The sequence below is a fragment of the Streptomyces sp. V3I8 genome (assembly GCF_030817535.1).
Lineage (GTDB): Bacteria > Actinomycetota > Actinomycetes > Streptomycetales > Streptomycetaceae > Streptomyces.
In genome coordinates this window covers 4962548-5016880 of the sequence record NZ_JAUSZL010000002.1, presented here as the reverse complement: position 1 = coordinate 5016880, position 54333 = coordinate 4962548, and the positions used below count along the sequence as shown (strand labels likewise).

Genomic DNA, 54333 nt, shown 5'->3' with positions numbered 1-54333 from the left:
GGGACGGCGGCAAAATCAGCAGGTGCTGCCCGCGTCCGCGCCCTTGATGCAGTCGCCGACCTTGTTGGCACCGTCGCTGAGCGCGGCGTTGATGATCGCGGCGACCACGCCGACGATCGCCACGACGACCGCCGAGATGATGACCCACTCCACCGCGGACGCACCGCGGTCGAGCTCGCCGGAGCGGGCGCGCTGCACCCGGCCCTGGAGGAAGGTGATCAGAAAGTCCACCCCCGGGATCCCGGTGCTGTAGTTCCGTCCGTTCATGGTGAGTTGTCCTCTCAAGGCGGTTCAAAGCGGTTCAGGGCAGTACACGGAAGCAGTTGCGGAAGCAGGCGCGGAAGCAGTTGTCGGTTGTCGGGCTCAGACCTGGAACACGCGCATCGCCGCCGGGAAGATCAGGAAGACCAGGAAACCGGCACAGAGCAGCAGCTGCGCCACGAGCATCGACTGCGACTTCTCGCCGGCGCTGCCCTCGATCTCGGCGAGTTCGCGGTGCCGCATCGTCTCCGCGCGGGAGGCGAGCGACTCGCGCACCTTCGCGCCGTCGTCCGCCACGAGCGCGAGCGACGCCGACAGGTCCTTGAGCTCCTCGACCCCGATCTCCTCCCCCAGCGAACCGAGGGCCTGCCACTGGCTGATGCCGGTGATCCGGGCGTCCGCGAGCGCGTTGCGGATGCGCTGCGTGGCCCAGCCGTCGGAGACCTCGGCGGCCGCCATCAGGGCCTCCGGGAGACCACGGCCGCCCGCCAGGCTCATCGACACCAGGTCCAGGTACGCGCCGATCACGCGCCGCAGGTCGCGCCGCTTCTCGGCCGCGTCCCGCCGCACCTCCAGGTCCGGCAGGAAGAAGAAGACGAGCGCGCAGAGCAGCGCCAGCCAGACCGGGATGGCGGGGCTGCGGCCGAAGCCGAGCGTCCACACCACGGCGAACATGAGCGGCCCGAAGAACAGTCCCCCGACGCCCAGCAGCACCTTCGTCGCGAGGAAGTTCTCCCAGCTCCGGTCGAGCACCGACAGGTCCGCCCGCAGCGAGCGCTGTTCCCAGCCCTGCTGCAGGTAGAGCTCGGCGACGCGCTGCCCCACCCGGGCCCGTACGCTGCCGAGCCGCCCGGCGTCGGTGGTGCGGTGCGCGGACTCGTACGCCGCTCCGCGCGCCCGCATCGCGTCGATGCGCGCGACCTGGGCGACCGCGCTGCGCCTGGTCGGCATCAGGGCCCGGACCAGGGCGTAGATGCCGAGGCCCAGCACGGCGCCGACCAGGACGGGCAGGGTCAGGGTCGAGTTCATCGGCGTACCCCCTCCTCCGGCAGTGACTGCGGCTGGGACGGCCCCCGCGGCCGGACGAACTGGACCGACGCCTCGTCCCGCACCAGGAACCGCTCCGGCGTCTCGATGGTCGACAGCTTGCGCAGCCACCAGAAGCCGAGCGCGAACAGCCCGCAGACGCACGCGAGTACGAGCTGTCCGACGGCCGTTCCGTACGGCTCGACGAACTCCCGGTTGAAGATGGACAGGCCCAGCACGAAGGCGATCGACACAGCGACGACGATCTGCACCGAGCGGCGGGTAGAGGCCCGCTGGGCCATCACGCGCTGGCGCATGTCGACCTCCTCGCGCGCCGACTTGGCGAGCGCGCCCAGGACCTGGCGCAGACCCGGGCCGCGCAGGCGCGCGTTGAGGATCAGCGCGGCCACGATGATGTCGGCGGACGCGTCGTCGATCTCGTCGGCGAGCTGCTGCAGGGCGTCGGGCAGCGGCGTACGGGAGCGCAGCCGGTCCACGAGCGCGTCGAGGTGCGGGCGCAGCACCGGGGCCGCGGCGCGGGCGGAGGCGGGGATGGCCTGTTCCAGGCCGACCGCGCCCGCGATGGTGTCGCGCAGCGACTCCGTCCAGGAGGCGAGGGCCTCCACGCGGCGCATGGCGGCCTTCTCCTCGGAGGCGCCGCCGAAGAGCTTGTCCCAGAAGAAGACCAGGACGGCGGTCGCGATGCCGGCCACGGCCCACCGGGTGAGCAGCAGGACGACGATGCCGGCGCCGGCGGCGACGGAGCCGCGCTGCCCCGCGAACCGTACGAGCTCGGAGGCGCGTTCGCTCGCCTTCTGCTTCTCGTGCTCGGGCTTGGCGGGCAGGCCGCGCACCGCGACGGCGAACAGGGCGAGGCCGCCGCCCACCGCGATACCGCACGCGAGCGCGTACAGGACCGTCGTGGAGAACAGCCCGCCCATGGAGCCGAGCGAGTCGAGGGCGGCGAGGGGCACGGTCGGCCGGCCCGTGGCCGGTTCACTGATGTCGCTCATGATCGGTTCACCCCCAGTTCCCGCTGCCGGGCAGGCGGTAGCCGTGCTGGATGAGGTCCTCGAGGCAGGCGAGGGGCGCGTGCGGCACGACCCGGCCGTCCGGCGCCTCGGCGAACACCTCGCTGGACAGGACGCGTCCGTCGACGCCGTTGACCTCGCGGATCGAGGTGACCATGCGCTGGAGCCGGCCGCCCGTCTGGTAGTCGTTGCGCCGCTGGACGAAGACCACGAAGTTCACCGCGCCCGCGACGAGCATCTGGCTGGCCTCGATGGGCAGGCGCTCGGTGGCCTGGAGCGCGTACGTGGAGATGCGGTTGAAGACCTCGCTGGAGCTGTTGGCGTGGATCGTGGAGAGCGAGCCGTCGTTGCCCTGCGACATCGCGTTCAGCATGGTCACGATCTCGTCGCCGAGGACCTCACCGACGATGACGCGCGAGGGGTTCATACGCAGCGACCGGCGGACCAGTTCCGCCATCGAGATGGTGCCCTGGCCCTCGGAGTTGGGCAGCCGCTCCTCGAACGCCACGACGTTCGGGTGCAGGTCGGTGAAGGTGTCGAGGCCCAGCTCCAGGGCGCGCTCGACGGTGATGAGGCGCTCGTGCGGCGGGATCTCGTTGGCGAGGGCGCGCAGCAGCGTCGTCTTGCCGGCGTTGGTGGCGCCCGCGATCATGATGTTCTTGCGGGCCCGGACCGCGCAGGCGAGGAAGTGCCCGATGTCGGGGGTGAGCGTTCCGTTGCCGACGAGGTCGGACATGAAGACCTTGCCCATGCGCGCGCGGCGGATGGACAGCGCGGGGCGGCGCGTCACGTCCATGACGGCGGACAGTCGCGAACCGTCCGGCAGTCGCAGGTCGAGCTGCGGGTTCGCGGAGTCGAAGGGCCGGGAGGACAGGCCCGAGTACGCGCCGAGGATCTGGATCAGCTCGATGAGCTCCTCGTCGGTCTCGGCGACCGGATCGCCCCTGACCTCCTCGCCGTTGGCGTAGCCGACGAAGACCTGGTCGTACCCGTTGATGTCGATGTTCTCGACCTCGGGGTTGTCCAGGAGCGGCTGCAGCCGGCCGACGCCGAAGAGCGCGGCGTGCACGGCGGCCGCGTACTGCTCCTCGGTCTCGGCGTCCAGCGGCGTACGGCCGGAGTTGATCTCCGTGCGGGCGTGGTCCTCCAGGATCTGGGCGATGACGGCGCGCGCGTACTGCCGCTCGTCCTCGTTGGACATCGGCGTGACGCCGGAGACCTGGTCGAGGCGGCGCTGCTCGGCGATCCGGTCACCGGCCTCCTGCCGGAACCGCTTGACCAGCTGGTGGTCGACGGCGGTCATCGGCCGCCCCCCGCTGTCCCGCGCCGGTACGCCGTCTCCGCCGTCCCGCGCCCGTGCGCCGTCCGCGCGGTCATCGGCCGGCTCCGGCGGTGGGCCGGCCGTTGGGGCCGTCGGCCGGGACGGACCAGGCCGCGCCGAACTGCTGGTAGAGGTCCGAGGTCACCTTGCGCGCCGAGCGGATGAGCAGCGACTTGTCGAGCCGCCCGCGCTTGCGGCCGGCCAACTGCTCGGCGCCCGTGGAGTCCTCGGCGATCGTGCCGACGACGCGGGCGCCGGTCTGCGCGGCCACCAGCATGTCGTTGACCTGGTGGACGATCTTCGCGGAGTCGCCCGGGTCGGTGATGAGGAGGACCCCGATGAGGGGGGTGCCGAGCGCGCCCGCGCCGCGCGGTCCGCCGTGCAGCCTGGCGGTGAGCGCGGCGGCCCGGTCGCGTACGCGCGCGATGGCCTCCGGCTCTGTGCGCGAGACGAGCAGGACGAGCGCGGCCTGCGCGAACATCTCCACGGCCGGGGTGTCCCCGCTGATCCGGCCGCAGTCCGCTATGACGTCGGCGGGCGCGTGCTCGGAGTCGGCGAGCTGCGCGAAGGCGCGGCCGAGGGTGGGCCACAGGCCGGCGAGCCCGGCGGCCTGCTCGGCGCTCGCGAGGCCGACGAGCACGTCCAGGCCGCCGCTCAACGGCTGTACGTGGTCCCAGATCTGGTCCGGTACGAGGCCTCGGCGGGCGGTGGCGGCGATGGACAGCATGCCAGTGTTGGGGTTCAGCGGCCCGCCGTGCGCGGCGGCGCTGCGGTACACGAGGTCGCCGCCGGCCGGGTCGGTCTCGGCGAGCAGTACACGGCGCGGCCAGACGGCGGCGAGCGCGACGGCGGTCGTGGTGACGCCGGGGGAGCCTTTGTCCGCGGCGAGGGCGATGAGGGCCATGGTGTGTGTGACTCTCCGCCGCTAGTTGCCGGGGACCTTGACGAGGGCGACCTGGTTCGCCGAGGCGGCGCGGGCCAGCGCGGCGGCGTCGCTCTCGTCGACGGTCACGGTGAAACGCTTGTTGGTGCTGCTGATGGTGCTGTCGCCCTTGGTCGGCGGCACGTTGGTGATGCGGGCCTCCTCGACGATCGGCGCGTCGGCGCTACCCGCGGAGCCGGTCGAACCGGAGCCCGTCTTGTCCGAGTCGGAGCTGGAGCTCGCGGAGCCGGTGTTGCCGACCTGGTAGGCGGCCACGAGGTCGCCGACGGCGAGGTTCTCGGGGTACTGCCCCTCCTTGAGGGAGAGACCGACGACGGCCTTGCCCGCCTCGAGGGTGCTCTTGGGGCCGAACATCTCGCCGATGACGAGGGTGCCCTTGTAGATCGTGGACTTGGCCTTGAGCTTCTTCAGCGTCTCCAGCTGGGTCCACTTGATGTAGTTGATCCCGGCGTCGTCGGCGACCAGGACCGAGGCCACCTTGCCGTCGACGGACTCGCCGGGCTGTATGTCGGCGGTCACCTTGATGACCTCGACACGGTCGCCGGCGCGCAGCACGAGCATGGTCGCCCCGAGCGCACCCAGCAGGATCAGCAGCACGGCGAGTGCGGCCAGCGCCGGTTTGCGCTCGCGAGGCGGGGAGGGAAGGCGCTCACCCGTCGTCGGCTGAACCGGCGCGGAGGAACGGTTGTTGCCCGCCCCCGTACGCTCCTGGATCTTCACGCAACCGCTCCCCGTATCCCCGTACACCCAAGAAGGTTTTCGCCATTCAGGACACTTGACGCACTTCAAACAGTTCGAACACTTCGCCCTCACCGGGCGTACCGTCCGACCTGGTCGGATAACCGGCGAATAGCCATGGCCGGAACGAGTGTCAAGTCATCGCACCGTATCAGCAGCACATAAGCCCCTCAAGGCGCGACCGAGTCCGCGAACCCCACACGCCCCGACGTTGTCCACGCGCAATGCGGGGCGTTCGGTTCCCGGTCGGGGAAGGGGCTGCACAGGGGGGCTGCCGATGTGCGGCAGCGAATCACCGGCCGGTGTCACGCCGCCCGATGGTCACGCTGCGTCCATGATGCCTGCACCGGTCGCTCACGTGAGCCGGGCGGGGGGGGACGGGGCGGAGGCGGGGTGGGGGCGGGGGCGGAGGCGGGGGTGGAGAACTTTCGAGCCGAAAGTGTGACTCCCGGCGGGCCCGGAACCCACGACCGGGCTCCGGCCGGGCGTCGAACGCCGGCCGGAGCCCGGACGGATCAGCGGATCCGCGGATCTGCCGGTCAGCCGATCCGTTGGCCAGCCGATCGTCGGTCAGCCGATCAACGGTCAGCCGATCAACGGATCAGCAGGACTGCCGTACATACGCGCCACTGCCCGGCGCGGTGACGTACACATCCCGCAGGACGATGCTGAGTCGCTTGCCCCACTCGGCGCAGGCGGCGTCGAAGGCCGACTTCTTGTACTCGATGGCGATGACGTTGTCGTTGTAGCCCTTGGTGTAGTCACCGCACTCCTCCCATTCGCCGCACTCTTCCGCGATGGCGAAGTCGAGGCCCGTCTGGGAACGCGCGGTGGACAGCTGGGGCGTGTTCTTCTGCCCGATCGCCAGCCCCTTGCCGTGGGCGTGCGTGGACAGCAGCTTGACGAAGTCCTTGGCGTTCGCCTCGCTGATGAGCGAGGTGCGCGTGAAGGAGTCCAGGTTGTCCGGCTCGATGGCGTTGAAGCCCTTGGCGGCGCAGTCGTCCGTCCAGACATTGATCTTGTTCGCGATCTGCTGGCGCTTGGTCGCGGTGCGTATGTCGAGGAATGCCTCGTCCCAGTCCTCGTCGTAGACGATCGCTCCCTGCGCGTCCCGCAGCAGCAGGTCCCCCCACTCGCTCTCGGCCCCGGTCTGCGCCTGGAAGGCGTTGACGTAGCAGATGTTGTAGAGGCCGGCGACGGGAGAGGCCGTGTGGTCGCGGGAGACCACCTTCACTCCGGAGGCGGGCGCGTAGGGCGCGCCGATCTGGTAGTCGAAGTCGGCGTTGACCGGGGGAGGTGTGACCGTGGCGGCGGTCGCGGTCGTGCCGACCGACATGAAACCGGCCGCGCCGACCATGGCGGTCACGGCGGCCAGCACTCCCCTGCCGACGGCACGGGGACGGGTGCGGTGAGTCGTGCTCATGATGCGAGCTCCTGTGAGCCGTGGACACGTCCCCGCCTCGGATGTGACGTCCTGGCGACTTTGTCCGGACTGATGGCGACTCGCCATTTACCGGATGGGCGTGCCTCTCACACCGGAATATCCAACGGTGCGCTGATCACATTCGAGCGACAAAACCCGCCCGTGTCAACCGACGCAATAGGACAGTGAATCCCCCCTCCCGAATATGGGCACTTTTACTCTTCTTGCTCTTCTGCGTCGGCGTGTGCAGGGACGTTCCCGACAGTCCGATCTGCCCCGTTCGCCCAAGACCTCGACCGGTTTGTTCGACAAAGGGTCCTGCGCCACCGTGTTTTCGCCCCGAGAATTCCCCGCATGTTCGACGAACAACCGGAAACTCCGAATTGCGCAGCTCGCTGGTTTCGCCGGGCCCGTCGTCCCTCGGCCGTTCGTGGGCTCGGCCCTGCCCGCCCCCGACGGCCGCCCGGAGCGGGCGTTCGGGCCGGCGGGCCCGCTGTTCGTGGTGGCGGTGGCGTACGTCCCGGACCGGCTGGTGGGCCGTTCGATGAGCGGAGGCCGGGAGACGGTGCCGATTCCTTCGTACGAGGAGGCGGGGTTGTTGACGACGGAGGTGAAGGCAGCCCTCCCCGTGTCCGTCCCCGCCGAGCCCGCCTCGGTCGCCTCGGTCGCGTCGGTCGCGTCGGTCGCGTCGGCTGCGTCGGCTGCGTCGGTCGCGTCGTACGAGGCCATGGCGGAGGAGAGCGGTTGGCACGGTGAGGCGGGGTGCCTGCTGCTGTTCGTGGCGATCGACTGTGTGGCCTGGTCGTTCTCCGAGGACAACCCTCTCGGCAGCATGGCCGCGCTTTTCGCCGTCCTGTTCGCGATCACGACCTGGCCGGCAGGAGCCCGCAAACACCGTGAGCAGCAGCGCCTGCGCGAAACGGCGGTGGAGTACGCACAGGCCCTGGCCGCGGCCCGGTCGGCGGGCTCGACCGTGCCCGAACTGCCGCCTGCGCTGCGGAGTTTGCTGGAGGAGGTGCGGGCGGGGAGCGGCGGCGGAGCCGAGCACAGCTGAGCCGGGCGGCAGCCGGCCGTCGCCCGGGAACCACGGCTCAGAAGCCCCACGGGTCGGGATGCGGGATACGGGACCGGTCCTCGGACCAGGCGAGCCGGGCCTCCAGATCGTCGCCCAGGAGCCCGCGCAGGCGCTCCACCATCCACCCGTTCCAGTGAACGGCCCCGGGATGTTCGGGCACCCGGAAGGCGGGCAGACCGGTCGGCAGGGCATCGGGGCGGAAGACCGTCGCCTTCATCCTGCCCGTGCCCTTCTTCGGCTTCGACGGCCGGCGCACGTCGACGCAGTCGACCACCTTGTCCACAGCGTAGAGGACGTAGTCCGGGGCGCCCTCCTTCGCGTCCTCCTCGGCAAGGAGGACCGGAAGGTACTTTCCGGCAGCGTGCAGTTCATCGCGCAGCAGATCGGCGATCCGGCGCCCGAACACGGGAGCCCCCGGGTAACCGCAGGGGAACTCCGCCGGCCTCAGTCGCGGGTTCCCGACCCATTCCGCGCGCAGTTCCGCCGGAAGGTCCGCCGGGGACCCTGTACGCAGCCACCGGATCAGCTTCCGGTGCGCGTACTCGTCGAGAGACAGCGTCCGGAACTCTCCGGGGCCCGGCATCAGCCGGTGGACGGAGAGCCGCGAGGTCCGGCTGATCAAGGTCTCCCCCTCACCCGTTCCACATGCCCCACATGCGCCACATGCCCGTTACCAATCAGTGCGCGACGACGGAGTCCTGCCTCGAACCGGCGGGCCGCGAGCGGCCGTGCCTGAGCCGGACGCTCAGAAACCCCACGGGGCAGGGTGCGGAGAGAGCTCCGAATCCTCCGACCACACCAGCCTGGACTCGAGTTGCTCCCCCAGCAGCCCACGGAGACGTTCCACCATCCATCCGTTCCAGCAGACCGCCGTGGGGAACTGCGGAAAACGGAACGCCGCCAGTTCGACGGGCAGCGCGTCCGGCCGGAACACCGACTCCTTGATCCTGCCGAGCTGATCCGGTGACGATGAACGCTGCTCGTCGAAACAGTCGACGACTCGCTCCACGATGTGGAGGAAGTAGTCACCTCCCACGATCCCGCCTCCGTCGATGTCGATCCGCACGAGTCGCCCCGCCGCTGCGAGTTCGTCTCCCAGGGCGTCGACGATGCGGCCGCTGAGGAGTGGGCAACTGGGATCCCCGTTGGGGAATTCACTTCTGGGCCACCGCGGATCGCCTCCCCATTCGGCGTGGAAGTCGGTGGGGGGTTCGCCGACGGAGCCGCCGAGCTGCCAGCGCATGAGTTCCACGGGTGAGTGGTCGAAATGCAGAAGTTGGAACTCCCGCATGCTCGGCAGCAGGCGGTACACGGAGAGAGGGCCTTGTTTCTCTGCAGACGTCATGGTGCCTTCTGTCAGAATGTCAGCCTTGTCCAACGGGCGGTCGGTGCGGGCATGCTGTTCACCATCTGCGAGGGTGACAACTCGTGCGTGACCTGGCGCCCGATCTCCCGCAGTTCCTGGCGAATGGTGTCACCGATCTGCTGGTTGGTGAGCCCTCGGGCCAGACCGGCTCGCTCTGTCGCGGCGAGGTGCTGATTGAGCCGCAGCAGGAACGGGTTGCGGTGGGTGAAGTTGTGGGGTCGTGAGTGATTCAAGGGTATTCCGTTCGCCGCCTCGTCGATGTCGACTCCATAGCGACTCAGAATGGCGCGGCTGTCGGCCGTGCGTCCGATCGCCCGGTTCAACGTGGAGGGGACGATGTGGGCCGCCGCCTGGCCTGCTCCTACCGGACGGCCGTCCGCCAGCAGGTTCCGGCGAAGGACTGCGGCATGGCATATAGCACATACCAGTCCGTCGGCCGATACCCCACCACCACGCAACCCCCGTCACGCCAACCTCATCAAGCACTCGTACGCACAAGTGAAGTTATCGGGTACGGGCGTTCGATGAAAAGGTCACGAGGGAAGCCGGAGGAGACCGAGGGGAAGCTGCGGGGGCGCCGTTTGGCTACGCCGGACGCCGCCGTTCACCCATGGCCCTACTCCGCGAAACGGAACGTCGACGTGATCGCGTCGAAGATGTCGAAGAACGACTCCGCGAGGTCCAGCACCTGGCTGCTCCCGGCGACGAGGGCGACCTTGCCCTCCTGGCCCGGGACGGGGATGAACGTTTGCATGAGCACGGCACGGATGGTGCGATTGAGCGCGTCACCGGGTACGGGGATGTCCTCGATGCCGTACGTCCGCGCGGCCGGCCCGACGTCCGGGATGTCGACCGTGGTCACCTTGCGCCACGCGTCGCCCTCCTTCTTGGCCTCGCGCACGGCGAGCTGGGACGCCATGACCTGCGGATCGGTGGAGAGGGGCTCACCCTCCTTCGTACGCCCGCCGACGAGGGAGACGGTGATCGACCCGGTGATCGGGATGTCGCCGCCGAAGCTCTCGGCCATGCAGCCGCAGTACAGGGCGCCCGACTTCCAGGCGTCGGCCGCGGCCTTCTGCAGGAAGGCGGCGTACGTGTCCCTGTACTTGGCCAGCTCGGGCTGCTGCCGCATCCGCTCGTCGACCATGCGCCGGATCGAGTCCTCCCGCGACTCGGGCCGCACGTCGAACTCCCACCACGACTCCGGCACCTTGATCCGAAAACCACCACGCTCGATGGTGAGCGTTTCCATGTAGCGGGCCATGTCGGCTGTTCTCCCCGGTTCCGGCGGTGACGAAGGGTACGTCGCGAGCTGGCGTGCGCGAACCCAGGAGAGCCTACGCACTCGGTCCGGGCGGTGATCAGCCGCGCGCGTGCGCGGGAGAGTGCCGTGCCGCGGCCGGCGTGATGCCCGACAGGTCGCGGACCGTGACGCTGTTGCGATCCGCGACCGAGCGGCCGAGCGCGTACTGCGGCCACAGGCCCGCCGCCACGCGCCGGCTGCGCTCGCTCCACTCCCGCGCCGGTCCGCTGCTGGTCTTGTAGTAGTTCAGTGCGTAACCGCCGGTGTGGATGCGCAGCAGACAGAAGCCGCCCGGGTACTCCTTCACGGCGCCCACCTCCTGCAACGTGACGTGCCGCGCCTGCGGCAGGACCGTGCGCTTGTTGCGGTGGGTGTGGCCCGCGTGGTGGAGGAAGACGCCGGGTGCGGCGGCGTACGCGGCGAGGATCGCGCGGGCCTGGCGACGGTTCAGGCACTGTCCGCCCGTCACGGGGAACGGCGAGTTGCGTACGGTCAGCGGGTGGTGCCCGAAGACCAGCGTGGGCTGGTCCGCGTGGTCCCGCAACTGAGCCCGGAACCAGGCAATCTGCTCGTCGGACAGGCCGCCCGCGCCGGCGCCGCTCCCCCTCTTCTCGTACGTGTCCAGGCCGAGGACGCGGAGGCCGCCGAGGTCCCGCGCGAAGTACGCCGCCCCGTCTCCCGATCCGCCGCCGCCGTCGCTGGGGAAGGCGTCCAGAAAGCTGTCCCCGCCTGCCCCGGCGACGGCTTGCGCCCGCCGGTCGTGGTTTCCCCGGACCACGAAATAGTCCCGCCCGTGCGTGCCGAACCCGTCCAGCAGCCGTCTGGCCCGGGCCAGGTCACCCGGTGCCCCGCCCGCCGATATGTCCCCGGCCGCCAGCAGGTGCCGGGCCCCGCGCCGGTGCGCCTCCTGCACCAGCGCCTCGCCCATGACCTCCGGGTACGGGGCGAGCCCGAGCCGTTGCGAAATGCCCCGCATCAACGGCACGCCCGTCACCAGCCCGGCGGTGGTCTCGCCGAGATGCAGGTCGTTGCAGAGCGCGACCGAGAGCAGGTGGCGGCCGGGAGGCGGCTGGGGCGTGGTGAAGGAGTACGGGCCGCCGTGGGTGCCGAACCCGTACAGGGAGGTCCCCACAGCGTTGCCCTTCACCAGGTGCAACGGCGTGGGCATGGCCGCCGAACCACGGGAACGGGCCTGGTAGTAGTACGTCTGCCCCGGCTCCAGGTCGGTCAGCTCGACGTAGTGGTGCGCGGTGTTCCGCCCCTCGGACGCGGTCCGGTTCAGCCGGGCGGGGTGGGTGCCGTAGACGACCTCGCCCTCGGTCACCGCGGGGACCATGCGCCCGAACCCGTCGTCGCTGCCCGCCACACCGGTGTGCCAGGTCATGACGGCCCGGTCCTCGGTGAGGGTGACCAGTTCCAGGTTGACGGCGGATATGGCGTCGGGGTCATGGGGGCGGCGCTGGGGGTGGCGCGCCTGCGCCGTTCCGCGACGGGCTGCGTGGTGGAGGGCTCGGAGCAGGGTGGGGGCGAAGGTGGCGGCGGATCGCAGGACGTCGTGCGGGGCGGAGAGGCAGCATGGCATGCCTGTTTTGTGCCCGCGCGCGGTGAACGCGAACGCCCACGAACCTCTACTACTCCTGCTCCTGCTCCTGCTCCTGGCCGTCCTCTGCCGTCTCGGGGTACGCGACGAAGGTGCCCTTGGCGGGGAGGGTAACGACGAGCCCGCGCTCACGGAGCTCGCGGACGGCGCGGCGGGCCGTCAGGTTGGCCACCCCGTAGTCCTCAGCAAGAGCTCGCTCGCCGAGCAGTCGAGCACCGGGCCGCAGGTCACCCTTGGCGATGCGGTCGGCGATGTGGTCCGCCACCTGCATGTACACGTAAGCGATCTTGTTCGGATCGATGGCCGACTGACCTGAGTCCGCTGTCATATCGAACAGCGTACGACTAGTACCCACGGCATCACTCGTTCGATAACGCGATACTGCTATACACCACACGTATGCGAGTTACAGCGTGTTAAAAATTGCAGAGACCCCGGCGACGGAGGCAACCGTCCCGGGGCATGGCCAACGCTTCGAAGGAGCGTCAACGTGCTGGACCTTACCCTCCGCCTTCTCGCCAAGGTGCTGGACGCGTGCACCCCGCGCCCACGCGGTCGCCACCGCCAAGGCGCACTCCCGCCACTCCGCTTCATCCCGGTTCCCCCGCCCCGCTTCAGCGCCATCCGCAGCACCGGCGCGGCGGAATTCCGCCGCCAACGCGAACGCCGCCGAGCCCTCTATCTGGCGACGGTGGGTATCGACATCGGCCCGGACTGCATCCACGGCGTCCCGATGGCCGCCCGATGACGCGCCCGCCCGTACGGATGTGCGCCCGCTGCCACCGCGTGACGAATCGACCGATCCTGGTCCACGAGGTGCACGCGGCGACGGGCCCCGGCTTCAACGTGTACGCGTGCCCGGAGTGCGCCGATCAGTACCCGCCGATGACGGACGTACTGCACCTCACGGAACCCTCCGGCCGTAGCTCGCGCCTCACCTTGCGGGTCTACACGGTCGACGCACGGGGCGCCGTGACGAAGGAGCGGAGCAGGGTCGAAGTCCGGGCCGGCCAGGGAGTCGATCCGTTGCCGCAGACGTCGGCGTATCCACCGTGCGGCTGCCCGCGCTGCCGGGAGCCGGAACACGGCACGGTCCGGTAGAAGCGAAACCCTGGGCTCCGGACGCGCACCCGCGCCGTCCGGAGCCCGGGGCTGTCCGGAACCCGCCCGAGGCCCGTCCTGAACCGCTGTGCACTCTGACACGATCGGGTCACTTGCCCCGTGGACTTGCCCCGGTTCCTCCCTGTCCGACCGGCCGTTGAGGGAAGTTCGCGGTAGCGAAACCGTCCGCCCCACGGATACCGTCGTGGCTCTTGAATGCATCTGAGTCTCACGGGGGTTCACTGTGAAGCGCCGCACTTTGCCCGTTGCTACCGCGCTCGCCGCCACCGCAGCCCTGCTGCTGACGGCATGTGGCGGCGGGGACGACAAGTCCAGCGACAACGACAAGATCGCAGGCGCCGACCAGACCTCGCAGAAGCCGTCGAAGTCGGCGGAACCGGCAGGGGCGGCGAAAGACAAGCCGGACGGCGTGGACGTGTCCCTGCCCAAGGACATGAACCTGGTCTTCGACTGGGACAAGCCGAAAGCGAAGAACGAGGCAGCGGCCATGGACGACGCCGCCAACTACGTCCGTGCGATCTACCACGGCGTCGATAAGGGTACGACCAAGGACGCTGCCGTGACCGCGTACGCCACGGGCGATGGCCTCCACTACGCGGAGACACAGATCAGCGACAGGGTCGACGACGGCTGGACGGCAACTGGCACTCGGCGTCATTACCGGGCCACGACCCATTCCGCCCCGAATGGCAAGTCGGTGGAGATTGCGTTCTGCGTGGACTCCAGCAAGTTCTACGGCAAAGAGGTCAAGACCGGGAAGGTGCGCAAAACCAAGCCCAGTATCGAGGACTTCGACTACTTCAAGATCATTATGGTCAAGTTCCCCACAAGCGACAAGTTGTGGCAGGCCTCCAAGGTGTTCGTCGAGGTGAAGGCGGCGAAGTGCCAGTGAAGGGAGCACGGCACACGCCTCTCAACATCAGCGCGGCTGCCCTGACACTGAGCCTCAGCGCCCTCCTGCTGACGACACCGGCCCACACGGCAGAGCCGAAACCTAGCGACAACGGCGCCGGCAGCAATCAGCAAGGTGGTGGTAGCGACGACACCGGCATCTACGCAGCTGCTCAGGTTCAATACTCCGGTGCGGTCGCCAAGAATGGCGGTATCGGCAACGTCTCGTCCGCCGACGTCAATTGGACACCACCCGCTTGTTGGTACGCCCCCTACCTGGGTGCCAAGGACTTCAAGAAGAAGATGTCGAGCGACATCGAGAAGTGGCAGAACGACCCTGCCATCACAGGAACCGCGGACTCGGCGATCGGCGAGGTACAGCGCCACTACAAGGACGACTACGGCTGGGCGGATACTCCGGGTTACAAGGACTACAACGTCGACAAGGACGGCGAGGGAATGTTCTGGGCCGGTGTCGAAAACCCCAATGAACCTAATTACGCCGCGCGGACCTCATGCTCCGACCTCCCCTTCTGGGTCGAAAACGGCGAGACCCCACCGCCGCAGTACGAGGAAGCCATCACACCGGAGATGCTCGCGGCCTTGGCCTACCAGCACATGGAGTTGCCGGGCACGAAGGTGACACTCGCGCCCCAGGCCATCACCAAGGTGAACCTGCCGACGTGGGCGTGGCTGGACAAGGCCGTGTTCGACGAGGTCCAGGCGACGGCGGCGATCAACGCACCCGGATTCAACATCACAGCCACCACCACCGCGAAGCCCAAGTCCCTGACACTCAGTCCAGGTACGGCGGACGCCACAACGATCCCCGCTGACGGCGGCTGCCCCATCGTGAACGGCAAGATCGGCGAACCGTACGCCAAGGGCAAGGCAAAGCAGACCCCGCCCTGCGGCATCGTCTACCGCCGCTCGTCCGGCGGCGAGACCTTCCCTCTCAAGGCGGCCCTCACCTGGGAGATCAGCTGGACGGGCACGGGCCAGGCCGGAGCGGTCGGTCTGCCCGACGGCACGATCGAGGCCGTCCAGAACATCACGGTCGAGGAGATCCAGTCGGTCAACCGCTGACCCCCTCTCCCCGACCACCCCTCCTGCGAAAGTCCGAACTCCACATGGATGACCATGAGTGACCTGCGTCTCGAGGACACCGTCTTCGAGGATCTGAAGAAGACCTTCTCGACGATCAGCGACCGGATGGACAGCGCACGCCGCACACTCCGCGGTGCCGACGGCTCCGCGGTCGGCGAGAGCGGACTCGTCGAGAACGTGCACGAGTTCGCCGACGAGTGGGGCTTCGGCATCAAGCAGCTCGGCAAGCACACGCAGGGCGCCGTGAAGATGATCAACAAGATCGGTGAGGAGTTCGGCAAGCTCGACCACGATCTCGCCGAGTCCCTCAGGACGAAGAAGAAGGACAAGTAGACGTGGCCGGCAAGCGTCCTGCTTTCCCCCACATCGGCTGGGATCCGACGCCGGGAGACCACGACGACACCCGGGACCTCGCGAAGAAGCTCGGGGGCCTGGCGAGGGATCTGAGCACCACGCTCCGCGAGTTGGAGCGGATCGAGGCCGGCGCTTGGAAGGGCAAAACGGCGGTCGCGTTCACGGAGTACGTCGGCCAGGACGTCACCCCGCTGATCCGCAAGAGCCACGACTCCTTCGACAAGGCCTCGCGCGCGCTGCACCGGTGGGCCGGTGAACTGGAGGACTTCCAGGACGAGGCGAACCGCCTGGAGAAGTCGGCCGGCGAGAAGCTGGAGGCCAGGGAGACGGCCCAGCAGAAAGCTGGCGCGAAGGACAACGGCAAGGGCAGCGAGGAACTCGGCAAGGCGTCGGGCGCGGTCGACGAGATCACGGGCAAGGTCCACGACCTGGAGGACCGCTACAAGCGTGCCGCGGACAGGATCAGCAAGGAGCTCGACAAGGCGGGCGACATAGCCCCGAACGAGCCGGGCTTCTGGGACAAGCTGGGCCAAGGAATCGCGGACAGCTGGGACGCGACAGGCGAGTGGCTCACGGAACACGCCGACCTGATCAAAGCGATCGGTGACGTACTCAGCAACATTTCCGCGCTGATGGGCATGCTGGCCATCGTCACACTTCCGTTCCCGCCCCTCGCTGCCATCTTCGGCACGGCCGCATTGATCGGCAGCGGGCTCGCTCTGGCAGCCCACGGTGTTGCCATGGCGGCTGGCGCGGACGTGAGTTGGATGACCCTCGGCACAGACGCACTGGGGTTGCTGCCCGGCATCGGCACGTTCGGCAAGGGCGTCAAGGTTGCGGGCAAGACCGCCAAGCTGGGCAGGAAAGCGGCTCAGGCCAAGGTGGCGCTTCTCGGAGACGGATTCCAATACACAAGGATTGGCCGCTCACGCGTCCTGATGTCGTTCGGCAAGAGTTCACAAGGTCTCACGGACGGGCTCGGAAAAGCTGGTCTGGTAAAGATCGGCGGCATATCCAAGCACGTGTATGAGGTCTCGCATGCGAGCAGCGGTCTGGCATCACGCATGGGAGGTCTTGTGAGTGCCGGCTACCACGAGGGGCAATGGCTCGGCACCAAGGGCATCAATACGTTGATGAAGGGGAATGTGGATCCGCTGAGCGACTTCGGCAGGGCCCTCGACGGCACCCTGAAGATCGCGCCGAAGGCCGCCACCAATATCAAGGACACGCTGTCCGAGGACTAGTCCGCGAGATCGCATTTCACCTCGCGCGTGCGCAGGGCGGAGCGAACTCCAGACGAGTAGGCTGACGGGTCGCCTCACAGAAAGCGCGCATAGAAATGAACATCTGGCAGCCAGAACCGGGCGAAACGCTTCTTGGCCGCGCTCCTGTCGCGTTCGCGACGGGAGCCGCGCCACGCGTCAGAGGCATGCGCTGGTTCCGTGACACTGACCGCAACGATATTCAGCGCAAGCTGCCCGGCTGGCCCGAAGGCCCTTCCTTCACTCCCCGTTCGACGGGAAGCACGGTGGTCCGAAGATCCGTCAAGGGTGCGGCGACAGCGGCCGGCGTGGCCGTCATGGCCTTTCTGAGCTCCGCGGGCGGCAATGTCAGCACCCCTTCCGACGACTCCGGCTCCGACACTCCGGACGACCCGGCGAACGAGGTCGAGGACTTCCCGGTGATGTGGGCCGCGCCGGACACCCTGGCCCGGTCCCTGCCCTGGCAACTGGATCCCAGCCGCTTCGACCACAAGCACCACCGCACGCACGCGATCGTCACCGATCGCAGGCTGGTTCTGGTCAGCCTGCCCTTCGACAGGAAGAATCTCGAAGCGATCGACGACGAAGTCCTCTGGCAGTGCTCACGCACCGACATCGACATCGTCGAACTCAAGGACTTCAAGGACGGCAACGACTTCACAGTCACCTTCACGGACGGCTCATGGTGCAGGCTGACCTGCGTCTGGCGAAGAGCGCTCACGCGATACTTCATGCAACCGCCCGACCTGCTGCCCCTGGAATCACTCAGCACGAAACAACGCACAACCATCTCAGAATTCATCAGAGAAATCGATGCATCAGATTCCGTTACTCCTATCATTACTCGTAACGCATGCGGCCACTACAACGTGGACATCCTGCCACCGAGTCAGTTCACCTCCTCCTTCGGTTCCTCGGAGGAGAGTCTTGTCATGGACTCCGATGGCATAGAGGTCGATGCTGAGGATTATCACCCCGAAGACCTCTAAAACCCTGCGGCACACGATAATCGGACCGGTCTACAGCTCAATGAACCCCTCTGCCAACCCTACTGCGCCACTTCATTCACCCACTCCGACGACCGAGCCTCCGCCTGTCTGGTTCCTGGTCCCGGAGGGGTTCTTCGCACTTCCCCTCGCCCTCGAGCCCGAGGAACGCGCGGAGCGCGCACGGTCCTTCGTCCGTGAGCTCTATTCTCGTGGGGACGAAAGGGTATGGGATCCCGCCACTCCCTACTTCGCGGCGATGGCGGAACTCATGGGGAACACCGGTCTCTCCTACGCCGCGCTGGGCCTGTTCTCCACGTCTGAGGAAGAACAGACCTCGTCGGGGACGGGCGAGATAGCCAGGCATGACTTGTCAGTCGGTGCAGCCCAATGCGCCTTCACTCTGGCTGCCATTCCCACAGATCAAGCAGACACCGATACAGACGTCGCCACGCAGGGAATCCTCGCGACCCTGTCCAAGGACCCGTACAACGAGGTCGAATGGCTTGACTTGCCATGTGGCCCAGCAGCGTCGTGCACGACTTGGCGCCAATTCACCATCAACAAGGATTTCTCGGCGAGCGGCGATACAACAGATCTCGTCACTGCCCAGATCCAAGTCTATGTTCCCTTTCCAACGGGTGCGTTCACCGCTGTCTTCACGCTCTTCACAGCCTCAGTGGATCATTGGGCCCAGTTCGTCGAACTGATGGGGGCCGTTCTTAAGACGGTTTCCTTCGCCGAGCCCCCTGAAGCCCTTACCGAGACACCTGGGAGATAACAAGATGGCAGGTTCGGCCAAGCCCCGTCGGCGCAAAGCCGCCGCCTCCTCGCTGCAGTACGAGCACCGGCCCGGTCGCCGGACAGCGCGCGAGGACGAGGACTCCGGTACGGGGAACAAATTGTTCGGCTGCCTGGCGTTGCTTGCCATCGCCGTCCTGCTCGCCCTGTTCATCTTCATGAACGAGTACTGGGGCGACGACACCTGGAAGTGGGTGGCCGATGCCTGGCCGGGCGGCGCGTACGGCTTCGCGGTGTTCGCGGGAGCGCTCGTGCCCTGCGTGGTGACGCTCTTCGTGATGACTCTTGCCGGCCTGAGCAAGGAGCGCTGGAAGACGCACAAGGCCCGATCGCTCGGCCGCACGCTGCTGGCCGTCCTCTGCGGAGCAGTCATGCTCCAGCTCGCCTCTCTGATCTTCGTCGCCCAGGACACGGGCAAGTGGGGTCGCGGGGTATCCGTCGCGCCCAGTTGGACCTTCCGTACCCAGCCCTGGCTGTGGGCGGTCGGTCTCGCGGCCACCGTCGCCATGGCTGCGCTGCTGATTGCCGTGGCCGTACTCCGCCAGAGAGGGCGTTCAGAGACCGGACTCACCGGTCCCACCAATTCGGCCGGCCCTGCCAGCTCTGTCAGTTCCGATTGACCCCTTTCGTGGCTGTCTGTATCCGCTCACGGGAAAGTTCGCTGTGGCGAAAACACACCCCCCGCGGCTAGCGTCGGTCGGCATGCAGCAGACCGCGCCGTCCGACCGGAGCGCCGACAGCGAGAACGTCTTCGGCCTCATCACGCCCGAGGATTGGTACCGCATCCCGCTTCAGCCACTGGACCGTCGCGAAGCGTCCGTGAGCGCGCTGGTCAAAAGGCAGTTCGCGGGCGTGGACGATCAGCCGGTGCTTCGCCGACAGGCGGAGGAGCAACTGCTGGGCGCGGCCGGGGCGGGCGTCGAGCAGGGCGGCGTGGTGCTCTACCTGTCGTTCCTGGAAGCGGCGGGGATCCCTCTCTCCGCGTCCCTGCTGATCTCCAGGCTCTCTCAGCGGTTCGACAGCCTTGGCGTGGTCTCGGCGCTGTCCGGCAAGGGCGAGACCTCCCGCGTACGACTGCCGACCACCGGACCGGCGGTCCGTCGGCGGCGTACGGAACGCAGCCGGGAAACGCGGCGGCTCGGCAGCGAGTTCGAGGACACCGTCGTGGAGTACTTCGTCCCCGTACCGGATCGGGACGAGGTCCTCATGCTGACGTTCAGCACTCCGCTGGAGCCGATCGCGGATGCGATGACGGAGCTCTTCGACGCGGTCGCCGGTACTCTGCGCTGGCAGAAAAAGACTCAGGAACCACGGGGGCAACAAGGATGAGCGAGCGGCTCAGAGTCTCCACCGACGACCTGCACACGGCGGGCGTGGGACTGCGGACGGTGGCCACGGAGTTCGAAGGGCTCGACAAGCTTCTGGACTCCTACGACCGGCGGACGGTCGGCCACAAGCTGCTGCAGGAACGGCTGCAGGAGTTCTCCGACGGCTGGAACGACAACCGCGAGAAGATGATCGAGGAGATCAAAGGCCTGGGCGAGGTGGCCAAGACGGCGGGCGAGGCGTACACCGAGATCGACGAACAGCTCTACAAGGCCTTGGTCGGCAAGGACAAGACCGGTGGGGGCAAGAAGTGACGCGTCCCGCCGACCACCGCTGGGAGGTGCTGGGCGAGAGCGCGGATCCGGTGCCCGGCGACGTGGACGACCTCAAGGCGCTCGCCAGACGCTTCACCGCCACGGCGAAGACCATCTCGGACGCCGCTGCCGCGCTGCGCCGACTCGGTGACCAGAAGAGCTGGGACTCCAAAGCCGGCCGCGAGTTCGCCGAGAAGGCCGACGACACCGCGAAGACCGTGAGCAAGGCGCACAACCGCTACGAAGAGGCGGGCATCGCGCTGAAGGAGTACCACACCGAACTCCAGGAGATCCAGGAGGAGGCGGACCGGCTCCTCGGGCAGGCCGAGACGAAGAGCGGTGACCTGACGACCGCCAGGTCGAAGGCCGACAGCCCGCCCGAAGACACCGACGAGACCGGGCAGAAGAAGCTCGACGGCGCGGTGACGGGCCTGCAGGGCGAACTGGATGACCTGCGCGGCAAACTCGTACCGCTCAAGACGCGGCACGACACAGCCGGCAACGCCGCCGCCAAGCGGATCCACCTGATCACCGAGAGCGACGACCTCAACGACTCCTGGCTGGACGAGCTGCGCGACACCCTGAAGATCGTCGCGGACATCGCGGGAGCCGTCGCGGCGGTCTGCGGGCTGGTGGCACTCCTGGTCGGCTGGATCCCCGTCATCGGACAGGCGATCGCCGGTGTCCTCGGCACCATCGCACTGATCGCGACCGCCGTCTCGCTCGTCTGCCATCTGCTCCTCGCCATCAACGGCGACGGGTCGTGGGGCGATGTCGCCATGGACGTACTGGGCCTCGCGACCTTCGGTATCGGCCGGGTCTTCTCCGCCGGTGCCAAGCTCGCCGCGACGGCCGGCCGCAGTCGTGTGTGGACGGCGGCGGCCCAGTACGTACGCGGGTGGAACCCCGGTCTCAACGCGGCGGCGCGGCGCGCGCTGGTCGTCGAGATGGTCGGTGCGCGCGCCGGAGCGACCGCGACGGCCGCCGCGCCCAACGTGAGCCTGGGAGCCGCTTTCAGGGGCCTGGGCGCCTCCTTCGCCGACGACCTCGGCACGATCCGGGGCAACTGGCGGGACCTGCTCAAGGTCGGCGACAACGTCTCCGCCGTCCGTGACGCCTGGCGCGCGGGTGGTGCGCGCGGCCTCGCCAGCATGTACGTGGGTCCCGGCATGGTCGACGAGCTCGCCCGGATCAAGAACATCGACCCGTCGGACCTGAACATCATCGGTACGCCGGACGCCTTCAAGCAGGCCCTGCAGTACAACTCGTGGGCGCTCGGGGCGACCGGTACGGGGGCTGGCTCGGACACCAAGAGCTTCGTCGGGCTCTTCGGGGGCGACGACATCGACGTGACCGGACCCGATGCCTCACTGGCGGGGAGGTAGCCGCCGATGCCCACGGCAGACGCGTCCGCGTCCACGGCGGCAGCCGACTGGCACCAGTGCCGTGTCACGCTGCCCGCTCCGCACAACTGGCTCGTGCTCGACCTCACCGCTCCGCGGCCCGAGGAATGGGCCCGCTCGGCGGCCGACAAGCACTTCACGGCGGGCGTACCCGACGAGTGGCGGACGGCGTTCGCGGCGGACGTGCTCTGGTATCACGATGTCGCCGCCCGGCAGAAGGCTCTGTGCGCCGCGCTCCTCACACCGCAGGACGGTGGCGTGGCCGCGTTCTACTGCGTACGCGAGCTGGCGGGCATCCCACCGGAGTCGCTGCGGCTGGACATACTGCGCGCGGCGGCCGAAAGCGCCGAGGGTCCGTTCTTCCGGCCTCCGGAGATCAGTGAGGTCGAGCTGCCGCTGGGGGCCGCGCTGCGGATGCACCGGCTGGAGCCCACGGATCCCGATACCGGCGACGGTTCCGTACTGGAGGGTGTGGCCCACTACGTCCTGCCGCGGGCCCGTCCCACCGCGCTGGAGTGCCGCCTGCTCTGGAGGGCTCCGGGACTCGGCGAGGAACTGGGTCGGATGGCGGACGAGTTGGCGGACTCAGTCCGGCTTGTCTGAACTGTCGTCCCGGCCGCGCGCCTGGCCACGCACCGGACCGTGCTCAGCTCCACGGGAGGAACCCAGCAGTTCCTGTACGCCTCTCAGCCCGAACCGCTCCCATGGCACGAGCGCCAGCGGCATCCAGCTGAAGCCGACGACGAAGACGCTCACCAGGGTGGTCGCTCCTTCGGGGAGGAACCGGCCGAGCTGTGCCGCGACCACGGAGACGAGCAGCAGGTAGACACCGACGACGAGGACGCCAAGGACCTTGAGCAGGGCCTCTCCGGGTCCGGTCCTGGGCTTGTCCTCAGTGCCCCGGACGGCGGAGAACAGAATGAGCGGTACCAGAAGGCCCGCCAAGCCGCCCGCGCCGATGCCCCCGACGACCAGCGCGTTGCGTCCGTCGTCCGGCACCGCCGACGACAGGAACGAATCGTCCGTCATCTGGACGGCCAGGGCGACGCCCGCGTAGGCACCGAGCGTCATGGCGGCCAGGACGAGCAGCAGGCCGACGCCGAAGACGACGTTCCCCACGACCGAGCGCCCAGAACCCTGGGCCCGGGGCTTCCCGGCCTCTGATCCAACAGACATGGGCTCTCCCATTCCTCGCGGGGTCCGGACGAGGATAGCGGGTGGGGTCGGCAGGAAGACTTCCGGCCGCCGCCCCTGTCATCTGCCCGGCCGGGGTCACATGATCCAGCGCAGTGATTCCGCGATCGAGGTGCACAGTCGGTGCATCGGCCCTCGCATACCGGTCAGAGGCACGGCGAAAGCGAGCACCAGGTACCCGACCGCTCCCGGCATGTGGACGTACAGGTCCAGGGTGGCGGGCGTCAGGATCCGTACCGCCCCGCCGCTCGGGAGTTCGACAACCGACACTTCGGAAGCACGCCCGCGGTCGCGTTCCTCCGCTTCGAACACCGGCAGGAGGTCCCGGGGCGTCAGGGATCCGGGCCGTGGGACCAACGACACGATGAGCGAGGCGGGCATGATGCTGCCGTCGGACAGCTCCGGCCGCAGGAAGAACTCCAGCGCACCGCCCGCGACGCCGGCCTCGGCGGTGTTGCGCAGAGTGGCCCACGCCTCCTGCTGTGCCTCCGCCGGTACATTCCGGCCTTCCGCCTGGAAGTCCACGAAGGTCTTCAGCTGCCCGCGCCACCGGTCCTGGGTGAGGTCGATCCGGAACCAGTCACGCGGAACCAGCAACCGGTAGTCCTTGGGCGGCGCCGACGCGGCCGGTGCGCCGCTCATCCCGGCATCACGAGCGGCTTGCCCGCATCGTCGAACAGCCGGACACTCTTCACCACTCCGGCGAACATGGCGGAGAACACCTCCCATCCCTCAGCAGTTGGCGATCCCATCTCCAGGACCACACAGGTCCCGTTGACCAGCGGTATCTGTACCTGGATGAAGGACGTCAGGACATTCTCGTCGGCGCCGGACGCCGTCAGGCTTCCGTCCAGGCTGCCCTTCCTCGTCCCGATACAGGAAACAGCGGGTCCGCAGGGCAGTTCGATCTCGCTGACCTGTCCGAGCCCGAGGTGTCGCATCGACGAGCCCAGGAACCTGACGGGCCTCGCTCCCGCGCGCTGGTCGAGGTCCACCATGCTGATGCTGACCGTGGCCGTGCAGCGCGTGCCGTCCACCTCGGTCATGCAAAGGCCGGCGTACTGAACTCCCGCTTCCACGAACGAGTCGTAGTGGGCGGCAACCATGACCGCCCACTGCAGCTGGACCTCGAAATCGGCCTCCGGGAGCGCCTTTCGGGCCAGCTCGACGAGTTGTTCCGCGGTCTCGTCCAGATCCTCCGCGTCCATCGGGATCTCGAAGAACCCCTCCGGCATGATCCAACGGACATCGATGCCCTCCGTTCCGGCTGCTTCCCGGAGGTCCTCATCAGCTGCTGTCGTGATCATGCCCGGCCTTCGCCCTCAGGTTCATCTGCTTCTTCGGTTTCTTGGGCTTCTTCGGTTTCTTCTGTTTCTTCGGCTTCGGGGTGGAAACCAGCCGCGAAAGGATACGGACCGTAGTACGGGTAGTGGGCGGGGACCGCGGCACCACCCCTGCGGGCCGTATGCGCCACCTCCCGGTACTTCCGGGCGCGTGCGCGGAGGTTCTGGCGCACGGGGTCTCTCCAGTGCGCCACCGCCGTGCGGATGTAGAGCGCCAGGAGCGACAGGACGACCGCCCCCGCGACGACGAGGTAGACCATCTGCGCCCTGCCGGACTCCCAGTACTGAGCGGCCCCGCCCCAGTACACCGCCGCGCCGAAGCCGATGACTGCGAGCGGAACGCCGGTCCTGAAGCCCGCTGCGAACATCGCTTCCTCATCAGCATGACGCAACCTGAGCATCCGCAGTACGGCCCTGTCGTCCAGGAAGTCGAAGCGGAGTTCCGTGCTCGCCGACTGCGCCATCGCTCTGGCTTCAGGAACCGTGGCGATCACCTCGGCGGGCACGAGCCGGGCTCGGTCACCACCCCGGCGGCCGATGAACTCCCGCTCGCCGAGCTCCGTCGCGTCATTCATGAGCACCACCCCTCTCCTGCGTCATCGCGCCGGGTCGTCACACTTCGCCTACGCGGCCAGGGCGGCGTGGAACGGCTGGGGCGAGGGACCGGGTGACGGGCTGGGCGTCGGAGCGGGCACAGGCATCGGCGCGGAGGGTTCCTGGTAACCCGTCCTCCCGCCGTTCTCCTGACGGAACATCCGGTTGAGGGCGCTCGCGAGTCCCACCCCCTTGATGGCCGCCGTGATCTGCTTGCCCCCCAGGGGGACGAACTGCTCAGGGAGGTTCGGGAGCTTGAGTCTCTTGCCGAGCGCGAGGCCCGCGCCCAGCGTCTTGTTGGTGAGTCCCACGCTGAGACCGTTGAGAAAGTTGTGCCCGATCCCGTCGACCGCGGCGAGACCGTTGAACGAGCTGAAGGTGCCGAGTTTCCCGAAGGACTTGAGTTTGGCCACGCCTTTGAGCCCCACCAATGCCCGGAAACCCTTGAGTGCGCCCAGGCCGGGCAGGATTCCCAAGGTGTCGGTTCCGAGCTTCAGCCAGTTGACCTTCCCGCCCCGGACGGACATGTCGTACGCGTGGCCGGCGAGCGCTGCCGCACTGCACAGCACCGCGAGGGTGGCGAAGATGGGCACGAGGAACTGCAGCGGCGGTACGAAAGCGCAGATGACCGCCAGAACCGACAGGATCGCGGAGATGTTGGAGAACGTGTCCGCCCAGTCGGCGAGCCAGTTCATGAATCCGCCCGGATCACGGACGGCGTCGTGGTGCACCACGTTCTTGATGTGCCTGGCCGCGCGATCCCCGGCATCCTCGAACATCTCCCTGGCGTCCTTCACCGCCTTGCGCGCTTGGCCGATCCTTTCCAACGCGTCGTCGCGCTTCTTCTCCCACCGTTCGTACTCGGTCTTGTCCGCCGCCGGGATCTGACTCACGACGGGATACTTGTCCGTGAACTTCTTCACCTCACGGTCGGCGACATCGTGTTCGGCTTCGGCCTCCTGGTAGTCCGCCAGGGCCCTGTCGGCCTTCGTCTGGGCCCGGTGCAGTTCGCCGGCGAATTCCTTCGACTCGCCTTCCGCGACTTTGGTGCCCAGTGCGTTGGCCGCCTCGTCGTATCGCTCGAACGCCTTCTTCAGACGGTCGCCGGCTCCGTCGGCCACCTCGTTGAAGGCACGTCCCGCATCGCTGTCCCAGCCGTCGACCGAGGACAGCGCCTTGATGACCCTCGACTGTTCGTCGATCATCTCGGCGGTCTTGCGCAGTTTGCGGCCGAGCGCGGCAACTTCGTTCGGGTCTCCGGGAGTCGGGTCCTCGTCCCACAAGGGAGGCCAGTCGCTGGATCGCCTGCTCACTTCTTGCTCCCCCCCTTGGCCGATTCGATGGCCTTCGCCAGCTCGTGGTCGATCTCTTCATACTTCTCCGCCGCCACCCTGGTGGCATCGGCGAGCTTTTCGATTTCCTTCATGAGTTTCTTGCGGGTCTTCTTCCACGTACTGCCGAATTCCTCGAAGGCCTCCTTGAGCCCACCGTGCCCCAGCTCGTCGCCGTAATCGTCTGCTGGGTTCCCGTTGTGCTCGAACTCGTCATGGATTTTCCCCAGAGAGCGCGAGCAGTCCTTGATGAGCGTCAGGTCGTACCTGGTTCTGTCGGCCATTGACGAATTCCCCCGAAATGAATAATGCAGGACGTTTCAACCGTTGCGCAGGCGGTCGTGTTGCTGCCGTGTCCTCCACCTCCGCGCCGTACCCGGATACGCTCACCCACCGGGACCGGCCCCCGGTCGGTGGACGACGAGGAAAAGGTAGGTGGGACAGCGTGTCCAGAAGCACGGACCGCGCCGCACGGAGTCGCCTCGGTGTCGCTCCGGACGCTGCGGCCTGGTGCACGATCGGCAAGATTCCCGAGCCGCCCACGGACGTCCACCGGGAAGCCGGTGCGGGGCCGCTGCGGCCGGCGTTCCTGCGACCGCTCGGCATGCTCGGTGCCGTACTGGTCGCCCCGTTGATGCCGATCGCGATGCTGTTCAGCCTGCTCGCCTCCGGCGAGGAAGCCCTCAAGCGCCTCCTGTCGACCGAGGAGGAGCGCGAGCGCGCCCGCAGGGAGGACCGCGACATCGAGCGACGGGACCAGATCATCGTCGATCAGCGCCTCGACCACGTCTTCGACGGCGCCTGGAACGCGGCGGCCGGCCAGTTCTTGCTGCGTTGGTACAGCCATTCCTCTCACCATCAGCGGTTCGTCGCGCTGGCGCAGGACCGGATCCTCTTCGCGGCACCGCCCAAGCGGGTGTCCCTGCGCAGGGAAGAGCGTATGCGGGTCGTAGCGGAGATTTCCGCGCAGCAGGCGGTCATCGAGGATCCTCTGCCGTCATACGACAGCAAGAAGCTGCGCATTCGCTTCATGGACGGTTCCTGGCTGGTCCTCACGACGGAGGAGCAGCGCAGCGAACTGCACATGTACCTGATGCGCCACCAGCGATCCGACGGGTCGGACAGCACCGGGCCTTGAGGCGCCGGGAGCGGTGGACCGCGTACGTGCCCACCGCTCCCGCGCCCCGAGGAGATCGGGTGATCAGCCCTTGACGCCCTTGGCCAGTTCGTCGTCCAGGTCCTGGTACGCCTTCGCGGCGCTCGTCAGGAACTTGGCCATGCCCGTCAGGCCCTCGATCGTGTCCTTCGCGCCCTTCTTGAACTCCGTGAAGGAGTCCTCGAAGGCCTGCGAGCCCTTGCGGGTGGTGTAGCCGTCCTTGACGAGGCCCTGGATGTAGCGCTCGAGAGAGTCGAGCTTCTCGTCGATCTTGTCCTTGGCGTCGGTCAGCTTGGTAGCCGCCTTGTGCATCTCGTCATAAGTGATATCCGCGTCTTTGCCGCCGGCCATGTGGCGTCCTCCGTAGCAACTCGACTTGCCGCAGGGCCAACCCCCGTGGCTCCCGGTGCGGATGATGCGATCGTCCGCTGAGCATGCAGCTTAGTCAGGGCGCTTGCAGCCGCACACCCCGGTTCCCGCAAGAGCCTCCAGGGAACCGGCACGTACACCGTTGCCTGCGGGAAGGGTGGAGCGGATATCGTCTCTGGGCAGTACACGGGGCGGTGTCCGGCAGCCCTGAGTGAGCAGCAGGGCCATACGGGAGGACGATCGTGCGCCTGACTCTGACCGTCGTCGATCCGCTCGGCGGCGCGAGCGCCGACGTCGTGCTCGACGCGGATCCCGAGTCCTCCATGGGGGACATAACGAAGGAGCTGGCCGCCCACGTCGGCCACAGCGGCGACGTCGGCGGCGGCGTCAGCGGCGTCAGCGGCGGCGCCCAGATCATCCCCATCGGGCAGCACGGACAGCACGGGCAGCACGGGCGGCCGCACGGCACCGGCGACGGCTCGCCCCTCGCCTACGTCGACGGCCGTCCCGTCGACCCGGACTCCACCATCGCGACCTCCCCCCTGCGCGAAGGCGCCGTCGTCAGTCTGTACGACCCCGCCGGCTGCCTGCCCGGCGAACCGACCGGGCTCGTCGAGCTGCGCGTGGCCGGCGGGCCCGCCGCCGGCTCCGTGCACCGGCTCGGCATCGGGCGCTACGACATCGGCAGCGGCCCCGCCGCCGCCCTCCGCGTCGACGACCCCGAGCTCGCCCCCCGCGCGCTGACGTTGTCAGTTGCAACGGACGGAACCTGCCAGGTCGCCCTCCACGGGGACGACGGGGACGAGGGAACCGTCACCCTCGACGGTGAACCCCTCGACGGCAAGGACTGGCCGCTCGGCGCCCAGATCGCCGTCGGCAACACCCTCCTCGAACTCGACCGCTACTCCCCGCCGAACGCCGCGCTCAAGTGGTCCGAGGACGGCACCGGCCTCGACTACAACCGGCCGCCCCGCCTCCGGCCCCCCGAGCGCCAGACCCGCTTCAAACTGCCCGCCAAGCCGCGTGACTTCGAGGCCAGGCCGCTGCCCTGGCTGATGGCGATCACCCCGCTCGTCGGCGCCGTCGTCGCCGTGATGATCTTCGGGCGCTGGTACTACCTGATCATGGCGTTGCTGAGCCCGGTCATCCTCTTCGGCAACTACTTCATGGACAAGAAGCACGGGCGCAAGTCCCATGCCAAGCAGGTCAAGGAGTACAAGGAGCACAAGGAGCGGATCGAGAAGGACGCGCAGGACGCCCTCGTCGACGAACGCCTCGACCGGCGGCAGGCCGTGCCCGACCCCGCCGCCGTGCTGTCGATGGGCACCGGCCCCCGCACCCGGCTCTGGGAGCGGCGCCGCACCGACGCCGACCACCTGCTCATCCGGGTCGGCAGCGGGCAGCTGTCCTCCGAGGTCGTGCTCGACGACCCCGAGCAGGACGACCACAAGCGCGAGGTCACCTGGAAGATCGAGGACGCCCCCGTCGCCGTACCGCTGCGTGAGCGCGGGGTCGTCGGCATCGCGGGGCCCGGCGACTCGGCGCAGGCGATCGGGCGGTGGATCGTCGCGCAGAGCGCCGTGCTGCACAGCCCGCTGGACGTGCAGTTCTACGTCCTGACCGAGAACAGCGCCCAGCCGGTCTGGGACTGGGTCCGGTGGCTGCCGCACTCCCGGCCCTCCGGCGCCCAGGACACCAACATCCTGATCGGTACGGACGCCGAGACCGTCGGCACCCGCATCGGCGAACTGACCCAGCTTCTCGACGCCCGCCAGAAGGCGGCCAAGGAGAACGGCCGCCAGACCCACTTCACCGACCCCGACATCGTCGTCGTCTGGGACGGTTCGCGCCGGTTGCGGTCCATGCCCGGCGTCGTACGGCTGCTGCGGGAAGGGCCCGCCGTCAGCATGTACGCGATCTGCCTGGACGCGGAGGAGCGGTTCCTGCCCGGCGAGTGCCAGGCCATCGTCATCGCCGAGCCGAAGCCCAAGGCCGAGCCCAAGGCCGAGAGCAGGGCAGAGAGCAGGACCAGGGGGGCGCAGGAGCCCGCGGCCCCCGGGGCGGGCACGGCCGCACCGCCCGGCCTCGGCTACCAGGCCGGTGCCAACGGCTTCCCCTCCTTCCACGCCTGGCACACCGCCGAGGCCGACGACCGGCAGGAGGGTGAGGGGAAGCCGCTCGAACTGCGGCTGCGCGTCGAGCAGACGGGCACCGCCCAGGTCAGGGACGTACGGCCGGACTTCGTGTCGCCGGCCTGGTGCGCGCGCCTCTCCCGTGCCCTGTCCCCCCTCCGGGACATCAGCGGCGAGACGGAGGACTCGGCGCTGCCCGGCTCCAGCCGGCTGCTCGACGTGCTCCAGCTGGAGCCGCCGACCGGCGACGCGATCTCGGCGCGCTGGCGCATGGGCGGGCAGTCGACGACGGCCGTCGTCGGCGAGTCGTACGACGGGCCCTTCGGCATCGACATCCGGCGGGACGGGCCGCACGGCCTGATCGCCGGTACGACCGGTTCCGGCAAGTCGGAGCTGCTGCAGACCATCGTGGCGGCGCTGGCGGTGGCCAACACGCCGGAGAACATGACGTTCGTGCTGGTCGACTACAAGGGCGGCGCCGCCTTCAAGGACTGTGTCAACCTGCCGCACACCGTCGGCATGGTCACCGACCTCGACGCCCACCTCGTCGAGCGGGCCCTGGAGTCCCTCGGCGCAGAACTGCACCGGCGCGAGCACATCCTGGCCGCCGCCGACGCCAAGGACATCGAGGACTACCAGGACCTCGTACGCCGCGAGCCGTCGAACCGGCCGCTGCCCCGGCTCCTCATCGTCATCGACGAGTTCGCCTCGATGGTGCGCGACCTGCCCGACTTCGTGACGGGACTCGTCAACATCGCCCAGCGGGGCCGTTCGCTCGGCATCCACCTGCTGCTCGCCACCCAGCGGCCGAGCGGTGTCGTCTCCCCCGAGATCCGCGCCAACACCAACCTCCGTATCGCGCTGCGCGTGACGGACGGCGGCGAGTCGAGCGACGTCATCGACTCCCCCGAGGCCGGGCACATCTCCAAGAACACCCCCGGCCGCGCGTACGTCCGGCTCGGGCACGCCTCGCTCGTACCGTTCCAGTCGGGACGCGTGGGCGGCCGGCGGCCCGGCGCCGCCGACCCGCGGCTGCTCGCGCCCTGGGCGGGACCGCTCGGCTGGGAGGACCTGGGGCGGGCCGCGCTGGTCAAGCCCAAGGTGGAGTCGCGGGAGGAAGAGGAGATCACCGACCTCAAGGTGCTCGTCGACGCCGTTCGCGACGCCAACACCTCGCTCGGAATCCCCTCGCAGCACAGCCCGTGGCTGCCCGCGCTCTCCGAGACGCTGCTGCTCGACGAGATCGAGACCGAGGTACCGGACGCCGCCGCCCTGGCACGGGCGCCCGGCAAGCTGCCGCCCGCCCCGTACGGTGTCGAGGACCTGCCCGCCGACCAGGCCCGCCGGCCCGTCGTCGTCGACTTCTCCACCTTCGGGCACCTCATCGTCGGCGGCGCGCCCCGCAGCGGCCGTTCGCAGATCCTGCGCACCCTGGCCGGCTCGATCGCCCGTACGCACTCCGCGGCGGACGTGCACCTCTACGGCATCGACTGCGGCAACGGCGCCCTCAACGCCCTGACCCGGCTGCCGCACTGCGGAGCCGTCGTCGCCCGCAACCAGACCGAACGGGCCGTCCGACTCGTCACCCGGCTCAAGAGTGAGCTGACGCGGCGTCAGGACCTGTTGTCCGACAAGGGGTTCGCCGACATCGGTGAGCAGCGGGCGTCCGTCGCCGGGGAGGAGCGGCTGCCGCACGTCGTCGTGCTGCTCGACCGGTGGGAGGGCTGGCTGCCGACGCTCGGCGAGTACAACCACGGTGAACTGACCGACGAGCTGCAGACGATGATGCGCGAGGGCGCGAGCGTCGGCATCCACCTCGTCGTCACCGGCGACCGGCAGGTGCTGCTCGGCCGGATGGCCTCGCTCACCGAGGAGAAGTACGGTCTGCGGCTCGCCGACCGCTCCGACTTCACGATGCTCGGCATCAACGCGCGCAAGGTGCCGGAGGAGATTCCGCCCGGCCGCGGCTTCAAGAACGAGTCGGCGATCGAGACGCAGTTCGCGCTGCTGTCGGACGACGTCACCGGTCAGGGGCAGGCCGCCGCGCTCGCCGCGATCGGCGAGGCGGCGGCCGCCCGCGACGCCGCGGTGCCGCGGGTGCGACGGCCGTTCAGGGTGGACTCGCTGCCCTCCCGGATCGGCTTCACCGAGGCCTGGGAGATGCGGGACCCGGCGGTCGCGCAGTCGAAGCTGTGGGGCCTGGCGGGGATCGGTGGCGACGACATCATGGCGTTCGGCCCGGACCTCTCGCAGGGCGTGCCGACGTTCGTGATCGCGGGCCCGGCGAAGTCCGGCCGCAGCACGGCGCTGCTCAACCTGGCGCGCTCGTACCTCCTGCAGGGCGTACGCCTCGTGATCGCCGCCCCGCGCCCGTCGCCGCTGCGCGAACTCGACGGCCAGGAAGGCGTGTTGAAGGTCTTCACCGAGGACGACATCGAGAGCGACGACTTCGACGAGGCGATCGGGTCGGCCAGTCCCGAGGAACCGGTCGTGGTCATCGTCGACGACGGGGAGGTCCTGGAGGACGCGGACTGCGAGCGCGAGCTCAAGCGGCTCGTCCAGCGCGGCGCCGACCGCGGTCTCGCGCTGGTCCTGGGCGGCGACGAGGAGGAGGTGTGCAGCGGCTTCTCCGGCTGGCAGGTCGAGGCCAAGAAGGGCCGCCGCGGGCTCCTGCTCTCCCCGCAGGACTCCGGCGCCGGTGAGCTGATCGGCATCCGGACGACCCGCAGCATGGTCGGCGGGCCGGTCACCCCGGGCAAGGGCATGCTGCACCTGGGGAACGGGGAGACGGTCACGGTCACCGTGCCGCTGTAGGCACACCGCCCGCCGCCCACCGTCTGCCACTGGCCCCCGGCCCTCGGCTACCGGCTACCGGCTACCGGCTACCGGCTACCGGACCTTCGACATGCGGGCCACCGGGTCGCCCGCCTCCGCGTTGTCCGTCTCGTAGCGCAGGCCGTCGCCGACCGGGACCAGCCGGACCTCGTGCCGGCCCGTCGTGCACTCGGACGTGGTGGACCGCTTGGCCACGCTCGTGGCGACCAGCTGCTTCGCGGTGACCTCCTCGAGGAAGAGGTCGGTGTCGCAGGTGCCGCCGATGAGATCGGTCTGGCGGAAGGTGCCGAGCAGGTCGCCCTCGCCGGCCTGGCGGACCGTGACGCGGACCGTGCCCATCGGGAGCTTGCCGTCGAGGGCGTACCCGTCGCCCTCCCAGGTACCGAGGTAGGACTCCGGTACGGCGGAGAGGGCGCTCCCGTCAGCGGAGGGGCCGTCACTGCTCCCGGCAGAGGCGGAGGCGGAGGCGGAGGCGGAAGGGGGCGCGCTGGCGGCGGGCCCCGCGTCGCTGCTGTCGTCCGAGCCGCTGCCCGGCAGCAGGTCGAACACGAACACCGAGCCGACCGTCACCGCCGCCAGGGCGCCGGCCACCGCGAGGGCGACGGTGCAGCTCAGCCTGCGGCCACGGCCGCCCTCGCCCGGCACGGAGGTGGCCGCCACGCTGACGGACACCTTTCCGGCACCGGCACCGGCGGCATCACGGGGTTCCGGTACCCGGGCGGGGGCGCCGGGCGGGTGGGGCGCGTAGGGCGAGTACGGGGAGTAGGACGCGTACGAGGGGTCGGGCGGGCCGAAGACGCCGGGCACCCCCTGCCCCGCCGAAGGGCCGTCCTCGGCGGAATCCTCCCGCGGAGGACCCGCGGGGCTCCCCACCGAGGGGCTGCTGAAGCCCACCACTCCCGACGGTGCCGGGGTCGCCCCCGTCGCCTCCAGGTTCAGGAGGTGTACGGCACTGCGGCTGACCTGTTCCACCAGCGGGCCGGGCAGCCAGCCGACCGCCACCAGCCGGGCCGCGCCCTCCGGTGCGAGGGCGGTCGCGACGGCCGCCGGGGAGGGGCGGGAGGCCGGGTCCTTGGCGAGGCACCCGGCCACCAGTTCCCGCAGTTCGCCGGAGAGCGCGCCCAGTTCGGGCTCCTCGTGGACGACCTTGTAGAGCAGCGCGGCCGAGGAGTCGCCGGGGAAGGGGGACGAGCCGGTGGCCGCGTACGCGAGGACCGCGCCGAGGGAGAAGACGTCGGCCGCGCCCGTGACGCCCTTGCCGAGGATCTGCTCGGGCGACATGTAGCCGGGCGAGCCGATGGAGACGCCCGTCGAGGTCAGGGAGGCCGTGCCGTCCGTCGCGCGGGCGATGCCGAAGTCGATGAGCAGCGGTCCGTCGAGGGTCAGCAGCACGTTCGACGGCTTGACGTCCCGGTGGACCAGGCCCAGGCCGTGCACCGCCGACAGCGCCTCGGCGAGTCCGGCGCCGAGGACCCGTACGGAATGGTCCGCGAGGGTGCCCGCGTCGGTGACCGCGGCGGTCAGCGTGGGGCCGGCCGCGTAGCCGGTCGCCACCCAGGGGACCGGTGCGTCCGGGTCGGCGTCGAGGACCGGGGCCGTGTACGCGCCGCCCACCCGCCGGGCCGCCTCCACCTCACGGCGGAACCGGGCCCGGAACTCCTCGTCGAGCGCGAAGTGCGGGTGCACGATCTTGACCGCGACCGTACGGCCGCCCGCGCTGCGGCCCAGATAGACCCGGCCCATCCCGCCGGAGCCGAGCCGGCCGAGCAGCCGGTAGGGCCCCACGACAGTGGGTTCATCGACTTCGAGCGGCCGCATGGCACCCGCACCTCCCCCGTACAAACGCCCCTGTGCGTATACCCGTCCCGCGCGCACTCCAGCAGGGTAGTGCCGCCCGTCCTCGGCGGACCTCGGCGCTCGGGACGTGGCCGTGGCCGTGGCCGTGGCCCGTGGCCGTGGCCCGTGGCCGTGGTCCCTACGGCTCCAGCAGGTCGACCTTCACGTCCGCCGCGAAGCCGGTCGTGGGGCCCACCCGCCGTGCGAACTCGGTGACCGCCTCCAGCTGCGGTCCGCCGAAGCGGAAGTCGAGCGTCGTGAAGTAGCGCTCCAGGACGCTCTCGTCGAAGGCCTCCCAGCGGGCCGCCTGCTCGGCGACCTTGCCGACCTCCTCCAGGGAGAGGTCGCGGGAGGCGAGAAAGGCCTCGTGGACCTTGCGGGTCAGGACCGGCTCGCGCTCCAGGTAGTCGCGGCGGGCGGCCCAGACCGCGAAGACGAAGGGCAGGCCCGTCCACTCCTTCCACAGGGCGCCCAGGTCGTGCACCTCCAGGCCGTAGCGCGGACCGTCGAGCAGGTTGGCCCGCAGGGCGGCGTCGCCGATCAGCACCGCCGCGTCGGCCTCCTGCATCATCAGGCTCAGGTCGGGCGGGCAGGTGTAGTAGGACGGCTCGACGCCGAACCGCTCCGACAGGAGGAGCTGCGCGAGGCGCACGGACGTACGGGAGGTCGAGCCGAGGGCGACCCTGGCGCCGTCCAGCCGGTCCAGCGGGACCTGCGAGACGATGACGCAGGACATCACCGGGCCGTCGCAGCCGACGGCGATGTCGGGGAAGGCGACCAGCTGGTCGGCGTGCTTGAGGAACTCGACGAGGGTGATGGGACCGATGTCGAGGTCGCCCCGTACGAGCTGCTCGCTCAGCTTCTCCGGGGTGTCCTTGGTGAGCTCGAAGTCGAGCAGCGTGCCCGTTCTCGCCAGTCCCCAGTACAGGGGCAGGCAGTTCAGGAACTGGATGTGGCCGACGCGCGGCCGGGAGCGGCGGGCGTCGGGACGCCCCTCGGATGACTCAGGAGAATTGTCCACATCGCGAGGCTAACCCCCATGCGGTACGGTGCGGGCTCCAGGGTCCCGGAGTGGTCCGGAAAGCCTCACGCACCGTCCTGTCAACCCCTGTGACGCCACGTGATACCGCATCGTCAGCCCTCCGGGGGACCCCGCCAAACCCGCGGGTGACGTGATCTTGTCCTCTATTGCGTTCGGCTGCCCTCGTGGGTAGTCTCTTCCGCAAGTTGCAGTTTGGTTTCCCTTGCAGTACAGAGCCTGCGGAGCATGTGACCGCGGGCTCTCGTCTTTTTCAGAAGAATGCAGTTGTTTACAAGCTTTTGTTTACACCTTGCAGGTTCTGGAGCAGGGCAACCCTTTGGGCCCAAGGAGGGCTTATGGCTACCGGAACCGTGAAGTGGTTCAACGCCGAAAAGGGCTTTGGTTTCATCGCCCAGGAAGGCGGCGGCCCGGACGTCTTCGTCCACTACTCCGCGATCAACGCGAGCGGATTCCGCTCCCTCGAAGAGAACCAGGCGGTTACCTTCGACGTGACCCAGGGTCCGAAGGGCCCGCAGGCGGAGAACGTCACCCCCGTCTGATCCTTCGGCTGAGACCGGGCTCCCCGAGCCCGGCACTCTGATCCGGAACCTAGAAGCAAGACCCAAGGAGCCCCGACACCACCAGGTGGAGGGGCTCCTGCCTTTCTGCCCGACGCCCACGCCCACACGCCCACACGCACACCCGCCCCCACGCCCGCGCCTACGTCTGCGCCGCTTCGTACATCTCCTCGATCTCCCGGGCGAACTCCCGGGTCACCACCGCCCTGCGCAGTTTCATCGTCGGGGTCAGATGGCCCGCCGTCTCCGTGAAGTTCAGGGGCAGGACGGTGAAGCGGCGGATCGATTCGGCACGGGAGACGAGGCGGTTGGCGTCGTCGACCGCCCGCTGCAGCACGGCCAGGAGTTCCGGGTCGGTGACCAGGGTGGCGACCGGGACCTCCCCCCTGCCGGTCATGCGGCACCAGTGCGCCATGCCCTCGGCGTCCAGGGTGATGAGCGCGGAGACGTACGGGCGGTTGTCGCCGACGACGACGCACTGGCTGACGAGGGGGTGGGCGCGCAGCCAGTCCTCCAGCGGGGCCGGGGCGATGTTCTTGCCGCTGGTGGTGATCAGGATGTCCTTCTTGCGGCCGGTGATCGTGAGGTAGCCGTCGTCGTCCAGCTCGCCGATGTCGCCGGTGGCGAACCAGCCGTCCCGGGCGGCCGGCACCACCCCGCCCGCCTGCGGGTCCCAGTAGCCGCGGAACACCTGGCTGCCGCTCAGCAGCACCTCGCCGTCCTGGGCGAGCCGGACGCGGGTGCCGGGCAGCGGCCAGCCGACCGTGCCGAGGCGGGGCCGGTGCGGGTAGGTGAGGGTCGCCGCCGCCGTGGACTCGGTGAGGCCGTACCCCTCGTACACCTGGATGCCGGCGCCCGCGTAGAAGGAGGCGAGGCGGCGGCCGAGCGGGGAGCCGCCGCAGATCACCTGGCGGACCTTCCCGCCGAGGGCCGCGCGGACCCGGCGGTAGACGAGCGGGTCGTAGAGGGCGCGGGCCGCCCGCAGTTTCGCGCCCGGGCCCGGGCCGGTGCCGTGCTGCTGGGCCTCCAGCGCCTCCCCGTAGCCGCGGGCCACCCGGGCGGCCCGGTCGAAGGAGGCGGCGCGGCCCATCTTCTCGGCGGTGGCGCGGCCGGTGTTGTAGACCTTCTCCAGCACGTACGGGATGGCCAGCAGGAAGGTCGGGCCGAAGCCCGCGAGGTCGGCCAGCAGCTCCTGCGTACGGATGCTCGGCGCGTGGCCGAGGCGCACCCGGGCGCGCATGCAGGCGACGGCGACCATCCGGCCGAAGACGTGCGAGAGGGGCAGGTAGAGGAGCGTGGACGCCGGTTCCTTGAAGGTGGACCTGAAGACGGGGTGGAGCAGTTCGACGGCGTTGTCGACCTCGGCGAAGAAGTTGCCGTGGGTCAGCGCGCAGCCCTTGGGGCGCCCGGTGGTGCCGGAGGTGTACATGATCGTCGCGAGCGAGTCGGGGCCGAGCACTCCGCGGCGTACGGCGACCTCCTGGTCCGGGATGTTCCGGCCCAGCTCGGCGAGGCGGTCCGTGTGCCCCTTCTCGAAGACCCACATGTGCCGGACGTCGGGCAGCCGGTCGCGTTCCGGGCCGAGCGCCGCGGCCTGCGAGACGTGCTCGACGGCGATCGCCACCGCGCCCGAGTCCTGGAGGATCCAGCGCGTCTGGAAGACGGACGAGGTCGGGTAGACGGGGACGGTGACGAGGCCCGCGGCCCACGCGGCGAAGTCCAGCAGCGTCCACTCGTACGTCGTACGGGCCATGATCGCGAGCCGGTCGCCCGGCATCAGGCCCTCCGCGATCAGCCCCTTGGCGACGGCGAGCACCTGGTCGGCGAACTCGGCCGCCGTCACGTCCCGCCACCGGCCGTCCGGGCCCTTGCGGCTGAGCACCGCGTCGTCCGGGACCTGGTCGGCGTTGTCGAAGGGGATGTCCGCGAGCGAGCCGTGGGTGACGGGCAGGATCAGCGGCGGCACCGAGACCTCCCGTACGACCCCGTCCAGCCGCCTGATCTCGGGTTCCGGGAGGCTGGGCTGCGGTCGGGCTGCGGGATCGCGGGACACGGACGGCTCCTTACTCTCGTGCTCCCCCCATTACGGACCCGTGAGGTGGGGGGTTCACCTGGGAAAGTGCGGGGCTTGTGTGCGGAAGAGTGAGAGGTTGGTGCGCTGTCCGGACGGCTGTTCATCTTCCGCCCGACGCGCCGGCCTCATCGGACGGTGATCGGGGCGGTGATCGGGACGGTGATCGGGACGGTGATCGGGATCGTGTGCGCGTCACGGACGTTCGAGGATCGCCGTCACGCCCTGTCCGCCCGCCGCGCAGATCGAGATCAGCCCGCGGCCGGGCGCGTCCCGCTCGGCGAGCAGCTTCGCCAGGGTCGCCACGATCCTCGCCCCGGTCGCCGCGAAGGGATGGCCGGTGGCGAGGGACGAGCCCGCCACGTTCAGGCGGGCCCGGTCCACCTGTCCCAGCCCCCGTTCCTCCCAGGCCGCCAGGGTGGCGAGCACCTGGGACGCGAACGCCTCGTGCACCTCGACGAAGTCGAAGTCGCCGAGGCCCAGGCCGGCACGCTCCAGCATCCGCGGGACCGCGTACGCCGGCGCCATCAGCAGACCGTCCTCGCCGCCGGCCACGTCCCCTGCGACGAAGTCGACGGCCGCCGTCCCGTACGCCGTCAGGTACGCGAGCGGGGTCAGCCCGCGCTGCGACGCCCACTCCTCGCTCGCGAGCAGCACGGTCGCCGCGCCGTCGGTCAGGGGCGTCGAATTCCCGGCGGTCATGGTCGGTTCGGGACCCCCGACGCCGAACACCGGCTTCAAGGTGGCCAGTTTGCCGACCGTGGAACCGGGACGGAGGTTCTGGTCCCGCGCCAGGCCGCGGAAGGGCACGACCAGGTCCTCGAAGAAGCCGCGTTCGTAGGCGGCGGCGAGTCGTCGGTGGCTCGCGGCGGCCAGTTCGTCCTGCGCCTCGCGGGTGACGCCCCACCTGCGGGCGGTGACCGCCGCGTGCTCGCCCATCGACAGGCCGGTACGCGGCTCGGCGTTGCGCGGGATCTCCGGCACGAGGTGGCCGGGGCGGATCCGGGCGAGCGCCTTGAGGCGGGCGCCCGCCGACCCGGCGCGCCGGACCTCCAGCAGGATGCGCCGCAGCTCGTCGTTGACGCCGAGCGGGGCGTCGCTGGCGGTGTCCGCGCCGCCCGCGACGGCCGACCCGGTCTGTCCGAGGGTGATCTTGTTGGCCACCGCGATGACGGCCTGCAGACCGGTGCCGCAGGCCTGCTGGATGTCGTAGGCGGGGGTGCGGGCGTCGAGCCGCGAGCCGAGCACCGTCTCGCGCGCGAGGTTGAAGTCGCGGCTGTGCTTGAGGACCGCGCCGGCCACCAACTCGTCGACCACACCCGGCCCTTCGAGGCCGAAACGGTCCACGAGGCCGTCGACCGCCGCGGTCAGCATCTCCTGGTTCGAGGCGGTCGCGTACGGGCCGTCGGAGCGGGCGAAGGGGATGCGCGTACCGCCGACGACCGCGACGCGCCGGGGTTCAACGGGGCTCATCTCGACCTGCTCCTCACCGTGACATAGGCTTACCTCGGGTAACCTTACTCCAGAGTAAGCACGGAGTGGGTACCGAGCCGTGCGTGCGCGAGAACGCATCCGACCGAGCTGGGAGCCGCACCATGGCCGACCGCTACCTGAGCTTCGCCGGCACCGCGCCCGGCCGCTTCCTGACCCGGCGGCTCGGGCTGCCGCAGCCGGTGCGGCTGCGGCGGTGGAGCCCCGGGCAGCCCACTCTGCAGGGCCGTCTGCTACATCTGACCGCGGGCAGGTCCGACCTGGACCTGGCGCCCCGGCTGGCCCGGTGGGGGCTGGACCTGGACCTCGTGACGGCCCGGTCGGGACTGGACACCGAGCCGGGCACGGGTACGGGCACGGAGAGCGCGGTCGCCGTCGTCCTCGACGCCACCGGTGTACGGGACGTCGAGACGCTGGCCGAGGTGCACGCGGCCCTGCACCCCGTCGTCCGGTCGGTCGCCGCGAGCGGGCGGATCGTGGTGCTCGGCACCGCCCCGGACCCGGCCGACCACCACCAGGCCGCCGCGCAGCAGGGCCTCGAAGGGTTCGTACGCTCGCTCGGCAAGGAGATCGGGCGGGGCAGGACCGTGAACCTCGTACGGCTCGCACCACGCACAGGGGATCCCGCACCCCGCACAGGGGACGCGGATGCCCGTTCCGCCGAGTCCACGTTCCGCTTCCTGCTCTCGCCCAGGTCGGCGTACGTCAGCGGGCAGGTGATCGAGCTCGGTGACGGCGAGGCGGGCGCGCCGGAGGACTGGGGCAGACCGCTCGCCGGGCGGACCGCCCTGGTCACCGGGGCCGCACGCGGGATCGGTGCGGCCGTCGCCGCGACGCTGGCGCGGGACGGCGCCCGGGTGGTGTGCCTGGACGTGCCCGCCGCCGGGGACGACCTGGCCGCCGTCGCGGAGCGGCTCGGCGGGACCGTCCTGCCGCTGGACATCACGGCGCGGGACGCGGGGGCACGGATCGCCGACGCACTGCCCGAGGGTCTGGACGTCCTCGTCCACAACGCGGGGATCACCCGGGACCGGCGGCTGGTCAACATGCCCGCCGAGCGCTGGAGTCCGGTGCTCGACGTCAACCTCGCGAGTGTGCTGCGCACGACCGACGCGCTGCTGACCGGTGGCACGCTCCGGGCGGGCGGCCGCGTCGTGGCGACCGCGTCCATCGCCGGGATCGCGGGGAACGCCGGCCAGACGAACTACGCCGCGTCGAAGGCGGGGATCGTCGGGCTCGTACGGTCCCTCGGGCCGCGGGCGCTGTCGGAGTACGGGGTGACGGTGAACGCCGTCGCGCCCGGTTTCATCGAGACGAGGATGACGGCCGCGGTGCCGCTGTTCATCCGTGAGGCGGGGCGGCGGATGAACTCGCTGGCGCAGGGCGGGCTGCCGGTGGATGTCGCCGAGACGACGGCGTGGTTCGCGAGTCCGGGGTCGGGGGCGGTCAATGGGCAGGTCGTGCGGGTGTGCGGGCAGAGCCTGCTCGGAGCGTGAGCGCTCCGCCGGGGCGCCGACATTGCTTGCGGGCCCGTGTGAGGGCGCGGGTGCGTCGTGGCTGAGCGCGCAGTTCCCCACCGGCCCTGGGTACCCGGGGCGCGGGGAACTGCGCGACCGGCCCCCACCGGCCCGCAGGCGGCCGTGTCCCCATGCCGCCCCTGACCGGGGCCTAGGAGGAAGCACAGCGATGGACGACCTTACGGATGCCGTGCCCGGCCATGCCCGTACCCGTACTCTCACCCGCTCGCCGGCCCTCTGGCCGCTGCTGGTCCGGGGGGCGCTGCTCTCGCCGTTCAAGCGGCCCCGGGCCGAAGTCACCGCACCCCGGACCCGGCTGGTCCTGCCCGGTGTACGGGTCGACCTGGGGCGGCTCGCCGCGTACGAGCGGGCGTGCGGGTTCGGGGTGGGGGCCGATGAACTGCCCCTCACCTATCCGCACGTGCTCGGCTTTCCGGCGGCCATGCGGCTGATGAGCGGGCACGCGTTCCCGCTGCCGCTGCTCGGGCTGGTCCACACGTCCCTCGGGATCACACGGCGCGGCCCCCTCACGACGACCGGCACCTACGAACTCACGGTGTACGTCGACGACCTGGTCCCGCACCGGCGCGGCACCGAGGCCGCCGTCGTCACCGAGGTACGGGCCGGCGGGGGACTCGTGTGGGAGTCGCGCAGCACGTACCTGGCACGGCACCGCACGACGACGGAGGGCGGGCAGGGTGCCAGGGCGGAACACGAACCTCTGCCCGTCCTTGCCGAGTGGCATCTCGCCGAGGGCGTCGGGCGCCGGTACGCGGCCGCTTCCGGCGACCGCAACCCGATCCACCTGCACCGTCTCACCGCCCGGCTGTTCGGCTTCCCGCGGGCCGTCGCGCACGGCATGTGGACCGTGGCGCGCTGCCTCGCCGAGCACGGGGCGCCGCAGGAGGCCGTGCTGCGGGCGGAGTTCAAGGCACCGGTGCTGCTGCCCGGGACGGTGTCGTACGGGGCGGAGGGGAGCCGTTTCGAACTGCGCGGACCCGGCGGGCGGCCGCACCTGACGGGAGAGGTACTGCCGCTGCACTGACCAGGACCGTGCCGCCGGCCCTCAGGCGCGGGGCGCCGCCCCCGCACCTTCCGGAACCGTCACGGCTTCCGGGACCTCCGGGGTCTCCGGGGTCTCCGGGGTCTCCGGGGTCTCCGGGGTCTCCGGGGTCTCCGGGGTCTCCGGGGTCTCCGGGGTCTCCGGGGTCTCCGGGGTCTCCGTCCAGGGGTGCCCCTCCATCAGGTCGCCCAGCCCCGCCCAGGCGAAGTTCATCAGGGTCGCGGCGGCCTGCCGGGCGGAGACACCGGGGGTGGTGTTCGCCCAGGCGGCGAGCGATTCGGCGGCGCCGACCAGGGCTTCCGCGAGGCCCGCGACCTCCCGCTCGGCCAGCGACGGGTCCCGGTGGGCCTCCCGCGCCGCGACCACGATCAGCTGGGTGACGAAGGCCACGATCTCCTCGCGCATCGAGGTGATCTCGGCGGCGAACGGCTCCCCGTGCGTACGCGCCTGGAGGTGCAGCACCGCCCAGCCGTCCGGGTTCTGCGCGGTGTGGGTGAAGAACGCCCGCAGCCCTTCCCAGAGTTGGCGGTCGGCGGGGAGGTCCGGGCGGACTCCGGCGCGTACCGCCGCGGTCAGGGCGGCGGCCTCACGCCGGATGCACGCGGTGAAGAGGTCTTCCTTGCTGTTCAGGTACAGGTAGACCAACGGCTTGGACACGCCCGCCAGATCGGCGATCTCGTCCATCGACGCGGCACGGTAGCCCCGTTGCCCGAAGGTCCGTACGGCGGCGTCCAGCATCTGCTGCTCGCGCACGGCACGGGGCATCCGTTTGCTCTTCGCTGCACCCATACGGGAAAGGGTATGTTCTGCGGGCGCTCACGCCGGGGCCGAGGTGCGGCGCCTGCGGCACCCGGCCGTCCTCGGGGAGTCCGGGGCGCGGTGCGCGGCGGTCTTCAGGAGGTCTGGCCCTGGGTCTGCGGGACCTCGCCCTGCGCCCTGGACGCCTGGTCCGCGGTCCGGTCCGCCGTCTCGTCCACGGTCCCGTCCTCCTGGCTGCGGTTGGCCTCGAGGTTGGACTTGACGCGGTCGACGCGCCGGACGATCTGCGCCGAGGCGCGGTCGCGCTCCTTGCGCAGGACGACGAAGCTGATGGGCGCGGAGACGACCAGGGCGAGCATGACGATCCACATGCCGTTCGAGTCGCCGAGGCCCCGGGGGGCGACGCCGGAGTGGACGAGGCCCCAGACGACCACGAGGCAGCCCACGAAGATACCGAGGCGCATCAGTGTGTAGCGGAACATCTCAATCCACTCTTCCCGTTCCGAACGTTCCCAAAGGGCACCGTCCAGTGAAGCACGCGCGGGCCGCGATCTTGTAGGGGGGTGCCGGAGCGGGGACCGGGTGCCGGGGCCAGGGCACCTGGGCCGGAACCGGGCGGGTGCCTCAGTCGACCCGGCCCAGGGACAGCAGCATCGTGATGTCGTCCCGGTCGTCACCCGGCGCGACCCTGATCGCGTCCGGCACGCGGCCGACCTCCTTGTAACCGCACGAGCCGTAGAAACGCTCCAGGCCTTCGCCGCCCCGGCAGGTCAGGCGTATCGCCTCGATGCCGTCGAGGCCCCGGGCTGCGTCGGCGGCGGCCGCGAGGAGGTCGCGGCCGTAGCCCTTGCCCTGGTGCCTGGGATGGACCATCACCGTGTAGAGCCACAGCCAGTGCGTCATCAGGCGGTGGGTGTTGCGGGTGAGGAAGGCGGTGGCCGCGACGGTCCCGTCCTCGTCGCGGCCTATGAGGAGACGGGTGCGGTCCTCCGCCATCGCGATGAAGTGCTTGACGAGCTCCGGGCGGACCGCCTCGGCGGAGACCGGGGGTACGAAGCCGACGGAGCCGCCCGCGTTGGACACGTCTGCCCAGAGGGCGGTGATGCCGTCCCGCAGGGCGAAGTCAACGGAAGGGTCGAGCTCGAACGTAAGGGCCATGCGGCCAGATTACGTATTACCCCGGCCGGGACTCAAGTGGCTGCCGGGGACGGGGTCACGCCCCGTCGCGGACGCGGCCGAGCCGGAGCGCGGAGACGAGGAAGAAGACGCCTCCGAGGAAGGCGTAGCCGGCGAGGTTCGTCAGCGAGGCGTCGTCGCCGCCGGCCGAGGCGAAGAAGGACGTGCCGGCGAGAGTGGAGACGGCGCCGCTGGCGATCATCGGCCACTGCCCGCCCAGCTTCCGGCGGAGGGCGCCCGCGATGAGCTGGACGACTCCCGCGGCGACGGCCCAGATCCCCCAGACCCGCAGCACGGCGGGGATGCCGGAGGTGGCGGCGACGGCCAGGGCGACGACCGTGAGCGAGCTGATCGCGATGTTCACGAGCAGCGCCGGGGCCGTACCGCCGTTCGTCCTGGCGGACCGGACGTCGACGACCGCGGCCGCCACGTCGAACAGCGGATAGACCACCAGCAGCGTCACGCTCACCGGCCCCAGGGTGTCGGCGGTCGCGAACAGCAGGGCGGCCCACACCGCGGCGAACGCGAAGCGCACGAAGTACAGCTTGCGCAGGGCGGCGGGAACGCCGGTGGGGCCGGCGGTGACACGGGAATCCACTGAGCTGCTCACAGGAGTGCCTTTCAAGGCGGAAGGTGAGGGAGAACGTTCGGTCACATGACAGCTAAGGGGCAGCCGGGCACAGCTGTCAATACCGAACGTTCTACCTCTTTGTTTTGGTACGCTGACGGGCATGAGCAGGAGCCCGGAGAGCGTCAGTACGTCCGAAGCGCGTGCGCGACTGCTGAACACAGCGACGAGGATCTTCTACGCGGAGGGGATCCACTCGGTCGGCATCGACCGGATCACCACGGAGGCGCAGGTCACCCGGGCCACGCTGTACCGGCACTTCGTGGGCAAGGAGGAACTCGTCCTCGCGTATCTCGATCTGGCCGACCAGGGGATCCGCGGGCAGGTCGCCGCGGCCCTGGCGAGCGGCCGGTCACCGGTCGAGCGGGTGCGGGCCGTCGCCCGGTCCATCACCGAGGGCATCCGGTCCCCCGGGTTCCGCGGCTGCGCCTTCCTCAACGCGGCGGCCGAGTACCACGACGCCGCCCACCCGATCCATCAGGCCGTCCTGGCCCATCGGCAGTGGTTCCTGAACACCGTCACACAACTGCTGGCGGAGACCGGCGACGCGCCCGCGGACGCGGACGCCCGGCACTTCGTCATGCTCAGGGACGGCGCGATGGCGGCGGGCTGCCTCTTCGACCCGGCCCTGGTCTCCGAGACCTTCCTGCGGGGCGTGGAAGGAATCCTCCACACCCGCACCGCCTGAGAAGCGCCTTCAGGGGCGCCTTCGGGGGCGCGGGGAACTGCGCGACCAGCCCCCGCGCACCCGCGGACGAACCATCTGATGCAGCCGACGCGGTCAGAGCCGCATCGGCTGCGGAGTGTCCCGGCGGTCCGCCGCCGCGGGCTCGTACTCGCGAATGATCTCGTACCGGGTGTTCCGCTCCACCGGCCGGAACCCGGCGTCCCGGATCAGGTCGAGCAGGTCCTCACGGGTCAGCTTGTTCGGCGTGCCGTAGTCGTCGGCGTCGTGCGTGATCTTGTACTCGACGACCGACCCGTCCATGTCGTCCGCCCCGTGCTGCAGCGCGAGCTGGGCCGTCCGGACGCCGTGCATGACCCAGAAGACCTTCACGTGCGGCACGTTGTCGAAGAGCAGCCGGGAGACCGCGAAGGTCTTCAGTGCCTCCGCGCCCGTGGCCATCTGCGTACGCGCCTGGAGGCGGTTGCGGACCTTGCCGTCCTTCAGGTCCACGAAGTCGTGCTGGTAGCGCAGCGGGATGAAGACCTGGAAGCCGCCGGTCTCGTCCTGCAGCTCACGCAGCCGCAGGACGTGGTCGACCCGGTGGCGGGGCTCCTCGATGTGGCCGTACAGCATCGTGCACGGGGTCTTCAGACCCTTCTCGTGCGCGAGGCGGTGGATGCGCGACCAGTCCTCCCAGTGGGTGCGGTGGTCGACGATGTGCTGCCGGACCTCCCAGTCGAAGATCTCCGCGCCGCCGCCGGTCAGGGACTCAAGACCGGCGTCGATCAGCTCGTCGAGGATCTCGGAGGCGCTGAGTCCGGAAATCGTCTCGAAGTGGTGGATCTCGGTGGCGGTGAAGGCCTTCAGGGAGACGTTCGGCAGGGCCTTCTTCAGCTCGCTGAGCGACCGCGGGTAGTAGCGCCACGGCAGGTTCGGGTGCAGGCCGTTGACGATGTGCAGCTCGGTGAGGTTCTCGCCCTCCATCGCCTTGGCGAGCTTCACCGCCTCCTCGATGCGCATCGTGTACGCGTCCTTCTCGCCCGGCTTGCGCTGGAACGAGCAGTAGGCGCACGACGCGGTGCACACATTCGTCATGTTGAGGTGGCGGTTGACGTTGAAGTGGACGACGTCACCGTTCTTGCGGGTACGCACCTCGTGGGCGAGGCCGCCCAGCCAGGCCAGGTCGTCCGACTCGTAGAGCGCGATGCCGTCCTCGCGGGTCAGCCGCTCACCGGCCCGGACCTTGTCCTCCAGCTCGCGCTTGAGCCCGACGTCCATGCGTGTACCTCTCCTTGTGACCTGTGACCTGTGACCTGTGCCGATGCGGCCTGTGCCGATCCGCGTCAACCGCTCAACCGTACTCCCGCGCCCGTGCTACTCCTCCTCGGGCAGTTCGCCCACCCGGTTCTCCCACTTCGTGGAGAGCACGATGGTGGTACGGGTCCTGGAGACGCCCTTGGTCCCCGAGAGACGCCGGATGGTCCGCTCCAGGCCGTCCACGTCGGACGCCCGCACCTTGAGCATGAAGGAGTCGTCGCCGGCGATGAACCAGCAGTCCTCGATCTCGTTCAGGTCCTTCATCCGGCGCGCCACGTCCTCGTGGTCGGCGGCGTCGGAGAGCGAGATGCCGATGAGGGCGATGACGCCGAGGCCGAGCGAGGCCGAGTCGACCGTCGCGCGGTAGCCGGTGATGACACCGGCCGCCTCCAGCCGGTTGATGCGGTCGGTGACACTGGGTCCCGACAGTCCGACGAGGCGTCCCAGCTCCGCGTACGAGGCCCGGCCGTTCTCCCTGAGAGCCTGGATGAGCTGCCTGTCCACCGCGTCCATGCGATCGATAGCCTTCCGCTGAAGAGTTCGTGGGTGATGACGGGGTACTGCGGCGTTGCTGTCGTGCGCCGTGCGTGGGCGGCGCTCGGGTGATGGATGCTCAGGTGGCGCGGGAGCCGCCGCCGAGTTCGCCCTTCCAGCGTCGGTAGAGCGTGTGCGGGACGCCCGCCGCGTCCAGTACGCGCCCGGCGACGAAGTCCACGAGGTCCTGGATGTGCGTGGCCCCCGCGTAGAACGCCGGGGAGGCCGGCAGCACGGTCGCGCCCGCGTCGTCGAGCGTCACCAGGTGCCGCAGGGTCTGCCCGTTCAGCGGGGTCTCCCGGACGGCGACGACCAGCTTGCGGCCTTCCTTGAGGGTGACGCTCGCCGCCCGCTGCAGCAGATCCTTCGAGAGGCCGAGCGCGACTCCCGCCACACAGGCGGTGGAGGCGGGCACGACGAGCATGCCCTTGCAGGGGTACGAACCGGAGGACGGCCCCGCCGCCAGGTCCCCCGCACTCCAGTGGCGTACGTCGTCGAGGTGCCCCTCGACGTCCACGGCGAAGGTGCCGGTCTTGCCGTCGGCTCCCCGGGCCAGCCATTCCCGCAGGTCGTCGCGCCAGTGGGCGTCCCGGAAGCTGATCCCGGTCTCGTCGAGCAGGGTGAGCCGCGAGGCACGGCTGACGACCAGGTCGACGCTCTCCCCGGCGTCCAGGAGCGCACGCAGCACGGCCGCCGCGTACGGGGTTCCGGACGCGCCGGACACCCCCACGATCCAAGGCCGCCGCTGTGTTTCTCCTGCGTTCACACCCCGAGCCTACCGGCGCGACGGCACTGACTCAGGACCGGTGGCGCGCCTTCGGGTCGACGGTGAACTCGCTGCCGTCGTCGACCCGGGCCGCACGGCGGCGGGACGGAGGGCCCGGCGTCCCGGCCGCGGGGCCGGACGCCGGGCCCGCGTGCCCTACCGCCGCGTGCCGGAGGCGATGCGCAGGGTGTCGTGGAGCGCCTGTGTCAGCTCCGCCACCAAGTGGCGCAGTTCGGCGGGGCCCGCCTCGCCGGCCAGTTCACGGGCGTGGCCGAGCAGTACGGCCGCCATCTCCAGATGGGTGGCCTCGACCACGTCGTCACCCGTCGCGCTCATGCCGCCTCCGCCTCACGGGTCAGGCAGAACTCCTTCGGCAGGTAGGGCCGCACGAGGCGGGACGCGTTCCCGTCGAGCGGGACCTCGGCTCCGCGTGCGCCGCGCCGTGGGATGCGGACCCGGTTCGGTACCGCGTCCCCCTTGCGGTGCCTGCCACCGCCGGTCGCGGGCTCCATGGTCCGCGCCAGCGACAGCAGCAGACCGAGGGCGGCGAGCTGAAAACTCAGCCAGGGAATCAGGGCGGGGATAAGGTCGGACATGCGTCAGCTCCTTCGAAGCTGGTGCCGTGCCCCGGGGCGAGTGCAATCGCCGCCGGGGCTTTGTCGTCCAACATAGCGCAAGAAATCTACAGGGTTCTAGGGGGAACTAGAGATCGATTACCGTGGCATACCTAGAACACTATGGGTGAGTGATGGAGTTCGAGCCGGACGTACCCAGGTGGCGCCAGGTGGCAGCCGTGATCCGCAGCCGTATCGAAGACGGCACCTATCCGCCGCGCAGCCGCGTGCCTTCGGTGCAGGCGATCGTGGCGGAGTTCGGCATCGCCACGGCCACCGCGGCCAAGGTGAACGTGGGCCTGAAGAAGGAGGGCCTGGTCTACACCGAGATCGGCATGGGCTCCTTCGTCTCCCCCGACGCCCCCGCCCTCATCAAAAAGGCCCGCGCCGACGACGTCGACGCGGGCTGAGCCGTAGCGGGGGCGGCGGCTAGACCGTCAGCCCCCGTACCAGCAGGTCCAGCAGCGCGCAGACGAACAGGGCTATGCCGATGAAGCCGTTGACCTGGAAGAAGGCCCGGTTCAGGCGGGTCAGGTCGGTCGGGCGGACGATCGTGTGCTCGTACAGGAACGCCGCCGCCACGATCACCAGGCCCAGCCAGAAGAAGACACCCGCGTCCGTGGCCAGCGCGAACCAGACGAAGAGCGCGGTCGTGACCGCGTGGCAGGCACGGGCCCCCCAGACCGCGGCCGGGATGCCGAAGCGGGCCGGGACCGACTTCACGCCGACCTCGCGGTCCGTCTCCACGTCCTGGCAGGCGTAGATCAGGTCGAAGCCGCCGATCCAGACGCCGACGGCCAGGCCGAGGATCACGGCGTCCCAGGACCACTCGCCGGTGATCGCCAGCCAGCCGCCGATCGGGCCCATGGCCTGGGCGAGACCGAGGATGGCCTGCGGGAAGTTCGTGAACCGCTTGCCGTACGGGTAGACCACCATCGGGATCACCGCGACGGGCGCGAGGGCCAGGCACAGGGGGTTCAGGAGCGCTGCCGCGCCCAGGAAGACCACCAGGGCGACCAGCGCGCCCGTCCACGCGTGCTTCACCGACATCGCGCCGGTGACCAGCTCGCGGTGGGCCGTACGCGGATTGCGGGCGTCGATCTCCCGGTCGATGATCCGGTTCGCGGCCATCGCGAAGGTGCGCAGCCCGACCATCGCGACGGTGACGAGCAGCAGCCGGCCCCAGTGGATGTTCCCGTCCAGCTCGAACATCGCCGTCAGCGCGGCGATGTAGGCGAACGGCAGCGCGAAGACGGAGTGCTCGATCATCACCAGGCGCAGGAACGCCTTGGTCCGTCCCGGCTGCGGCTGGGGCTGGGGCTGCGGGATCGCCGCCGATGCGCTGCTCACGAGAGTCCGTACTCCTTCCAGCGGCGGTCGACCTTCGCCGCCGTATCCGGGTCCGAGAGGACCATCTCGGGCCAGCCGCCGTCCCGGGTGTAGCCCTCCTCGGGCCACTTCCGGGTGGCGTCGATGCCCGCCTTGCCGCCCCAGAACTGCTGGTACGAGGCGTGGTCGAGGTGGTCGACCGGCCCCTCCACGATGCTCAGGTCGCGTGCGTAGTCGGTGTTGCCCAGCGCGCGCCACGCGACCTCGTGCAGGTCGTGGACGTCGCAGTCGGCGTCGACGACCACGATCAGCTTGGTCAGGGACATCATGTGGGCGCCCCACACGGCGTGCATGACCTTCTGCGCGTGCTTCGGGTACTTCTTGTCGATCGCGACGATCGCGCAGTTGTGGAAGCCGCCCGCCTCGGGGAGGTGGTAGTCCACGATGTCCGGCACGATGATCTTGAGGAGCGGGAGGAAGAAGCGTTCCGTCGCACGGCCGAGCGGGCCGTCCTCCGTCGGCGGGCGGCCGACCACGATCGACTGGAGCAGCGGGCGCCTGCGCATCGTCACGCAGTCGATGGTGAGCGCCGGGAAGGGCTCCTGCGGGGTGTAGAAGCCGGTGTGGTCGCCGAAGGGGCCCTCGGGGAGCATCTCGCCCGGCTCCAGCCAGCCCTCGATGACGACCTCGGCCTGCGCCGGCACCTGGAGCGGCACCGTCTTGCAGTCGACCATCTCGATCCGCTTGCCCTGCAGGAAGCCGGCGAAGAGGTACTCGTCGATGTCACCGGGCAGGGGCGCGGTGGAGGCGTACGTCACGGCCGGCGGGCAGCCGAAGGCGATCGCGACCGGCAGCCGCTCGCCCCTGCGCGCCGCCACCTGGTAGTGGTTGCGGCTGTCCTTGTGGATCTGCCAGTGCATGCCGATGGTGCGCTTGTCGTGGCGCTGCAGGCGGTAGAGGCCGAGGTTGCGGACGCCGGACTCGGGGTCCTTGGTGTGGGTCAGCCCGAGGTTGAAGAAGGACCCGCCGTCCTGCGGCCAGGTGAACAGCGCGGGCAGGGCGTCCAGGTCGACGTCGTCGCCGCGGAGCACCACCTCCTGGACGGGGGCGTTGTCCGACTTCACCTTCCTCGGCGGTACGTGGGTCATGGCGCCGAGCTTCCCGAAGGCCTCGCGCACCCCGACGAAGCCCTGCGGCAGCTCGGGCCTGAGCAGCCCGCCGATCTTGTCGCTGATGTCCGCGTACGACTTCAGTCCGAGCGCCTTGAGCAGGCGGCGGTCCGTGCCGAAGACGTTCATCGCGAGCGGCATCGCCGATCCGCGGACGTTCTCGAAGAGCAGCGCGGGACCGCCCGCCTTCTGTACGCGGTCGACGATCTCCCCGACCTCCAGGTACGGGTCCACCTCGGCCTTGATGCGCTGGAGGTCGCCCTCGCGCTCCAGCGCCCGGAGCAGGGAGCGAAGATCGTCGTAAGCCATGCGTCCCAGTATCGGCTACTCGCTACGCTGGCTCTGTAAGGGGGGCCGTTCAGGTGCACGCCCCCACGTGCTTTCCCACGCGCTTGCGCACGTACTCCCGCACCTACTTCCACAGCAGAGGAACGCCGCATGCTTCGGGTGCTGATGATCCTGGTGCCGCTGGCACTCAGCATCTACGCCTTCATCGACTGCATCACCACCGATGAGAAGGACGTCCGCCACATCCCGAAGCCGATCTGGGCGATCCTCGTCCTGCTCTTCCCGCTCGTCGGCTCGATCTCCTGGCTGATCGTCGGCCGCGTCCGCACCCCGGGCGGCTCGTCCCAGGCCCGGCGGGGCGGCTGGGTCGCCCCCGACGACAACCCCGACTTCCTCAAGTCCCTCAAGGAGGACGGCGACGGCAGGGGCAAGGACAAGGGCGGGAAAGGCGACAGGGACAGCAAGGACGGCAAGGACGACAGCGGCGAGGGTCCCGGGGACGCCGCCTGAATCAGCTTCCGGCCGCGGCCAGGCGGTAGAAGGCCTGCGTGGTGCGCGGGTGGGCCATCTCGTCCAGCAGGTGGCGCCACTCGGGATCGTCGGTGGCCGCGCGGTGCGCGTGGTCCCAGGCGGCCAGCAGCGGCGTGAGCTCGCTCTCCGGGGTCACGGCGACGAGCGGGGCGGCAGCAGCGGTGGCCGTGACAGGGGCGGTGACGATGACGGTGACGGGGGCGGTCGTGATGTCCATCGCGGTTTCCTTCCGGGTGGAGAGGCCGTGCACCTCTCGGAACGTCCGGTGCAACCATCCCGCCGTCCGGCCCCCGCCACCATGAAGCGGCCCACCCGGCCCGTGGTGTGGCTGACCCCACCACGGCCATGGGGCCACGTCCGTGTCACCGGGGGGTGGCGGCCTCGGCCGGTGCCTCCGTGGACGCCTTCGACGGTGCCACGCCGGGCGCGGTCGCCGGCGGCTTCGACCCCGTACCGGGGACCGCCGTCGGGGACGTCTCGGGAGGCCGGGAGTCCGCGGGATCCGGTACCGGCGACGGCGCCCGTGTCGGTGTCGGCGACGGCGAAGGGGTCGGCGGCAGGGCCGGCGCGGACGGGGAGCCGGTCGCGGGCGGCGGGGCGAGGGGCACCACCGGGGACACGGGCCGGTCCGGTGCCGCCAGGCGGACCGGCAGCGCCACGAGGGCGGTGACGGCACACAGCAGACCGGCCCCGGCCGCCGCCCGGAGCAGCCGTCGGCGGGCCGCGCCGCGGCGGATGGCCTCGTACCGGCCGGGCGGCGGGCCGAGGTGGTCGGTGCCGGGCCGCAGGATGACGGCGAGGGGGTCGTCGGGGTCGAAGTCCGGGCCGTCCTCAGAGTGTGTGATCAAGGCTTCTCCTCAGATGGGCGCGGAGCAGTTCTCGGGCCGCGTGGAGATCGGCCTTGACGGTCCCTTCCTTGCGCCCGGTGAGCACGGACACCTCCCTGATCGGCATGTCAGCGTAGTAGTGCAGCAGGATCGGCACGCGCAGCCGCTCGGGCAGCGACTGCACGAGCAGGCGTACCGAGGGGTCGGCCTGTTCGGTGTCCGGGCGGACGGCGGCCTCGGCCGTCGCCCGGCGCACCGCCCTGCGTTCGCGCTCCAGCTTGCGCCAGTGGTCCCGGACGAGGTTGGCGGCGGTGACGTAGAGGAAACCGCGCGGCTCCGCCACGGAGGTCCAGCGCGCCCAGAGCCGGGTGAACGCCTCCGAGGCGATCTCGTGGGCCGTCCCGTCGTCGTCGACCAGGCGGCGGCACCAGCCGGCGAGACGCGGGTAGAGGGCAGCGAACAGCTCGGACGCTGCCTCCTCGCGGGACCGTTTCAACGCTCTCCTGGTCGTGACACGTTCATGGGACTCGCAGAACTCCCGTGGCTTCCGGAACTCCCGGAAGTCACGGGACTCCCGGAATCCCCGGAACTTACGGAGCTTGCGGGACTTTCGGAACCCGGGCGGGACAGGGGACAGGACCGGGGACAGGACCGGGGCAGGTCAGGAACCGCCCGCGCTCAGCGCCGCGAACACGATCACGCTGTCGCGGTAGCCGTCACCGCTGCGCGGTCCCCCGCAGGTGATGAGCCGCAGTTCGGGCCGGCCCACGTCCCCGTAGACGTCGTCCGTCGGGAAGTCCGCCTGCGCGACGGTCCGTACGCCGGTGACGGCGAAGGACGCCGAGGTGCCGTTCTCCAGGCGCGCCACGATCCGGTCGCCCCGTCGCAGTTGTGCGAGCCGGCGGAAGACGCCGTCCCCGTACGCGCCGACCGTGACGTGACCGAGGATCACCGACGGGCCGACCTGGCCGGGTGTCGGCGAGTGCCGGTACCAGCCCGCCCGGTCGTCGGCCTCGACCGGAGGCACCTCGGCGGTGCCGTCCGGGGCCAGTCCCAGCCGCATGACCGGGGTGTCGACCTGGATGGCCGGGATGCTCAGCCCGACGGGCACCGAACGCCCGAGGGCGCGCACCGCCTTCCCGGCGCCCCGCGAGGCGTCCGGGGAGGACCCCGAAGTCCCCGAGGACCCCGAGGACCCCGGCGCGCTCTCCTTGCGGGCGGCACCGGCCCCGCCGGTTCCGGCGGCCCCGTCGTCGCCCCCTCCCCCGCCGCAGCCGCCCACCAGCAGGGTGGCCACGGCCGCGGTGACGAAGGCGCGCCTGGAGGGCAGGGTCATGCCCCGGTCGCCCGACGGCGGCGTACGACGTAGACGGCCGCGCCGCCCATCGCGAACACCGCGGCGGCGCCCCCGCCGATCAGGCCGCCGTCGCCGTCGGAGCCGGTGGACGCCACACCGGTGTCGGGCGCCCCGCTCGGAACGGCGGAGACCTCGCTCTTGCCCGGTGCCTCGGTCGGCGCGGTGCCCGGGGGCTTGCTCCCCGTGG

Annotated in this window: 62 protein-coding genes (1 of these 62 running past the window's edge); 22 read left to right on the top strand and 40 right to left on the bottom strand. The window is 70.0% G+C overall.

Translation table 11 applies throughout. The annotated features are described in order from the left end of the window. Positions 1–15: 15 nt before the first annotated feature. From QFZ75_RS22350 to QFZ75_RS22320, 7 genes are all read right to left on the bottom strand, one after another. Positions 16–267 carry a hypothetical protein gene (locus QFZ75_RS22350; RefSeq protein ID WP_055509289.1) on the bottom strand — a complete coding sequence of 84 codons (252 nt, stop codon included), beginning with the start codon at positions 265–267 and terminating at the stop codon, positions 16–18. A gap of 96 nt (positions 268–363) precedes the next feature. Continuing rightward, positions 364–1290 carry a type II secretion system F family protein gene (locus QFZ75_RS22345; protein ID WP_307539527.1) on the bottom strand — a complete coding sequence of 309 codons (927 nt, stop codon included), beginning with the start codon at positions 1288–1290 and terminating at the stop codon, positions 364–366. Further along, positions 1287–2228, bottom strand: coding sequence for a type II secretion system F family protein (locus QFZ75_RS22340; RefSeq protein ID WP_307544685.1), 942 nt, complete (start codon positions 2226–2228; stop codon positions 1287–1289). The genes QFZ75_RS22345 and QFZ75_RS22340 overlap by 4 nt, the downstream gene beginning before the upstream one ends. Positions 2229–2307: 79 nt before the next feature. Further along, complete coding sequence (locus QFZ75_RS22335; RefSeq protein WP_307539526.1) at positions 2308–3621, bottom strand: CpaF family protein; 1314 nt, start codon at positions 3619–3621, stop codon at positions 2308–2310. A 70-nt stretch (positions 3622–3691) separates the two neighbouring features. After that, the gene (locus QFZ75_RS22330; protein WP_307539525.1) at positions 3692–4543 is read right to left on the bottom strand and encodes a hypothetical protein; all 852 of its coding nucleotides are present in this window, start codon (positions 4541–4543) and stop codon (positions 3692–3694) included. Between the two features lie 21 nt (positions 4544–4564). After that, complete coding sequence (locus QFZ75_RS22325; protein WP_307539524.1) at positions 4565–5302, bottom strand: hypothetical protein; 738 nt, start codon at positions 5300–5302, stop codon at positions 4565–4567. Between the two features lie 619 nt (positions 5303–5921). After that, complete coding sequence (locus QFZ75_RS22320) at positions 5922–6743, bottom strand: endo alpha-1,4 polygalactosaminidase (RefSeq protein WP_373465920.1); 822 nt, start codon at positions 6741–6743, stop codon at positions 5922–5924. Positions 6744–7173: 430 nt separating this feature from the next. Between QFZ75_RS22320 and QFZ75_RS22315 the strand changes: the two genes are divergently transcribed. Continuing rightward, complete coding sequence (locus tag QFZ75_RS22315; protein WP_307539522.1) at positions 7174–7797, top strand: hypothetical protein; 624 nt, start codon at positions 7174–7176, stop codon at positions 7795–7797. Positions 7798–7834: 37 nt separating this feature from the next. Here the strand turns inward: QFZ75_RS22315 and QFZ75_RS22310 are convergent, their stop codons facing one another. From QFZ75_RS22310 to QFZ75_RS22285, 6 genes are all read right to left on the bottom strand, one after another. Further along, complete coding sequence (locus tag QFZ75_RS22310; RefSeq protein ID WP_307539520.1) at positions 7835–8440, bottom strand: hypothetical protein; 606 nt, start codon at positions 8438–8440, stop codon at positions 7835–7837. 123 nt (positions 8441–8563) lie between these two features. Next, positions 8564–9163, bottom strand: coding sequence for a hypothetical protein (locus tag QFZ75_RS22305; RefSeq protein ID WP_307539518.1), 600 nt, complete (start codon positions 9161–9163; stop codon positions 8564–8566). An 11-nt stretch (positions 9164–9174) separates the two neighbouring features. After that, positions 9175–9642, bottom strand: a complete 468-nt coding sequence (locus QFZ75_RS22300) for an AHH domain-containing protein (protein WP_307539516.1) — start codon at positions 9640–9642, stop codon at positions 9175–9177. Positions 9643–9800: 158 nt separating this feature from the next. Next, on the bottom strand, positions 9801–10448 hold the full coding sequence (locus QFZ75_RS22295) for a hypothetical protein (RefSeq protein ID WP_307539515.1): 648 nt from the start codon (positions 10446–10448) through the stop codon (positions 9801–9803). Between the two features lie 97 nt (positions 10449–10545). Beyond that, a complete protein-coding gene (locus QFZ75_RS22290) occupies positions 10546–12069 on the bottom strand; it encodes a metallophosphoesterase (RefSeq protein WP_307539513.1) in 1524 nt (507 codons plus the stop codon). 49 nt (positions 12070–12118) lie between these two features. After that, positions 12119–12415 carry a winged helix-turn-helix domain-containing protein gene (locus tag QFZ75_RS22285; RefSeq protein WP_307539511.1) on the bottom strand — a complete coding sequence of 99 codons (297 nt, stop codon included), beginning with the start codon at positions 12413–12415 and terminating at the stop codon, positions 12119–12121. A gap of 162 nt (positions 12416–12577) precedes the next feature. Between QFZ75_RS22285 and QFZ75_RS22280 the strand changes: the two genes are divergently transcribed. From QFZ75_RS22280 to QFZ75_RS22220, 13 genes are all read left to right on the top strand, one after another. Continuing rightward, complete coding sequence (locus QFZ75_RS22280; protein WP_307539509.1) at positions 12578–12835, top strand: hypothetical protein; 258 nt, start codon at positions 12578–12580, stop codon at positions 12833–12835. Positions 12836–12873: 38 nt separating this feature from the next. Beyond that, positions 12874–13188: a hypothetical protein gene (locus QFZ75_RS22275; RefSeq protein ID WP_307539507.1), complete on the top strand. Its 315-nt coding sequence runs from the start codon at positions 12874–12876 to the stop codon at positions 13186–13188. Positions 13189–13432: 244 nt separating this feature from the next. Next, complete coding sequence (locus tag QFZ75_RS22270; protein ID WP_307539505.1) at positions 13433–14101, top strand: hypothetical protein; 669 nt, start codon at positions 13433–13435, stop codon at positions 14099–14101. Beyond that, positions 14098–15186, top strand: coding sequence for a hypothetical protein (locus QFZ75_RS22265; protein WP_373466053.1), 1089 nt, complete (start codon positions 14098–14100; stop codon positions 15184–15186). Before QFZ75_RS22270 ends, QFZ75_RS22265 begins: the two co-directional genes overlap by 4 nt. Before the next feature lie 54 nt (positions 15187–15240). After that, positions 15241–15540, top strand: a complete 300-nt coding sequence (locus tag QFZ75_RS22260; RefSeq protein ID WP_307539502.1) for a hypothetical protein — start codon at positions 15241–15243, stop codon at positions 15538–15540. 2 nt (positions 15541–15542) lie between these two features. Further along, a complete protein-coding gene (locus QFZ75_RS22255) occupies positions 15543–16805 on the top strand; it encodes a WXG100 family type VII secretion target (protein WP_307539500.1) in 1263 nt (420 codons plus the stop codon). A gap of 95 nt (positions 16806–16900) precedes the next feature. Beyond that, on the top strand, positions 16901–17812 hold the full coding sequence (locus QFZ75_RS22250) for a hypothetical protein (RefSeq protein ID WP_307539498.1): 912 nt from the start codon (positions 16901–16903) through the stop codon (positions 17810–17812). After that, positions 17781–18590: a hypothetical protein gene (locus QFZ75_RS22245; RefSeq protein WP_307539495.1), complete on the top strand. Its 810-nt coding sequence runs from the start codon at positions 17781–17783 to the stop codon at positions 18588–18590. The genes QFZ75_RS22250 and QFZ75_RS22245 overlap by 32 nt, the downstream gene beginning before the upstream one ends. 4 nt (positions 18591–18594) lie before the next feature. Then, complete coding sequence (locus tag QFZ75_RS22240; RefSeq protein ID WP_307539493.1) at positions 18595–19230, top strand: hypothetical protein; 636 nt, start codon at positions 18595–18597, stop codon at positions 19228–19230. 82 nt (positions 19231–19312) lie between these two features. Continuing rightward, positions 19313–19939, top strand: a complete 627-nt coding sequence (locus tag QFZ75_RS22235; RefSeq protein ID WP_307539492.1) for a hypothetical protein — start codon at positions 19313–19315, stop codon at positions 19937–19939. Continuing rightward, entirely contained in the window at positions 19936–20250 is a 315-nt protein-coding gene (locus QFZ75_RS22230; protein ID WP_307539490.1) for a hypothetical protein, read from the top strand. Before QFZ75_RS22235 ends, QFZ75_RS22230 begins: the two co-directional genes overlap by 4 nt. Then, positions 20247–21635 (top strand): hypothetical protein, encoded by a 1389-nt coding sequence (locus tag QFZ75_RS22225; RefSeq protein ID WP_307539488.1) that lies wholly within the window; start codon positions 20247–20249, stop codon positions 21633–21635. Before QFZ75_RS22230 ends, QFZ75_RS22225 begins: the two co-directional genes overlap by 4 nt. A gap of 6 nt (positions 21636–21641) precedes the next feature. Continuing rightward, on the top strand, positions 21642–22256 hold the full coding sequence (locus tag QFZ75_RS22220; protein WP_307539486.1) for a hypothetical protein: 615 nt from the start codon (positions 21642–21644) through the stop codon (positions 22254–22256). Here QFZ75_RS22220 and QFZ75_RS22215 read toward each other — a convergent pair. The 6 genes from QFZ75_RS22215 to QFZ75_RS22190 form a co-directional block, all read right to left on the bottom strand. After that, positions 22239–22829, bottom strand: coding sequence for a hypothetical protein (locus tag QFZ75_RS22215; protein WP_307539484.1), 591 nt, complete (start codon positions 22827–22829; stop codon positions 22239–22241). The genes QFZ75_RS22220 and QFZ75_RS22215 overlap by 18 nt on opposite strands. A gap of 96 nt (positions 22830–22925) precedes the next feature. Further along, a complete protein-coding gene (locus QFZ75_RS22210; protein WP_307539482.1) occupies positions 22926–23489 on the bottom strand; it encodes a hypothetical protein in 564 nt (187 codons plus the stop codon). Beyond that, positions 23486–24154 carry a hypothetical protein gene (locus QFZ75_RS22205; RefSeq protein ID WP_307539480.1) on the bottom strand — a complete coding sequence of 223 codons (669 nt, stop codon included), beginning with the start codon at positions 24152–24154 and terminating at the stop codon, positions 23486–23488. The genes QFZ75_RS22210 and QFZ75_RS22205 overlap by 4 nt, the downstream gene beginning before the upstream one ends. Next, entirely contained in the window at positions 24151–24765 is a 615-nt protein-coding gene (locus QFZ75_RS22200; protein WP_307539479.1) for a hypothetical protein, read from the bottom strand. The genes QFZ75_RS22205 and QFZ75_RS22200 overlap by 4 nt, the downstream gene beginning before the upstream one ends. A 48-nt stretch (positions 24766–24813) precedes the next feature. Then, entirely contained in the window at positions 24814–26097 is a 1284-nt protein-coding gene (locus QFZ75_RS22195) for a putative T7SS-secreted protein (RefSeq protein WP_307539477.1), read from the bottom strand. Further along, entirely contained in the window at positions 26094–26399 is a 306-nt protein-coding gene (locus QFZ75_RS22190; protein WP_307539475.1) for a type VII secretion target, read from the bottom strand. Before QFZ75_RS22190 ends, QFZ75_RS22195 begins: the two co-directional genes overlap by 4 nt. Before the next feature lie 161 nt (positions 26400–26560). On the opposite strand from QFZ75_RS22190, the gene QFZ75_RS22185 reads away from it, so the two are divergent. Next, positions 26561–27253 carry a hypothetical protein gene (locus tag QFZ75_RS22185; protein WP_307539473.1) on the top strand — a complete coding sequence of 231 codons (693 nt, stop codon included), beginning with the start codon at positions 26561–26563 and terminating at the stop codon, positions 27251–27253. 63 nt (positions 27254–27316) lie between these two features. Here QFZ75_RS22185 and QFZ75_RS22180 read toward each other — a convergent pair whose 3' ends face one another. Then, complete coding sequence (locus QFZ75_RS22180) at positions 27317–27622, bottom strand: WXG100 family type VII secretion target (protein ID WP_149509900.1); 306 nt, start codon at positions 27620–27622, stop codon at positions 27317–27319. 260 nt (positions 27623–27882) lie between these two features. Between QFZ75_RS22180 and QFZ75_RS22175 the strand changes: the two genes are divergently transcribed. Beyond that, positions 27883–32586 carry an FtsK/SpoIIIE domain-containing protein gene (locus QFZ75_RS22175; RefSeq protein WP_307539470.1) on the top strand — a complete coding sequence of 1568 codons (4704 nt, stop codon included), beginning with the start codon at positions 27883–27885 and terminating at the stop codon, positions 32584–32586. Positions 32587–32661: 75 nt separating this feature from the next. On the opposite strand, the gene QFZ75_RS22170 is transcribed toward QFZ75_RS22175, so the two are convergent. Both QFZ75_RS22170 and QFZ75_RS22165 read right to left on the bottom strand, forming a co-directional pair. Next, positions 32662–34425, bottom strand: a complete 1764-nt coding sequence (locus QFZ75_RS22170; RefSeq protein ID WP_307539469.1) for a serine/threonine-protein kinase — start codon at positions 34423–34425, stop codon at positions 32662–32664. Positions 34426–34582: 157 nt separating this feature from the next. Further along, the gene (locus tag QFZ75_RS22165) at positions 34583–35464 is read right to left on the bottom strand and encodes a menaquinone biosynthetic enzyme MqnA/MqnD family protein (RefSeq protein WP_307539467.1); all 882 of its coding nucleotides are present in this window, start codon (positions 35462–35464) and stop codon (positions 34583–34585) included. A gap of 356 nt (positions 35465–35820) precedes the next feature. Between QFZ75_RS22165 and QFZ75_RS22160 the strand changes: the two genes are divergently transcribed. After that, positions 35821–36024 carry a cold-shock protein gene (locus QFZ75_RS22160; protein WP_033319512.1) on the top strand — a complete coding sequence of 68 codons (204 nt, stop codon included), beginning with the start codon at positions 35821–35823 and terminating at the stop codon, positions 36022–36024. Positions 36025–36184: 160 nt separating this feature from the next. Here QFZ75_RS22160 and QFZ75_RS22155 read toward each other — a convergent pair whose 3' ends face one another. Beyond that, positions 36185–38095, bottom strand: a complete 1911-nt coding sequence (locus QFZ75_RS22155; RefSeq protein WP_307539466.1) for a long-chain fatty acid--CoA ligase — start codon at positions 38093–38095, stop codon at positions 36185–36187. Between the two features lie 213 nt (positions 38096–38308). After that, positions 38309–39586, bottom strand: coding sequence for an acetyl-CoA C-acetyltransferase (locus tag QFZ75_RS22150; protein WP_307539464.1), 1278 nt, complete (start codon positions 39584–39586; stop codon positions 38309–38311). A 122-nt stretch (positions 39587–39708) separates the two neighbouring features. Here QFZ75_RS22150 and QFZ75_RS22145 point away from each other — a divergent pair, with 122 nt between their 5' ends. Together QFZ75_RS22145 and QFZ75_RS22140 are read left to right on the top strand one after the other, a co-directional pair. Then, entirely contained in the window at positions 39709–41100 is a 1392-nt protein-coding gene (locus QFZ75_RS22145; protein WP_307539462.1) for a 3-oxoacyl-ACP reductase, read from the top strand. 190 nt (positions 41101–41290) lie between these two features. Next, a complete protein-coding gene (locus tag QFZ75_RS22140; protein WP_307539460.1) occupies positions 41291–42166 on the top strand; it encodes a MaoC/PaaZ C-terminal domain-containing protein in 876 nt (291 codons plus the stop codon). A 21-nt stretch (positions 42167–42187) separates the two neighbouring features. On the opposite strand, the gene QFZ75_RS22135 is transcribed toward QFZ75_RS22140, so the two are convergent. The 4 genes from QFZ75_RS22135 to QFZ75_RS22120 all read right to left on the bottom strand — a co-directional run bounded on the left by QFZ75_RS22135 (position 42188) and on the right by QFZ75_RS22120 (position 44729). Then, positions 42188–42973, bottom strand: a complete 786-nt coding sequence (locus tag QFZ75_RS22135) for a TetR/AcrR family transcriptional regulator (protein WP_307539459.1) — start codon at positions 42971–42973, stop codon at positions 42188–42190. A gap of 104 nt (positions 42974–43077) precedes the next feature. After that, positions 43078–43425 carry a DUF4229 domain-containing protein gene (locus QFZ75_RS22130; protein WP_307539457.1) on the bottom strand — a complete coding sequence of 116 codons (348 nt, stop codon included), beginning with the start codon at positions 43423–43425 and terminating at the stop codon, positions 43078–43080. A gap of 142 nt (positions 43426–43567) precedes the next feature. Beyond that, positions 43568–44101, bottom strand: a complete 534-nt coding sequence (locus QFZ75_RS22125; protein WP_307539455.1) for a GNAT family N-acetyltransferase — start codon at positions 44099–44101, stop codon at positions 43568–43570. A gap of 55 nt (positions 44102–44156) precedes the next feature. Continuing rightward, the gene (locus QFZ75_RS22120; RefSeq protein WP_373465919.1) at positions 44157–44729 is read right to left on the bottom strand and encodes a hypothetical protein; all 573 of its coding nucleotides are present in this window, start codon (positions 44727–44729) and stop codon (positions 44157–44159) included. A gap of 121 nt (positions 44730–44850) precedes the next feature. On the opposite strand from QFZ75_RS22120, the gene QFZ75_RS22115 reads away from it, so the two are divergent. Next, positions 44851–45435 carry a TetR/AcrR family transcriptional regulator gene (locus QFZ75_RS22115; protein ID WP_307539454.1) on the top strand — a complete coding sequence of 195 codons (585 nt, stop codon included), beginning with the start codon at positions 44851–44853 and terminating at the stop codon, positions 45433–45435. A gap of 93 nt (positions 45436–45528) precedes the next feature. Here the strand turns inward: QFZ75_RS22115 and mqnE are convergent, their stop codons facing one another. From mqnE to QFZ75_RS22090, 5 genes are all read right to left on the bottom strand, one after another. After that, positions 45529–46692, bottom strand: coding sequence for an aminofutalosine synthase MqnE (gene mqnE / locus QFZ75_RS22110; protein WP_307539451.1), 1164 nt, complete (start codon positions 46690–46692; stop codon positions 45529–45531). Positions 46693–46788: 96 nt separating this feature from the next. Next, the gene (locus QFZ75_RS22105; protein ID WP_307539450.1) at positions 46789–47244 is read right to left on the bottom strand and encodes an Lrp/AsnC family transcriptional regulator; all 456 of its coding nucleotides are present in this window, start codon (positions 47242–47244) and stop codon (positions 46789–46791) included. A 100-nt stretch (positions 47245–47344) separates the two neighbouring features. Continuing rightward, the gene (locus tag QFZ75_RS22100) at positions 47345–48031 is read right to left on the bottom strand and encodes a UbiX family flavin prenyltransferase (protein ID WP_307539448.1); all 687 of its coding nucleotides are present in this window, start codon (positions 48029–48031) and stop codon (positions 47345–47347) included. Positions 48032–48187: 156 nt separating this feature from the next. Further along, a complete protein-coding gene (locus tag QFZ75_RS22095) occupies positions 48188–48367 on the bottom strand; it encodes a hypothetical protein (RefSeq protein ID WP_307539446.1) in 180 nt (59 codons plus the stop codon). Then, on the bottom strand, positions 48364–48627 hold the full coding sequence (locus QFZ75_RS22090) for a hypothetical protein (protein ID WP_307539444.1): 264 nt from the start codon (positions 48625–48627) through the stop codon (positions 48364–48366). Before QFZ75_RS22090 ends, QFZ75_RS22095 begins: the two co-directional genes overlap by 4 nt. A 152-nt stretch (positions 48628–48779) precedes the next feature. Here QFZ75_RS22090 and QFZ75_RS22085 point away from each other — a divergent pair, with 152 nt between their 5' ends. After that, complete coding sequence (locus QFZ75_RS22085) at positions 48780–49055, top strand: GntR family transcriptional regulator (protein WP_307544680.1); 276 nt, start codon at positions 48780–48782, stop codon at positions 49053–49055. 19 nt (positions 49056–49074) lie between these two features. On the opposite strand, the gene mqnP is transcribed toward QFZ75_RS22085, so the two are convergent. Together mqnP and QFZ75_RS22075 are read right to left on the bottom strand one after the other, a co-directional pair. Beyond that, the gene (mqnP, locus tag QFZ75_RS22080) at positions 49075–49995 is read right to left on the bottom strand and encodes a menaquinone biosynthesis prenyltransferase MqnP (RefSeq protein WP_307539440.1); all 921 of its coding nucleotides are present in this window, start codon (positions 49993–49995) and stop codon (positions 49075–49077) included. Further along, complete coding sequence (locus QFZ75_RS22075; RefSeq protein WP_307539439.1) at positions 49992–51452, bottom strand: menaquinone biosynthesis decarboxylase; 1461 nt, start codon at positions 51450–51452, stop codon at positions 49992–49994. Before QFZ75_RS22075 ends, mqnP begins: the two co-directional genes overlap by 4 nt. Before the next feature lie 129 nt (positions 51453–51581). Between QFZ75_RS22075 and QFZ75_RS22070 the strand changes: the two genes are divergently transcribed. Beyond that, on the top strand, positions 51582–51941 hold the full coding sequence (locus tag QFZ75_RS22070) for a PLD nuclease N-terminal domain-containing protein (protein WP_307539437.1): 360 nt from the start codon (positions 51582–51584) through the stop codon (positions 51939–51941). 1 nt (position 51942) lies between these two features. Here the strand turns inward: QFZ75_RS22070 and QFZ75_RS22065 are convergent, their stop codons facing one another. From QFZ75_RS22065 to QFZ75_RS22045, 5 genes are all read right to left on the bottom strand, one after another. Next, complete coding sequence (locus QFZ75_RS22065; RefSeq protein ID WP_307539435.1) at positions 51943–52179, bottom strand: hypothetical protein; 237 nt, start codon at positions 52177–52179, stop codon at positions 51943–51945. Between the two features lie 145 nt (positions 52180–52324). After that, positions 52325–52810, bottom strand: a complete 486-nt coding sequence (locus QFZ75_RS22060; RefSeq protein ID WP_307539433.1) for a hypothetical protein — start codon at positions 52808–52810, stop codon at positions 52325–52327. Beyond that, positions 52794–53285, bottom strand: a complete 492-nt coding sequence (locus tag QFZ75_RS22055) for an RNA polymerase sigma factor (protein ID WP_307539431.1) — start codon at positions 53283–53285, stop codon at positions 52794–52796. Before QFZ75_RS22055 ends, QFZ75_RS22060 begins: the two co-directional genes overlap by 17 nt. Positions 53286–53450: 165 nt before the next feature. After that, complete coding sequence (locus tag QFZ75_RS22050) at positions 53451–54125, bottom strand: class F sortase (protein WP_307539429.1); 675 nt, start codon at positions 54123–54125, stop codon at positions 53451–53453. After that, positions 54122–54333: the 3' portion of a sortase-dependent protein gene (locus QFZ75_RS22045; RefSeq protein ID WP_307539427.1), read on the bottom strand. Its footprint extends 145 nt past the window's final position; 212 of the gene's 357 nt are visible here — the last part of the coding sequence; its start codon lies off the right edge, out of view — the gene reads right to left on this strand; the stop codon is at positions 54122–54124. The genes QFZ75_RS22050 and QFZ75_RS22045 overlap by 4 nt, the downstream gene beginning before the upstream one ends.

Bases quoted from the DNA above. Each gene is read 5' to 3' on its own strand.
- QFZ75_RS22350 (WP_055509289.1), bottom strand. From the start codon at position 267: ATGAACGGACGGAACTACAGCACCGGGATCCCGGGGGTGGACTTTCTG.
- QFZ75_RS22345 (WP_307539527.1), bottom strand. From the start codon at position 1,290: ATGAACTCGACCCTGACCCTGCCCGTCCTGGTCGGCGCCGTGCTGGGC.
- QFZ75_RS22340 (WP_307544685.1), bottom strand. From the start codon at position 2,228: ATGGGCGGGCTGTTCTCCACGACGGTCCTGTACGCGCTCGCGTGCGGT.
- QFZ75_RS22335 (WP_307539526.1), bottom strand. From the start codon at position 3,621: ATGACCGCCGTCGACCACCAGCTGGTCAAGCGGTTCCGGCAGGAGGCC.
- QFZ75_RS22330 (WP_307539525.1), bottom strand. From the start codon at position 4,543: ATGGCCCTCATCGCCCTCGCCGCGGACAAAGGCTCCCCCGGCGTCACC.
- QFZ75_RS22320 (WP_373465920.1), bottom strand. From the start codon at position 6,743: ATGAGCACGACTCACCGCACCCGTCCCCGTGCCGTCGGCAGGGGAGTG.
- QFZ75_RS22305 (WP_307539518.1), bottom strand. From the start codon at position 9,163: ATGACGTCTGCAGAGAAACAAGGCCCTCTCTCCGTGTACCGCCTGCTG.
- QFZ75_RS22295 (WP_307539515.1), bottom strand. From the start codon at position 10,448: ATGGCCCGCTACATGGAAACGCTCACCATCGAGCGTGGTGGTTTTCGG.
- QFZ75_RS22290 (WP_307539513.1), bottom strand. From the start codon at position 12,069: ATGCCATGCTGCCTCTCCGCCCCGCACGACGTCCTGCGATCCGCCGCC.
- QFZ75_RS22285 (WP_307539511.1), bottom strand. From the start codon at position 12,415: ATGACAGCGGACTCAGGTCAGTCGGCCATCGATCCGAACAAGATCGCT.
- QFZ75_RS22260 (WP_307539502.1), top strand. From the start codon at position 15,241: ATGAGTGACCTGCGTCTCGAGGACACCGTCTTCGAGGATCTGAAGAAG.
- QFZ75_RS22250 (WP_307539498.1), top strand. From the start codon at position 16,901: ATGAACATCTGGCAGCCAGAACCGGGCGAAACGCTTCTTGGCCGCGCT.
- QFZ75_RS22245 (WP_307539495.1), top strand. From the start codon at position 17,781: ATGCTGAGGATTATCACCCCGAAGACCTCTAAAACCCTGCGGCACACG.
- QFZ75_RS22240 (WP_307539493.1), top strand. From the start codon at position 18,595: ATGGCAGGTTCGGCCAAGCCCCGTCGGCGCAAAGCCGCCGCCTCCTCG.
- QFZ75_RS22235 (WP_307539492.1), top strand. From the start codon at position 19,313: ATGCAGCAGACCGCGCCGTCCGACCGGAGCGCCGACAGCGAGAACGTC.
- QFZ75_RS22230 (WP_307539490.1), top strand. From the start codon at position 19,936: ATGAGCGAGCGGCTCAGAGTCTCCACCGACGACCTGCACACGGCGGGC.
- QFZ75_RS22220 (WP_307539486.1), top strand. From the start codon at position 21,642: ATGCCCACGGCAGACGCGTCCGCGTCCACGGCGGCAGCCGACTGGCAC.
- QFZ75_RS22215 (WP_307539484.1), bottom strand. From the start codon at position 22,829: ATGTCTGTTGGATCAGAGGCCGGGAAGCCCCGGGCCCAGGGTTCTGGG.
- QFZ75_RS22210 (WP_307539482.1), bottom strand. From the start codon at position 23,489: ATGAGCGGCGCACCGGCCGCGTCGGCGCCGCCCAAGGACTACCGGTTG.
- QFZ75_RS22205 (WP_307539480.1), bottom strand. From the start codon at position 24,154: ATGATCACGACAGCAGCTGATGAGGACCTCCGGGAAGCAGCCGGAACG.
- QFZ75_RS22200 (WP_307539479.1), bottom strand. From the start codon at position 24,765: ATGAATGACGCGACGGAGCTCGGCGAGCGGGAGTTCATCGGCCGCCGG.
- QFZ75_RS22190 (WP_307539475.1), bottom strand. From the start codon at position 26,399: ATGGCCGACAGAACCAGGTACGACCTGACGCTCATCAAGGACTGCTCG.
- QFZ75_RS22180 (WP_149509900.1), bottom strand. From the start codon at position 27,622: ATGGCCGGCGGCAAAGACGCGGATATCACTTATGACGAGATGCACAAG.
- QFZ75_RS22170 (WP_307539469.1), bottom strand. From the start codon at position 34,425: ATGCGGCCGCTCGAAGTCGATGAACCCACTGTCGTGGGGCCCTACCGG.
- QFZ75_RS22160 (WP_033319512.1), top strand. From the start codon at position 35,821: ATGGCTACCGGAACCGTGAAGTGGTTCAACGCCGAAAAGGGCTTTGGT.
- QFZ75_RS22150 (WP_307539464.1), bottom strand. From the start codon at position 39,586: ATGAGCCCCGTTGAACCCCGGCGCGTCGCGGTCGTCGGCGGTACGCGC.
- QFZ75_RS22145 (WP_307539462.1), top strand. From the start codon at position 39,709: ATGGCCGACCGCTACCTGAGCTTCGCCGGCACCGCGCCCGGCCGCTTC.
- QFZ75_RS22140 (WP_307539460.1), top strand. From the start codon at position 41,291: ATGGACGACCTTACGGATGCCGTGCCCGGCCATGCCCGTACCCGTACT.
- QFZ75_RS22135 (WP_307539459.1), bottom strand. From the start codon at position 42,973: ATGGGTGCAGCGAAGAGCAAACGGATGCCCCGTGCCGTGCGCGAGCAG.
- QFZ75_RS22130 (WP_307539457.1), bottom strand. From the start codon at position 43,425: ATGTTCCGCTACACACTGATGCGCCTCGGTATCTTCGTGGGCTGCCTC.
- QFZ75_RS22125 (WP_307539455.1), bottom strand. From the start codon at position 44,101: ATGGCCCTTACGTTCGAGCTCGACCCTTCCGTTGACTTCGCCCTGCGG.
- QFZ75_RS22115 (WP_307539454.1), top strand. From the start codon at position 44,851: ATGAGCAGGAGCCCGGAGAGCGTCAGTACGTCCGAAGCGCGTGCGCGA.
- mqnE (WP_307539451.1), bottom strand. From the start codon at position 46,692: ATGGACGTCGGGCTCAAGCGCGAGCTGGAGGACAAGGTCCGGGCCGGT.
- QFZ75_RS22105 (WP_307539450.1), bottom strand. From the start codon at position 47,244: ATGGACGCGGTGGACAGGCAGCTCATCCAGGCTCTCAGGGAGAACGGC.
- QFZ75_RS22095 (WP_307539446.1), bottom strand. From the start codon at position 48,367: ATGAGCGCGACGGGTGACGACGTGGTCGAGGCCACCCATCTGGAGATG.
- QFZ75_RS22090 (WP_307539444.1), bottom strand. From the start codon at position 48,627: ATGTCCGACCTTATCCCCGCCCTGATTCCCTGGCTGAGTTTTCAGCTC.
- QFZ75_RS22085 (WP_307544680.1), top strand. From the start codon at position 48,780: ATGGAGTTCGAGCCGGACGTACCCAGGTGGCGCCAGGTGGCAGCCGTG.
- QFZ75_RS22075 (WP_307539439.1), bottom strand. From the start codon at position 51,452: ATGGCTTACGACGATCTTCGCTCCCTGCTCCGGGCGCTGGAGCGCGAG.
- QFZ75_RS22070 (WP_307539437.1), top strand. From the start codon at position 51,582: ATGCTTCGGGTGCTGATGATCCTGGTGCCGCTGGCACTCAGCATCTAC.
- QFZ75_RS22065 (WP_307539435.1), bottom strand. From the start codon at position 52,179: ATGGACATCACGACCGCCCCCGTCACCGTCATCGTCACCGCCCCTGTC.
- QFZ75_RS22050 (WP_307539429.1), bottom strand. From the start codon at position 54,125: ATGACCCTGCCCTCCAGGCGCGCCTTCGTCACCGCGGCCGTGGCCACC.